Origin of the sequence: Nostoc sp. FACHB-133, assembly GCF_014698055.1 — a bacterium.
GTDB lineage: Bacteria > Cyanobacteriota > Cyanobacteriia > Cyanobacteriales > Nostocaceae > Nostoc.
Window position 1 is genome coordinate 1 of sequence record NZ_JACJSH010000024.1, and the last position, 57,671, is coordinate 57,671.

Sequence of the window (57,671 nt, forward strand, 5' to 3'; positions counted from 1 at the left end):
TACCAGCCACCACCGAATCTAGCGCAGCGTTCCCCTGTTGCGTCAATGTTCACAGTCCCGGTTTTTTGTTCACGATCGCTTGACTTTTAAGACAGTCGCTATGAGTCTTGAGCATATTATGCCCCAAAAGTCACCCTTACGTAAGGAATGGCAAGAAATGTTAGGCACAAATTATAGCAAGACCCAAAAAGAATTGCTTCACACTTTGGGAAATCTCACGTTGACACAATATAACTCTGAATTATCTAACAAATCTTTTGAGGAGAAATTGAAGATTTTAAGGACTAGTAATGTGACTTTGAACCAATATTTTCACAAGGTAAATGTTTGGAATGAAGAGGAAATCAAAAGTCGTGCTGAATCTTTAGCTAAGATAGCGATTAAAGTATGGCCTCGATAAAAGAAATTTTATGCGATCGCACCTTTGCACTTCGCACACAGACCTAACCCCCTAACCCCCTTCCCTACAAGGGAAGGAGAAATCCGGCTCCCCTCTCCGCTATGCCTAACGGCAGGCTTACGCCAACGGAGAGGGGTTGGGGGAGAGGTAGGGGAAACACACCTTATTTACTAATAAAAACTAAGAGAGATTTCAAAATGACATAGATAATTGTAAAAATTGATGAAATGATAAATAAAACAAATGAAGTATTACTGATAAATATGAATTAACTTATCTGCTATATATTCATTATAGGCAGGCTCACTCAGGTCGGTGAATTCCGGCCAATCCGCAAAATGATCCATATAAAATAGCCAGATATCGGACAAGTCTGCGTCATTCGCCAATTTCTGCTTAAGTGACTGCAATCGGTCGATATTCATTTTGTAACAGGTGTACCGTTTAAAGTCATCACAGGATCGCGATCGCAAAGGCTAATATCAGCTTTCCAACGGGAGGGGAATTTTGAATCAATGAAAGTGACTTTAAATCTGCCCCAATGATAGGTAGGTTTCCCATCTGCCCCTTCTCTATAGGTATCGCAACGTACCGATGAAGACTTTTGTACCCAGTAGCCATTGTATGAACCTCGGTCATTAAACACTCCTGCTAAACCATCAATGAAGATTACTCCATCGCTACCATAACGCCACATGGCAGTTTTATTACGATCTTCTTGATAAACCACTTTATATTCTTCCGTTTTCCAAACCTCATCTGCTAGAGCTTTTTGAGGCGCAGCAGTGCAAATCAATAAGGCGTATGTCAGGAGAACATAGTTCTTTTTCATAAAATTGACTTTGATCAATTCAAAATTTGGCATGAATTACGAGGTCAATTTTCTCACATTTTTATGCGCTTATTGCGAAAATAAAAGGTCTTGGGGCTAAAACGCACATATTGCCGCAAGATTAGATTATAAAGTCGCAGTAGTGTTTATGATGTTGGCTTGCTCAGTCTCTTGTGAAAGTATGTAATGAACGAGCTTCGCTTTTCTAGCTCCAAAAACTTTTGGAAAACCCTACATTATCTCTCCATTGGCGTTCAGTTAAAGATAATTTTTAGGGATTGCTCAGACGGGCTAATATCCCTAAACCTAAACCAAAAATTAAGGTAAGTCTCAAAATTAGCACAGTGTGCAACTGACTAAAAAATGGAAGTAATTGATTTTTTACTGCGACTGAACTAAAAGCACCAGCCCAAGCGATACTTAGTACTATCAATAAAACTACATATAATGTTATTCCTCCACTAAAAGCTAAAAGTAAAATTCCAGTTACACCGTGGCTTAATATGTAACACCAACCTAAAGTTTTAGCCCAACTGATAACGCCAAAAATTTTCCAAGCAAAACTGCGAGTCAATGTTAAAGTCAAAAATATTAAAGTAACTCTGGATAAAGTCAAGGCACTGCCCTGCTGTAAAGCCTCATCCCAAACTGGTGTCCAAGCAAATAACCAGCCTAGCATTACATAGCAAGATAAGCTAAACACCAGTTTTATCCAAACAATATATATTGCAAACATTTCTAAATTAACCTTACTTATTAATAAATATTTGAACAAATAATATTTATTCTTTGGAAGTCCCATTATATTACTGACGGATGGAAAGTTTACCCTAAGTTTATTGACTCAGGCGATCAGATTGTGAGTAAGATTTACATGACTAGATTAGAAGATGAAAACATCCGTTTACGTCATTATTTAGCACGACAACAGACGCTCCTAACGTCGCTACCGCTTCGCTATCGCAAAACACTATGTTATTCTAAGACCGTAGAAATACTGGAATACTCTATCCGATTATTACTTCATTACTTTAAGTATCATTTTATCCTAGTGTTCAATTAATTCATACCGCACTCAGCAACGCCAAGAATTGCTGTATAGTTTGAGGTATGCCAGATTGTACTCCCAAGAGTTGCTCTATGATTGCTCTACCTGGTATTGCCATCCAAAGCAAGATATATGAAAGTTCTAATTCTCTGGTTTATCGGGGTATTAGAGACGATGGAGTAGCAATCATAGTAAAAATACTCAAGCTTGATTATCCCTCACCTCAAGAACTAACTCGCTACAGACAGGAATATAAAATTACTCGTTCCCTTAACTTGGAAGGAGTGGTGAAGGCATACAGCCAGCAGGATTATCAACGCACTCTGGTGATTCTCTTAGAAGATTTTGGGGGAGAGTCCCTAGAGCAATGGATGCACAAGCGCCCAGATATCTTCTGCCCCATGCCTTTATCCACTTTTTTAGGTCTTGCGATCGCCCTCACCGACATTCTGGGCAGAATCCATGCAGCCAATGTCATTCATAAAGATATCAACCCTGGAAACATAGTCCTGAATCTCGATACTGGCGTTGTCAAAATTATTGACTTTGGGATTGCCACCCAATTTAATCGCACAAATCCAACCTTCAAAAGTCCTCATGTGTTGGAAGGAACACTCGCATATTTATCTCCAGAGCAAACAGGACGGATGAACCGTTTGCTCGATTACCGCACCGATTTTTACTCCCTTGGTGTGACCTTCTACGAACTTCTAACCGGACATCTGCCGTTTCCCACAACAGACATTCTTGAGCTAATCCATTGTCATATTGCTAAAGTGCCTATTCCACCTCACGAACTGAATGCAGCGATCCCTAAAGCCGTTTCAGATATAGTTTTGAAATTGATGGCGAAAAACGCAGAGGATCGCTATCAGAGTGCTTGGGGTATCAAAGCAGATTTAGAAATCGGTCTTCACCAGTTCGCAGAAACAGGTCAAATTGACAGTATTCAACTGGGTATTCAAGACGTTTGCGATCAGTTTCAAATTCCCCAAAAATTGTATGGACGCGGAGCAGAGATTGAAGCATTATTAGCAGCGTTTGACAGAGTAGCAGAAACGGGGAATGAAGAATTGAGAGTAAAGAATCAAGAAAATTCTCAATTCCAAGTTGAGATGATGTTGGTATCTGGCTACGCTGGGGTTGGTAAATCAGCCTTAGTACAAGAACTCTACAAGCCTATCACTGCAAAACGCGGCTATTTTGTTTCTGGTAAGTTTGACCAATTTGGACGCAATATTCCCTACAGCGCGATCGCAGATGCCCTGCAAAAATTGGTACAACAGTTGCTCGGTGAACCAGACGAGCAAGTGCAACAATGGCGATCGCGCCTTCTAACAGCTTTGGGAACCAACGGACAAATTATCATTGAGATCATCCCGGAAGTTGAATTAATTATCGGCAAACAGCCGCCTGTATCAGAAGTTGGAGCAACTGAAGCTCAAAATCGCTTCAATCTAATTTTTCAGAAGTTTGTGCGGGTGTTTTGTTCAGAGTCACACCCGCTTGTGATCTTTTTAGATGATTTGCAATGGATAGACTCAGCAACGCTGAAGTTAATTGAGCTAATGTTGCTTGATGAACAAACCAAATTCCTATTTTTAATTGGAGCCTATCGAGATAATGAGGTAAATCCAACTCATCCGTTGATGTTAACGCTAGAGAGACTGCGAAAACAAGGGGCAGTGCTTCAGGAAATTATCCTAACACCATTAACGCTAAGTCCACTGAGTCAGTTGATTGCCGAGACGCTACATCAGAATGCAGACACCGTTTCTTCCTTAGCTGGGTTAGTACTGCGTAAAACCGAGGGCAATCCTTTCTTTGTCGGTGAATTTTTGAGAATGCTGCATAGCGAAAATCTGCTGACATTTGATGCTGAACACTTATGCTGGCAATGGAACATTGCTGATATTCAAGCCCAGGATATTACCGATAATGTGGTGGAGTTGCTACTAATCCAGTTAAATAAATTACCAGAAAACACACAGCAAATTCTCCAGTTAGCAGCTTGTATCGGTGCTGAATTTAATTTAGATACGTTAGCGATCGTTTGCGAACAATCTCCTAAAGCAATTTCTCTAGATTTACTAGTAGCCATTCAAGCTGGATTAATTCAACCTATATCTGAATTAGATGAAAACTTGTTAGTTCAAGAATATAAGTTTTTGCACGATCGCGTACAGCAAGCAGCTTATGCTTTAATCGATGAGTCGCAAAAACTTGGGGTACATCTGCAAATCGGTCGCAATTTACTCGAAAAGACTTCGCCACAGCAGCTAGCAGAGCGGTTGTTTGAAATTGTTGACCAACTGAATTATGGAACCGAGTTAATCAGTGAGCAATCTGAATGGAATGAGATTGCTAAACTGAATTTGCAAGCAGGTCAGAAAGCGCTGTCAGCGACGGCTTATGAAGCAGCTTTCAAGTATTTCAATGCAGGGCTTAAACTCCTTGATGTGGAAAGTTGGCAGCGTGAGTATGACCTAACTTTGGTGTTGCATTCCGAGGCAGCAGAGGCAGCATACCTCAGTGGTCACTTTGACAAAATGGAGCGGCTTGTAGAAGAAGTTCTCAGTCATGCGAAGACAGCGCTCGATAAAGTGAAAGCTTACGATAGCAGAATTCAAGCATGGCTGTCGCGGGGCGACCCTAAAGAAGCCCTTAAAACTGGCTTGGAAGTGCTGCAACTCTTGGGAATTAGTTTAGTAGAAGCTCCAAGTCAGTTAGACGTTCAAGCAGGATTAGAGGAAACAGCTTCACAATTTGCTGGGCGGGAAATCGAAGATTTGATTGATCTGCCAGAGATGACTGAACCTGTGCCACTGGCAGCAATCTACATTTTAGTAAGCACAGTAGGCGCGGCTTTTAATGTGTCACCTGCTCTGATGGTTCTGATTGTGTGCAAGATGGTGAATTTATCGATCACCAATGGAAACGCTATCTGGTCGCTTCTCGGTTATGCTGCATACGGCATGATGCTATGTGGAGTTGTACAAAACATTGAACTGGGCTATCGATTTGGCAAATTATCCTTAAATTTAGCGAAAAGATTAAGTAACAAGAGAGGTAACTGCAAAGCATTGCTGATGGTGAATTTTCATATAATTCACTGGAAAGACCACCTGAAAGAGACGTTCCCTAGTTTAGCTGATGCTTATCAAAGCGCTATAGAAAGTGGAGAGTTTGAATTTGCCAGTTATTGTGCATTCAGCCTCTGTTATTATCCCTTTTTTGCAGGGCAAGAACTGACGGAACTGGAACAACAAACAGCGATTTATCGGAAAGCCACCAATCAAATTAGGCGAGAGACTGCTTCCACTTGGCTGGCAATGTTGCAGCAAACAATCCTTAACCTGCGAGGTCAATCTGAAAATCCAAGTCGCTTAGTGGGTTGTATATATGACGAAGAGCAAGCACTATCACGGGCGATCGCTGTCAAGGATGGAACTAGCCTTCACTATTTTTACTTAAATAAGCTGATTTTATGCTATCTTTTCGGGGAGTATGAGCAAGCTGCAAAAACGGCTACTTTATCAGAACAGTATTTAGGCGCAGCCACAGCAATAATCTCTGTACCTCAATTCCATTTCTATGACTCTCTAATATTTCTGAGCTTGTTGGCGGATGCTTCAAACTCTGAAAAAGCAGCTTGGTTGAATCGCATTAACGCCAACCAAGAAAAAATGCAGAAATGGGCACACCATGCCCCCATGAATTTTTTGCATAAATTTCAGTTAGTTGAGGCAGAGAAAGCACGAGTTTTGGGTCAGTTTTTTGAGGCAGAGGAGTTTTATGAACAAGCTATTCAAGGGGCTAAAGAAAACGAGTACCTTCAAGAAGAAGCTTTAGGCTATGAGTTAGCTGCAAAACATTACTTGGCTCGTGGTCGAGAAAAATTTGCTCATCTTTATATGAAGGAAGCCCATTACTGCTATGAGCGGTGGGGAGCAACCGCAAAAGCCAAAGATTTAGAGACTCGCTATCCACAGTTTTTTCCTCAGTCGCTGAATGTGGCTCCCACACCAGTTCACACCATTGCTGGAACTACTTCTAACACCTCACATATTGCTTTCGATTTAGCAACAGTAATCAGAGCATTCCAAGCCATCTCTCGCGAAATTGAACTGGATCAGTTACTCAATTCTTTGATGCAGATATTAATTGAGAATGCTGGGGCACAAACTGGATGCTTGATTTTGGAAAACGCAGGAGAATGGGCGATCGAGGCTGCTTGTGAATTCAATAATGATGCGAATCTTTGTGCTACACAAGTACTGCAATCGATTTCAATGGTAAATCGTTTACCCGAATCCATTATTCATTATGTGATTCGGACTCATGAATCTGTGATCTTAAATGATGCAAATCGTGAAGGTAATTTCATCAATGAGCGATATATTCAGCAGAACCAAACGAAATCACTTCTTTGTTTGCCGTTGTTGAATCAAAGTAAACTTGTTGGTGTGTTGTACCTGGAAAATCAATTAGCAACTGGAGCATTTACACCGGATCGATCGCAAGTTCTGCATCTGCTATCAACTCAAGCAGCCATTGCGATCGAAAATGCCAAACTCTATTCAAAGCTACGCACTAGCGAAAGTCAGATGGCTCAATTTCTAGAAGCGGTTCCGGTAGGAATTGGAATAGTGGATGCGACTGGTCGCCCCTACTACGCCAATCAACGGGGAATTCAGTTAATGGGCAAAGAGATTGATCCTTTTGTAGCACCGGAGCAAATCGCAGAGGTTTATCAACTTTATGTAGCAGGAACGGATCGGATATATCCAACTGAGCAACTGCCAATCATCCGGGCGTTGAACGGCGAACGCACGAGGACAGATGATTTAGAAATTCACCAAAACAACGCAACCATTCCAGTTGAGACATGGGGAACTCCAGTCTTTGACGAACAGGGCAATGTGGTTTATGCGCTTGTCACCTTTCAAGACATCACAGAGCGGAAACAAGCAGAACACCTGTTAGCCAATTACAACCGCACCTTAGAGCAACAGGTAGCTCAAAGGACGGCAGCTTTACAGCAAAGCCAAGCAGAACTGCGCGAACGAGAACAGGAATTACGAGTGATCACGGACGCTCTACCTGTTTGTATCACCTATGTAGATGCCGACCAGCGTTATCGGTTTGCCAACCGCACATACGAGGAATGGTTTCACCGTAGTCGAGGTGAAATTTTGGGCAAGCATATTTGCGAAAACTTGGGTGAGGCGTCTTATCAAGTTGTACAACCGTACATCAATCAAGCATTGGCAGGGCAAATCACAACCTATGAGGCAGAAATTCCCTGTGTGTTTGGCAAGAAATATATCAGTAATTCCCTCATCCCTGATTTAGATGGCAATGGTCAAGTGAAAGGATACTATGGTCTGATTACAGATATCAGCGATCGCAAACGTGCCGAAGAAGCCTCAATTTTAGAGGAACGCAACCGCATGGCACGCGAAATTCATGACACTCTCGCGCAAGCCTTTACGGGGATTCTGGTTCACATGGGAACCGTTTCTCGATTAGTGACAACCAACCCCCAAGCAATTCAAACACATATTAACACCGTGCGAGATTTGGCTCGCACCGGGCTAACAGAAGCTCGACGCTCCGTTGCAGCACTGCGCCCCCAATCTCTAGAAGATGGCAATCTGTGGACGGCACTGCAACGATCTGTAGCTACCATGCAATCTTCAACCGAAACCAGTCTGATTTGTGATATTATTGGCACGCCCTATACGTTACCCCCTGAAACAGAGAATAATCTTCTGAGAATTGCACAAGAAGCATTTACGAATTCAATTAGGTATGCGAATGCAAAGGAAATTCGGATTGAATTAATTTATGAACCAACGCAATTCTGCTTACGAATTAGAGACAAAGGACAAGGATTTGAAGCCAACCATACAACCCTAAATCGGGGGTTTGGCTTACTGGGGATTACCGAACGAGCGGAACGAATTGGGGCACAACTCTCGATTGAGAGCCGATTAGGGCAGGGAACAGAAACGATCGTATCCGTACATCGGGAGGCATCAGCGTGAGTCAGTCTACAGCAATCCGCGTTTTGATTGTTGATGATCACTCGATTGTCCGGCAAGGACTAGCCGCGATGATTGAGAATGAGCCAGATATGACGGTGGTAGGTCAAGCGGGCAATGGGCAGGAAGCGATCGCTCAATATCGACAACTACAGCCTGATGTTACCTTAATCGACTTACGGATGCCCCAGATCAACGGCGTTGATGCGATCGTCGCCATCTGTGCTGAATTCACCCATGCCCGCATAATTGTACTGACCACTTATGACGGGGACGAAGATATTTATCGAGCATTACGCGCCGGAGCCAAAGGCTATCTGTTGAAGGACGCGGAACCGGATGCACTGCTGAATGCGATTCATATTGTTCACATCGGACAACAATATATCCCTTCCGAAGTCGCTGCCAAACTGGTGCAACGGATGAACATTCCAGAGTTAACCGAGCGAGAACAAGAAGTTGTTTGCCAGATGGCGCGTGGCTTGAGTAATCAAGATATTGCTGCGGCTTTGAATATTACTGAAAGTACCGTCAAATTTCACATTAACCGAATTCTGAGCAAATTAGGCGTGAGCGATCGCACTCAAGCAGTGATTACCGCACTCAAGCGGGGGCTTGCCAAGTTGTGAAAGCAATGAGAACTGAACTTAAGTTCGGTTGAGAGTTAGTTTTAGAGATAGTCAGCAACTGTTGTTTCATCCCTTCAATTACTCAACCCTGAGTTGGCGACAAAGCTGAATTAGTTTCATAAGCTAAAGACATAGAAAAAACGGAGTCGGAAGGAATCACAGATAGGAGTCAATGAAGAGGACAAGGGGCAGTTCTTGCAAGGAGCAGGGAGCAGGGGGAGGGAAAGTCGTAGTGAAGTTCAGAAATTGGATAATTTCTTTTTTGGATTTGATATCGTTCGCTGGAATATGGAGCAGTTAATGGCAGCCATTATTGCTGCAAGTAATGAAGTGCTTTGATCCTCAATTCCACAATTATAAGAGGTAAAATAATGAGCACCGAATTCAGTAAAAGCAAAGTTGCAATTGTCGGCCGGGGCGAGGATCTCAATTGGTTCGATACAATGCTCGGTGAGCAGATGGCTATCCGCGTGCATAGCAGAGATGTCGGCGGAGCTTTCACAATCATCGAAGCACGAGTCCCACCGTTCATAGGGCCGCCACTCCACTATCACGAAGATAGGGAGGAGATATTTGAAGTACTTGAAGGCAGATTTCGATTTCACTGCGAGGGCGAAGAGTTTGAGGTTGCGCCCGGAACATCGGTTGTTGTACCCCGGAACAGCGTGCATGGATGGGTGAACCTCGGGCCGGGAGCGGCTCGCTTGCTTTTCACCTTCGTACCAGGCAGAATCGACGAATTCTTCCCCCAAATTGGTCAAACGCCACCCGAAGCAATACTACTCGGGTTTTGGATTTTGAACTCAGAATTGGGTTTGGGGAAAAGGTTAAAGGGGAAGGGTTAAAGGTTTTTTCTTTCCCTTTTCCCCTTCCCCTTTTCCCCTTAACCGACAAGTATTGCCACCCGAAGGATGGACGGATCTTGGAAATCAGTACGATAGTTTGATCGTCGGAGCGCCCCTGTCTGTCAAAAAATCGGCTGCAAACGATTAACGTGCGTTTTAACTGAACTAACTTGACTGGTCTAAATTGAGCGATGGTCGGATTGCGCTCGACTCACTTAGTTTGGGCTGGAGCGCCTGACCCGCCATAGGCGATCGCTAAACAATGAAGTGTAACCAATGTGAGCAACCTAAGGGAGAACAAAATGAGCAACATTAACGTGGACAGTAAAAACATGAAACTCGAAGTTTTGGTGATCCCCGTCTCGGACGTTGACCGATCTAAGCACTTCTATGAAACGTTGGGGTGGCGGTTGGATGCCGACTTCGTTACCGATAAGGACTTCCGGGTGGTGCAGCTGACCCCTTCCGGCTCGGAGTGCTCGATTATCATCGGCACCGGTATCACCTCAGCCGTGCCGGGTTCGGTTCAGGGTTTGCACCTCATCGTTTATGACATCGAGGCGACCCGCGCCGAGCTTGTCAGCAGCGGCATCGACGTAGGGGAGGTATTCCACGACGTGGGGGGGATATTCCACCGAGCCGGAACCGAGGGGCGGGCAACAGGCCCAGATCCAGAACGTCGCGACTATGCCTCATTTGCCTCATTCAGTGACCCGGATGGCAATGGTTGGTTACTCCAAGAGGTAAAGACGCGGGCCCCCGGACGGTAACGGGAATCACTCATTGGGGATGCCTCACTAATTTGGGGCTAGTAGTCTGCCAACCCAAAAATGCGCTTGTGAGGACTGGGGAAAGGGGAAAGGGGAAAGGGGAAAGGTTAAGGGATTTAAACCCTTTCCCCCTTACCCCTTACCCTTTACCCCGCCAAGTACACTTGGCGAACTACTAGGGAGGCGGTTGGAACAACCAAGATGTCTCCAACCCATCTATTCACTACGAAACATTTGTACATATTCACAAAGGAGCAATACCATGAGCTAACTAGTTAATAAGAGCGTACTCGTTACTGGAGCATCTAGCGGAATTGGTGCCGTCTATGCCGATCGTTTCGCAAAGCGTGGTTACGATCTCGTGCTGGTAGCGCGTGACCACGCCCGAATGGAAGCTCTAGCCGAAAGACTACGCCGGGAAACCGGGGTGGCGGTTGACATCCTTCAGGCGGATCTCACCGATGCTGGTGAACTTGCCCAAGTGGAGGAGCGGCTACGTACTGACACGCATACTGGTATCCTGATCAACAACGCTGGTGCCAGTGCTGCCAGCAGTTTTGTAGATCAAAGCCCGGACGAGGTGGCTAAAATCATCAGCCTCAACACCATAGCGCTGACGCGGCTTGCCAGCGCCGTCGCTCCACGGTTCGTCAAGGCGGGCAATGGCGCGATTATTAACATCAGTTCGGCGGTTGCGTTAGTACCGGAATTCGGTTTGACAGTCTATGGCGCAACCAAAGCCTTTGTCCTCTTCCTCACCCAGGGTCTCCACTTCGAGCTTGGCGCTAAAGGAATCTATATTCAGGCTGTGCTACCGGCATCAACGCGGACGGAAATCTGGGAGCGCTCAGGTTGGGATATGAATGCGCTACCGCCTGCTATGGAAGTTGACGAACTGGTGGATGCCGCCCTTATTGGCTTCGATCGCCGCGAGACTGTCACAATCCCGTCGTTGCCCGATGCGGAGCAGTGGAACGCCTTCGACGCTGCTCGTCAGAGTATGATCCCAAATTTCAACCACGTCAATGCCGCAGCCCGCTATCACCTTGCCTCAAAGCCACATGCGCGCCAGTTATCATAACTTTTTCCCAGGCAGTTTACTGAAATTCGCTTGGCAAGTTCAAAACCATAATTTTGACGAGCGAAGTCTTCACCAGAGGTTTTTTACTCCATCTGAAAGATCAATAGCTGCCTACCTTAGCCCTTCGTTCCTTACAAATCTTCTTTTAGCCAATGGACATGATTATGACAACACCAGAGACAATGACAGGAAAAATCAACCCCAAGGAACTGACCCAAAGCAGACTGCAATTGCACTATGCCGTTCAATATATTGCCGCAACGGGCGCGGCATTGGTAGAGCCTCTACCAGATTACAGCCACACTAGCATGACATGGAATCCGGTTTTAGAAGCGTTTGTTGGATCGACTATTCGAGCGGTTCAGCCCTTTCAAATAGCACTCAAGCCAGCCAGTCTTACATTAAGCTTGATAAATCATCAGAACGACGCGATCGCATCTTTGCTCTTACACGGAAAGACAATGCAAGAAGGGCTAGATTGGCTTCAGCAAGAGATTTCTAAACTCGGTGCAGATGCCAGCAAAATTGTATTTTTAGACTATCCACCTGATGATTTTCCCGATCATCCCCTTGCTCACGGAGCCTCCTTTGATGCCAGTCAAGAGGTGGAATTGGGTGAATTAGCAAATTACTACAGCACCGCGCATCAGCTACTTCAGACGATTGTTACAACTAACGAGAATGCTTCAGCGATTTACATTTGGCCCCATCATTTTGATATAGCAACATTAATTACACTTCCTGGCACCAAAAATGGAAACCCATTGACGGTTGGGGTTGGGTTATCGCCTGGAGACACTAGCTATCAAGAACCTTACTGGTATGTGTCTCCTTATCCGTATCCAGACACAGCCAATCTTCCTACCCTTGATAGTCGGGCTTTTTGGCATACCCAACACTGGGTTGGAGCTGTGCTGCAAGCTTCTCAATACACTGAGAATACTAATGCCCAAACTCAACAACAGCAGGTTGCGGCATTCCTGGATTCTGCTGTGAAAGCATCAATAACCCTGCTCAAGTCCGAATCTTCTGCTAAAGTTTGACGATGAATGTCTCGCAAACTTATCCTCTCTGTTATCACCAGGCTTTGCGCCATATCTGCGCTAGAAAAATTGATTGATTGTGTGGCTTTGTTGGATAAATAAACCCAGTGAAATCAAGGGTTTGGGCGGAATGGCACTAAGAAAAGGGAAAATCGTTGAGGCAGCAGGGGGGCTCTAGGAGCGGAGGAGCAGGGGAGAAAGAAGAAATTTTAGGCATACGAACAGAAGAAATAGAAATTCCCCTCTGCACCCCTGCTCCTCTGGAATCCTTACGCTGCCTACCATTCAGCTTAACTTAGTGCCATTCGGTTTGGGCGATTGAGATACCAAAAAATATTTATTCTTTAACATCTTGAGAGGCTCAAACCCTTACCCATTAGGCGATCGTTCATGCAACAAAGCCTATTCGGATGGAAATCACAGTCGGTAAACAAATTTACAACACAAAATTATTCACTATTTAAATAGGATTACTTGTACCTATGAAGAATATTAACAGGTCTCTTGGGGCAATGGAGAAAATATTTTGGTTGCTCGACCAAGCAAGCCAGGTACATTTCGTTATCGCAGCAGAAATTATTGGGACAAAAACAATTAGTGAATGGAAAGAGGCTCTCAATACATTACAACATCAGCATCCATTTTTATCAGTTTATATTAAAAATAATGGGTTTGTATATCCATGTTTTCAACATGAAAATGGAACAGAGATCCCTTTGCGTGTAGTAGAGGAAAACGTAAATTATCGTTGGGAGGAAGAACTCGAAAAGGAACTATCAATGCCATTTGATTCCACACAGGCACCATTAGTGCGTGCAGTCTTAGTGCAGCAAGGGCAAAAGAGTATATTTATTTTTGCATCCCACCATTCTATAGGTGATGGAATGTCAGGTTTAATCATCATCAATGATTTATTAAAGTCACTTGGCGGGCAGCAACTTTTGTCATTGGAAGCACCTGATTCATCGGATAATTTGCTTGGTATTACCAATCATTACTATGAGAAGGTGGATAGTGGAAGCTTTTTATTAGATAGCTTAAAAGATCAGCCTGTTTTTATCCGAAGAGAAGAAGTAATGCCCTTTATTGAGCGATTGCAGTTATCTTCTGAGTTTACTTTGCGGCTTTCTAATCGTTGCAAAGCGGAAGATACTACCGTTCATGGAGCACTATGTGCGGCTTTTGTAATGGCGGGAAGAGAAATAGAAAAGGATTGGAAGAATATACCAATCCGATTAGTATCGCCGGCTTCTATCAGGAAAGCACTGGGTACCAATGATAATATTGCTCAATATATTGTTGCAAAAACAATTATTTATCCTGAACAAACTGAATCGGCATTTTGGGATATGGCCCGATTTAGCAAAAGAGAAAAAGCATTAAAACTAATATTGAAATTGCCAGCCAGCGAGTCTTTAACACAAAGGATGTAATCGAAGTTTCCAACCTGTTACAAAAAGGCGTTGCCAGGGAAATAATGTTAACAAATCTTGGTCGCTTTCCTTATCAAACTGATTTTGGAGCTTTAAAACTGGAAGGTATTTGGGGACCCTTAGCTTTATCGGGTTACAAGGGCGATCAAACAATTGGGGTTACAACAACTAACGGGTCAATGCGCCTCGTGCATGTTAGTCGTATTCCGTTAAAATCTCTGTTGAGGATTGCAGAAAATATATTGATAGCGGCTTGTACATAATCAGCTTATTAAAATTTGCCGATGTCGCCCCTCTGTTGGCGTCGTCGGGCTACAGGGCGATCGCATACGGGGGGGTAACAGAAACAAAACTTACACTAAAGTTGAAAGTCTACTGGGTTAAGCATTACAGAAATCACTCTTTTTGCCCCTGAAAAACTTGGAGAGTCGAAATTAAATGTACCAATTTAAGGTATAAGCTACTTGGCATAGCTTTTTTGTACGGCTCATTTTGAGTTTAAAGCTCCTAAATTTCACAGGCTTCAATCATTTATAGACTTATATTTTGCTTCTATTAGCAAGCGTGGGAGATACTTATGTGGCCTAAGACAGAACTGATAGATTTGCTCAAAATCGCGCATCCCATAATTCAGGCTCCGATGGCTGGCGCTTCCACACCTGAGTTGGTTGCAGCTGTTTCTAATGCAGGAGGTCTTGGCTCGTATGGCGGGGCGGCCACCGCACCAGTCAAACTTCGCTCCATTATCAGGCAAATTCGAGATTTGACAGACCAACCCTTTGGAGTTAATTTGTTTGCCCCAGCTGTTGAAGCGTATCAACTTACGCCTGAGCAGCAAACACCGATGTCTGAGCTATTAACAAAATGGCACAACGAACTTGACGCTGGACCTGTGCCCGAACCAATACCGATACTAGGACCATTTGTAGATCAATTTACTGTCCTGCTTGAGGAGAAAGTACCTGTTTTTAGTTTCCACTTTGGGCCAGCGCCAATCGAGGCAATTCGGGAGATACACGCTATAGGCTCAATTGTATTAGCAACCGCAACGACCGTCCGTGAAGCAAAAGCTCTAGTCGTTGCAGGAGTCGATGTCATCATAGCCCAGGGCTTTGAAGCCGGAGGTCATCGCGGAACCTTTGCGGTGCCTTATGAACACGGATTGATTGGAACAGCAGCATTGGTGCCGCAAATAGCTGATGCGGTATCGGTTCCGGTAGTTGCAGCGGGCGGAATCATGGATGCTCGTGGAATCGTTGCTGCATTTGCACTTGGGGCAAGCGGGGTACAAATGGGAACCGCCTTTCTCGCCTGCCCTGAGAACAATATCCCAGAAGTCTATAGGCAGGCGGTACTCAAGTGTAAGGACGAAGACACGGTGATTACTGAAGTATTTTCCGGCAAACCCGCCAGAGCAATCCGAAATCGATTTATACGTGAAATGGAGAATCACAAGGACAAGGTACTGCCATTCCCGGCTCAGATGTCTATAGGGCGGGTTTTGCGTCAGACTTCTGCTCAACAATCAAGTCCAGATTTTGTCAGTATGTGGGCAGGGCAGGGAGCAGCATTAGCTGAAGCTCTTCCGGCAGGTGAGCTGATCGAAAAAATGATACAAGAATTTCTTGCCGTAACTGCTTTTTTACAACTCAAATAATAAGTTAAGAGTTCAGACCAAAGTCTATCTCTGAACAACCGCTTGCAGTACTTAAGACAGGCGAACCAGAGTACATGAATGAATGGCACTAAGAAAAGGGAAAATCGTTACTAAGAGCGGAAACCTACAAAGCAACGACTGAACATTATGTCTACACCATCGATTCCCAATAATCCTCTGATTGGCATTTGGAAGTTAATTTCTGCGATCGCCATTCACTCACATGGAACGATTAATCCAGAGGTGTATGGAACACATCCCGTTGGCTACATCACCTACACATTGGATGGTCACATAATGGTAATGTTTTCCAGGAGCGAACGGTCATCGCTGAGTCAAGAGATTCAATCGCCGTTCAGGCCAGAGATGCAATCCCTATCTACTGAAGAGCTTGCTCAAGCATTCACAACATTCAATGCTTACGCTGGAACTTATACGTTAAGTGGCAACACAGTAACTCACCAAATCGAAATTGCATCGATTCCTAATCGGGTTGGCAAAACGTTGGTTCGCACCTTTACTCTGAGTGAGAGCCGATTAACGCTCTCGACGCCGCCAGTTTTGAGTGATGGCGGTGAAACAGTTTTCGAGTTGGTGTGGGAGCGCATTTAACTACTCTTTGAATCAAGATTTAAGCACTTTCAAGCCGTTTCTAACTTATAGCTTAACTCGGCAAGTTTCACTGTTCCAAATCAAATAACCAATATGGACACTAAATCTCGTTTGCTTTTTTAAGGGCTTCTGTCTTACAGCAGGATGAAGTTTTGCAACTTTATTTTGGAATCCAATTGGCGCGAGGAAAGGACAACATGCAAAGAAAAACATTTAAAACGTCCGATGGTGACCAATTGAGCTACATCAGTGCGGGTAGAGGAAAACCAATCGTGCTGCTTCACGGTTGGTCGCAGTCTGCGGAACAATTCAAATATCAAATTCCTGTTTTTGCCGAACATTATCATACGATCGCAGTCGATTTGCGAGGACACGGTGAGTCAGAAAAAGTATCGTTCGGTTATCGAATCTCTCGCCTATCCAAAGATATTCAGGAATTGATCGGCGCTCTGCAACTCGAAAAGCCGCATCTACTAGGTCATTCAATGGGATGTGCCATCATCTGGAGCTATCTCGACCTATTCGGCTTAGATGAAATTGATCAGTTAGTGTTGGTCGATCAATCGCCACTGGGAACGTTGCGATCGCATTGGAACGCTCAAGAAATAGCAGAGTCCGGGACAGTTTTTACTGCTGAACAACTCAATGCAGCAGTACACACCTTAGAGAATGGCAACGCCGAGGAACTGACTCGAAACATCCTGACTTCAATGGTCACACCAGCGATGTCAACCGAACAGTTCGAGTGGATCGTCGAGTGCAATCAACGCTTGCCACGGGCGTTGGCGAAACCTACCGTAGGTAATCGTTACGACGCTGCTATACAACCATCTTCATACGGACTGGCGCGATCAAATTGTCAGGATTCGTCAGCCAACCCTGATTATTGGTGGCAGAAAAAGTATTATTCCGTGGCAATCGCAGGTCTGAATCAATCAAAGCATTCCTAACTCTGAGTTGGAAATCTTTGAAGCGGCTGAAGGCGGCGGACATTTCACGTTCATCGAGAATCCAGAAAAGTTCAACCGACGAGTTTTGCAGTTCTTATCGCAATCGCTTGAAACAAACCAGGAAAAGCAAACAGCAGGGCTGGACACCCTAATTAGAGATATATCCCTTCCGAAGTCGCTGCCAAACTAGTAGTCTGCCAACCCAAAAATGCTGCGTGATGGCTGGGTAAAGGGGAAGGGGTAAGGGATTTGAAACCTTTCCCCCTTCCCCTTTACCCTTTACCCCGCCAAGTTCACTTGGCGAACTACTAGTGCAACGGATGAACATTCCAGAGTTAACCGAGCGAGAACAAGAAGTTGTTTGCCAGATGGCGCGTGGCTTGGGTAATCACGATATTGCTGCGGCTTTGAATATTACTGAAAGTACCGTCAAATTTCACATCAACCGAATTCTGAGCAAGTTAGGCGTGAGCGATGCCTTCTCCTGTCGGAGACGCTACGCGAACGGCAAGGCTTCTCTACGAGAGGCTACGCCAACGCCAACGCACTTAAGCGAGGACTTGCCAAGTTGTGAAAGCAATGAGAACTGAACTTAAGTTCGGTTGAGGGTTAGTTTTAAAGATAGTCAGCAACTGTTGTTTCATCACTTCAATTACTCAACTCTGAGTTAGCGACAAAGCTGAATTAGTTTCATAAGCTAAATACATAGAAAAAACGGAGTCGGGAGGAATCACAGATAGGAGTCATGCCAATCCCTTGATGCTGTGAGAAATCCTTTTTGATACAGTATCTGATGAATCAAGATAGTAATTTTAATCAACTTTTTGTTCCACCTTCCGAACGCGATCGCTATCAGGGGATGCTCAATGCCCCGATCATACTCGTGGAATATGGAAATTACCAATGTCCTCAGTTCCGGGAAATGCATCAGTTGATTCAGGCAATTGGGCAAGATTTCAATTCCGGGCTGACTGAGAAAAATTCGATTTGTGTAGTGTTTCGTCACTTTATCGAACATTCAATCTATCCTCAAGCACAAAAGGCAGCAGAAGCAGTAGAAGCAGCAGGAGCGCAAGGTCAGTTTTGGCAGATGCACGAGATGCTACTCACCCATCAAGAGGCATTGGGAAACGGCTATCTCGTTGAGTATGCCAATGATCTAGGTCTCGACATCTGCCAATTTTTGCAGGATATCTTCAAACAAGTTCATGTTGACCGCATCAATCAAGATATCGCAAGTGGTCAGCAAAGTGGAGTAGTAACTGCACCAGCTTTGTTTATTAATGGAATTCAGTATTGCGACCGTTGGGACATGGAGCAGTTGATGGCAGCCATTATCGCTGCAAGTAATGGAGTGCTTTGATCCTTTATTACACAATTCAAAGCAGAACGATTAAGTTGCATTTTTGCTCAAAGAACTACCGAAACACCTAAAACGAGGATACACGATGAAAATGCAGAAAGTATGGTTCATTACCGGAGCCTCCAGGGGCTTTGGGTTAGAAATTGCCAGAGCAGCCCTGGCAGCGGGCGACCAGGTAGTAGCGACGGTTCGCAGTCAGCCCGCACAACTGGCCGCTACTCTGCACAACCACCCGGATCTGTACGTTGTGCAGATGGATGTCACCCAGGAAGACCAGGTACAACAGGCTGTCAAGCAAGGCATTGCCCGTTTCGGCCGGGTTGATGTCTTAGTCAATAATGCCGGGTTTGGCATGGTTACTGCGATCGAAGAAGCCACGGATGTCGAAGTTCGTAAACAGTATGACACCAACGTGTTTGGGTTGCTGAACGTGGCTCGTGCCGTGTTGCCGTACCTGCGCCAGCAAAAGTCTGGGCGGGTCATCAATATCTCGTCTTTATTTGGCTATGATGCAGTTCCGGGCTGGGGATTGTACGGGTCGACTAAGTTTGCGGTCGAAGGTCTCTCTAAAGGGCTAGCGGTCGAACTGGCACCACTCGGCATCCACGTCACGGTAGTGGCTCCCGGTCTTTTTACGACCGACTTCCTGAGTACTGAGTCCTATGTCGCCGCTAAAACCACGATCGCCGATTACCAGGCAACAGTAGGTTCCATGCGGAACGGAGCCGATGCGCTACATGGGAACCAACCTGGCGATCCGAAAAAGTTTGCCCAGGTGATTCTTCAACTCGCCAATACAGAACGTCTACCGCTGCATTTACCCGTCGGGAAGGACACGATCGCGATGTATCAAAGCAACGCCGCGAAAATGGCACAGGAAATCGAAGCATGGCTGCCAGTCGCTACCAGCACTGACCATGACCACCGCATAGCGGCTTTGACCATAGCCTGACCTACAACAAAGCCCACATTATCTCCAAAGGATAATGATAACTATGAAGACACTTATGTACTTTAGGTTCAAAACTTTTTTAAGTTGAGGTGATTTATGTCTTATCTCCTATAGCTAACACCACATAACTAAAATTTTGTCAATGGGTAAGTTCTATGGCTGAAAACACGCTGCAATTGCACTGTGCTGTTCAATAAATTCGTCCCTCGTTTCACCAACCCCTCAAAAGCATAAAGGAGTTTTATATGGGTACTGAACAGAAAGTCGCTGTTATTACCGGCGCATCGCAGGGCATCGGCGCAGCCCTTGTCAAGGCGTACCGCGATCGCAACTACCAGGTGGTCGCAACCTCGCGCTCGATCGAGCCATCGGACGATGATGCAATTCTCGCAGTGCCGGGCGACATCGCCGATCGAAAAACCGCCGAGCGTGCGATTTCCGAAGGCGTGTCGCGCTTTGGGCGCATCGACACGCTCATCAACAACGCGGGCATCTTCATCGCCAAGCCATTTACCCAATACACTGAGGCAGACTACGAGGCATATCTGGGCACCAACGTCACTGGCTTCTTTCACATGACACAACTCGCGATCGCAGAAATGGAGAAGCAGGGTAGCGGTCATGTTGTGCAGATATCGACGAGCCTAGTTGACAACCCGATCGCTGGCGTACCATCTGTACTCGCATCACTCACAAAAGGCGGACTGAATGCCGCGACCCGATCGCTGGCGATCGAGTATGCCAGGCGCGGTATCCGGGTGAACGCGATCGCACTGGGTACTATCAAGACGCCAATGCATCCTGTCGAAACCCATGCACAGCTCGATGCTCTGCACCCGATCGGTCGTATGGGTGAAATCTCCGACATCGTTGATGCAATCCTCTACCTCGAATCAGCCAACTTTGTGACAGGCGAAATTCTTCACGTCGATGGTGGTCAGAGTGCGGGTCACTGACACCACCTTGCGCCAAGAAGAATGACTCTGACGCTCTCAACCAGAGTTGCTCAACCGTTTAGCTTTTAAAAGAACACAGGCATGATCTACGAATTACGCATTTATCACGCCATACCCGGACGACTACCCGCGTTGCTGTCGCGCTTCCAGAACCATACATTACAGATTTGGGAAAAGCATGGCATCCGTCAGGCTGGATTCTGGACAACGTTAGTTGGCGAGAGCAATCAACAGCTTACCTATATGCTTGCCTGGAACAGCATGGCTGAACGCCAGGAGCGCTGGAACGCATTCCTCGCCGACCCCGAATGGATCGCGATCAGCAGCGAGACTGAGAAAGACGGGCAACTCGTGCAGAACATCAGCAACGAGTTGCTGGCACCGACCGCCTTTTCCTCAATGAAGTGAAGATATCAAAAAGTTTGACCAGTCCATTTCAACGCCATTGGAGAGTAACAATCATGAGTGAAGCAACAACAAGTCAAACTAAGCATCCCGCTGATCTAACCCCCCCAACGAATGGCACTAAGAAAAGGGAAAATCGTTGAGGCAGCAGGGGTACAGAGGAGCGGAGGAGCAGGGGAGAAAGAAGAAATTTTAGGCATACGAACAGAAGAAATAGAAATTCCCCTCTGCACCCCTGCACCCTTGCTCCTCGTTTGGGCTGGAGCGCCCGGCCCGCCAAAGGCGATCGCAGAAGAATGAAAAGTAACCAATTTGAACATCAAACTTACCAACCGAAAGGAGAACAAAATGAGCAGCGATCACGTAAACAGTCCAAACATGAAACTCGAAGTTGTAGTGTTCAGCGTTTCCGACGTTGACCGCGCCAAGGCATTCTACGAGAATCTTGGCTGGCGGCTCGACATCGACATGGCGGAGGGCGACTTCCGCGGCGTGCAGATGACGCCGAACAACTCCGAAGCCTCGATCATCTTCGGCAAGGGAGTCACTCCGGACAATCCTGGCTCGGCGCACAGCCTGGTTCTCGCCGTGGACGACCTCGACGCCGCCTGCGAAAACTTGATCGCTCGCGGTGTCAACGTGAGCGAAATCTTCCACTATGCCGGCGGCCCCTTCAACAACACCGTGGAGAACCCGCGCGTTGGCGGGCGCGACCCGCAAGGTCGTTCCTACTTCTCGTTTGCCTCATTCGAAGATCCGGACGGAAACAGCTGGCTGCTCCAGGAGATTAAGGAGCGACTTCCCGGCCGCGAGTGGAAGTTAACGCAGGCACGAGCCACAGATGTTCCAACCCTTGCAGATATCCTCCGTGAAACGGCGGAGCACCACGACCATTACGAGAAGACACACGCCGAGCACCACTGGTGGGACTGGTATGCGCCCTACCTGAGCGCGCGTCAGAACGGCAGCAGTCCAGAAGAGGCCGCCGTCGCCGCCGATCGTTACATGGAGGATATTTTTACTGTTCTTTCCAAATGATGCGGTCAAAGTTGCCACACCTGCTAAGTCCGTCGGCGACTAGTAGTTCGCCAAGTGAACTTTGCGGGGTAAAGGGTAAGGGGGAAAGGGGAAAGGGTTTAAATCTCTTACCCTTTTCCCTTTTCCCTTTCCCCAGTCCTCACTTAGCATTTTTGGGTTGGCAGACTACTAGGTAGCGGCAGAGGCTTACGAAGCCAACGATTTTTGCTCAGGAACTCAGGACAGCGTTCAGGTCGCTGTGCTGAACCCGAATCCGTGGACGGGTCTGGCTCCCGCCCCCCGTCCGCGGCCTTACTTTGAAACCTGCGTAGATGTGTCGGCAGCGTTCCTTCGCTCCGTATCAGATTAGGAGACCCACTGTTACCGGAGATAATTTATTACCTAACATAAACAGTAAAATTTTAAAACAATGAAAAAGACTAAAAATATCCTTAACAGTGCGATCGTTAAAGCCGCCGCCGTGCAGATTAGTCCTGTGCTGTATAGCCGGGAGGGTACTGTCGAGAAGGTCGTGAAAAAGATCCATGAGCTGGGTCAACAGGGCGTTCAGTTCGCAACCTTTCCCGAGACAATCATTCCCTATTATCCCTACTTCTCCTATGTGCTAGCCCCGTTCGCTTTGGCAAAGGAACATCTGCGGTTGCTTGAAGAGTCGGTTACGGTGCCGTCTGCTGAAACCCGAGCGATCGCCGAAGCCGCGAAGGAAGCAAACATGGTCGTTTCGATCGGTGTCAATGAGCGCGACGGCGGCTCGATCTACAATACGCAGCTTCTCTTCGACGCAGACGGGACGCTGATTCAGCGCCGCCGCAAGCTTACGCCGACTTATAACGAGCGGATACTCTGGGGTCAGGGTGATGGTTCGGGCCTGCGCGCCATCGATAGTGCCGTTGGGCGGATCGGACAACTTGCCTGCTGGGAGCATAACAATCCTTTGGCACGGTATGCGATGATCGCCGATGGTGAGCAAATTCACTCGGCGATGTATCCCGGATCGTTCGCCGGCCCGCTGTTCGCAGAGCAAGCGGAAATTAACGTCCGCCAGCACGCCCTTGAATCCGCCTGCTTTGTCGTCTGTGCGACCGCGTGGCTGGATGCCGATCAGCAGGCTCAGATCATGAAGGACACGGGTTGCGCGATCGAGCCGATTTCTGGCGGCTGCTTCACTGCCATTGTGAATCCGGACGGCCAGATTATCGGCGAGCCTCTCAAAGCGGGCGAAGGCGAAGTGATTGCCGATCTTGACTTTGCCCAAATCGATGCCCGCAAGCGGCTCATGGACGCACGGGGTCATTACAGTCGCCCCGAACTACTCAGCTTGTTGATCGATCGGACACCCGCGTCACCCGTCCATGAGCGCACCGTACACCCGAAGGTCGAGGCTATGCACGCAGCCTTTGACGAGGAGAGGATCGTCGAGATCCTCTAATTCCACCGTACCTAGCTAAACGCAACTGCACAGAGGTCAGCACGTGTCCGAAACAATCAATCCTAATCGCCGCTACTTTTTAACAACCATGATTAAAACTATTGCTGCTACCCAGCTCGGCATGTTCGGCTGTACCAAACAGGATACTACGTCGGCAACGGCTGAGTTACTGATTGAAGGTGAACTGCCTTCTCTTGTCGGCGCGATCGCATGGCTCAATTCGCAGCCGTTGACGGTTGACGAACTGCGCGGAAAAGTTGTACTCATCAATTTCTGGACTTATACCTGCATCAATTGGCTGCGCCACCTCCCTTATGTTCGCGCGTGGGCCGAGAAGTATCAGGATCACGGACTAGCCGTGATCGGTGTGCACACGCCCGAGTTTGAATTCGAGAAGAATATCGATAATATCCGCCGAGCCTTGACGGAAATGAGAATTGACTACCCGATCGCCGTGGATAACGATTATGCGGTGTGGCGCGCTTTCGAGAACCATTATTGGCCAGCCCTTTATTTTATAGACACGCAAGGACGCATTCGTCATCACCAATTCGGCGAGGGCGAGTACGAGCAATCGGAAAGGGTCATTCAACAGCTACTGTCTGAGTCCGGAACTGGCCATGTCGGTCAGGAAATGGTCGAAGTCGACGCTCGCGGTTTTGAAGCCGCCGCCGATTGGGGCAGCCTGAAATCGCCTGAAAACTACCTCGGCTACGAAAGAACGGAGAATTTTGCGTCTCCCGGTGGCGCGGTGTTAAACAAGCGTCATTTATATACCGCCCCCGCGCAATTGAAACCTAATCAATGGGCGCTTTCGGGCGATTGGACAATCGGAAAACAAGCCATTGTACTGAACAAATCCGGCGGGCGAATCGCGTACCGCTTCCACGCACGCGACCTTCATCTTGTCATGGGGCCGGCCGAGCCAGGAACATCCGTGCGGTTCCGCGTGCTTGTAGATGGGCTGCCGGCAGTCGCGGCTCGCGGACTTGACATCGATGTGCGAGGCGAAGGCACGGCTACCGAACAACGGTTGTACCAACTGATGCGACAGCCAAAGCCCATCAGCGACCGACAGTTCGAGATTGAATTTCTGGATTCTGGGGTGGAGGCTTTTGCGTTCACGTTCGGCTGATAACGCAAACAGATACGCCTTTGCAACGAGCGACAAGAAAGTGAACGCAAGGTAAATGATATGACGATGAAATCCACACATGATAGCGCAATCCTCGTGACCGGAGCGGCTGGCGATCTCGGTGCGATCGGCCGCAACCTCACTGCAATGCTGCTCGCCAAAGGGCATAAGGTGCGTGCCTTAGTTCGCCGGGAGGATGAACGCGCTGAAAGTCTGCGCCAGCTCGGTGCCGAGGTTGTGCAGGGCGATCTGACCGACCTTACCTCGATGCACCGCGCGATCGAAGGTGTTGCGCGCATCTACTTCGGAATGTCGGTCTCGGCGGCTTATCTCGAAGCCACGGTCAATACCGCTGCGGTGGCGCGCCACCACGGGGTCGAGGCTTTCGTGAACATGTCGCAGATGACGGTGACGCAGATGAGCATCACCGAGACCACCCCGAGTCCCCAGCACAAGCTGCACTGGCTTGCAGAACAGGCATTGGCGTGGTCGGGGCTGCCAGTCGTCACGGTGCGACCGACGGTCTTTCTCGAAGGCTTCTTCCTGCGTCTCGCCGCTGCTGGAGTCCGGGACAGCGACGAACTGGCGGTGCCGCTGGGTAACAGCAAGACCTCGCCGATCTCGGCTGTGGATGTGGCGCGCGCCGTTTCTGTGATCCTCGACGACCCTGCCCCACACATTGGTCATGTTTACAATCTGACCGGATTTGAGTCGGCCGATCTGAACCACTACGCACGCGTCTTTTCCGAGGCACTCGGCCGAACTATCCGCTATCGTAACGTGCCGCTCTCCGAGTGGACGGATATGCTTCGTGAGTTTGGAGTGCCAACACATCTCCTCAACCACCTCACGGTGATGGCCGAACTTCACATGCAGGGGCGGTATGACCGCATAACGGATGACCTGTTCAAGCTCACCGGCAAGACGCCGACAAGCATGTACGACTTCGTAAAATTGCACGCCGCTGAATTCACGCTTAGTGAAGCCACGGCTTAAGGGGCAGGTCGCTCGTAGTGTCTGGGCCTCGTCTGGGCTGGACTCTCTGGTGGAATCTCCTGGATAGAGTTTTGTCGTCGGAAGACAAGCAAGTTGAGTTGAATCCAATTGGAAGAAGATAAATGTCCGAAAAAATCAACTATCAACGCCGCCGCTTTTTGGGCATTGCGGCCATGACCATTGCTACTACACAGCTAGGTATATTCGCTTCTGCGCTCGCACAATCGAGCAAAACAAAATCAGCCGTTCTGGACATGACTAAGCCGAGGACAACCACGTCGTTCCGCTCACTCAAGCAGATCAATGCTGGTGTGCTGAATGTCGGATACGCCGAAGCGGGCCCCGCGAATGGTCGTCCGGTCATCCTTCTGCATGGATGGCCCTACGACATTCACAGCTATATCGATGTCACTCCTTTGTTAGCGTCGGCGGGGTACTGGGTGATCATCCCATATCTGCGGGGCTATGGCACAACGCACTTTCTTTCGAGCGAGACGTTCCGCAATGGGCAACAGTCGGCGATCGCTGTCGATATTATCGCACTGATGAATGCGCTCAAGATCGAGAAGGCGATCCTTGCTGGTTATGATTGGGGGGCGCGAACAGCCAATATTATCGCGGCCCTCTGGCCTGAACGCTGCAAGGCTCTCGTCTCCGTAAGTGGTTATTTGATCGGCAGCCTTGAAGCCAACAAGACACCGCTACCGCCGCAGGCCGAACTCGTCGAATGGTGGTATCAATTTTATTTTGCCACGGAGCGGGGCCGCGCTGGCTACGAAAAATACCGGCATGACTTTAACAAGCTCATCTGGCAGCTTGCTTCGCCGCAATGGCACTTCGATGACGCGACGTTTGAGCGTAGCGCCGCATCCTTTAACAATCCAGATCACGTCGGTATTGTCATCCATAACTATCGCTGGCGGCTTGGACTCGCCTTTGGCGAGTCGAAGTATAACGAGATTGAGAAGCGGCTCGCCGCAGCCCCCGCGATCGCCGTACCCACCATCACTCTTGAAGGTGATGCCAATGGTGCGCCCCACCCAGATGCCAGTACCTACGCAAGGAAATTCTCCGGCAAATACGCACATCGGATCGTCAAGGGCGGTGTCGGTCACAACCTACCTCAGGAAGCACCGAGGGAGTTTGCCAAGGCCATCGTCGAAGTTGACGGTTACTGATTGGGTTTAGCCTGAGTCGTGGAACGGACAATTTGCAGCCAAGAGAAAACACCATGACCAAACTGGAAAAAGTACATTATAAAACCAAAGCCCGCACCGCAGGTACCTTCATCCTGTCGCGCCTCCTTGTCGCGCTCTTGGCGACAACGGTGTTTCTGGCACCGCCCGCTCGCCTGCTTGCACAGCAATTCGCCCAGACCGGCGCACAAACCCAGGTCGAGGGCAAAGCGAGCGCGACCGAAGACAACGCCATCCATCCCTTCCGCGTCCACGTCTCGCAAGAGGCGATCGTCGATCTTCGCAGCCGCATTGCGGCGACCCGCTGGCCTGACAAGGAGACTGTCGCCGACCAGTTGCAGGGCGTGCAACTGGCGACAATGAAGGAACTCGTCCGTTACTGGGGAACGCAGTACGACTGGCGGAAAGCCGAGGCGAAGCTGAATGCCTTACCGCAGTTTGTAACGAACATCGACGGACTGGACATTCACTTTATCCACATCCGCTCCAAAAATCCTCACGCTTTACCGTTGATCGTCACGCACGGATGGCCTGGATCGGTATTTGAACAGCTAAAGATCATTGGTCCCCTGACTGACCCAACGGCCTACGGGGGGCGCCCGGAGGAGGCCTTCGACCTGGTAATCCCGTCAATTCCCGGCTTCGGCTTCTCCGGCAAGCCGACAGGCACTGGTTGGAACCCTGACCACATCGCGCGAGCCTGGACGGAGTTGATGAAGCGCCTCGGGTACACCCGCTACGTTGCTCAGGGCGGCGACTGGGGGTCTCCTATTTCCAGCGCGATGGCGCGCCAGGCACCAGCAGGATTACTCGGCATCCACATCAACTTGCCGGCGACGATTCCGCCCGAGGTGGCCACGGTTCTCGCCGGCGGCGGACCCGCGCCGGTGGGACTCTCCGAGAAGGAACGCGCAGCTTTCGACTCACTCGACACGTTAAACAAGAAGAAACGGGCCTACGCCGTGGTGATGGGCACGCGGCCGCAGACGGTCGGGTATGGACTGACGGACTCGCCGACCGGACTCGCGGCGTGGATGCTCGGGCATCCAGGCTTCGCGCAGTGGACAAGCAGCAACAGCGATTTTGAAAAGTCCCTGACAAAAGACGAGGTGCTGGACAATATCACGCTGTACTGGCTGACGAACAGCATGGTCTCGTCAGCTCGGCTGTACTGGGAGAACAACAACACCAGCATCTTGAACGCGGCCGCGCAGAAGACCGCTGAGATATCGCTCCCGGTGGCCATCACGGTATTTCCGGAGGAGCAATATCGAGTTCCAGAGACGTGGACCCGGCGCGCCTATCGCAACCTGAACTACTTCCATGAGGTCGACAAGGGCGGTCACTTCGCGGCGTGGGAGCAGCCGCAGCTCTTCTCTGAGGAGATCCGCGCGGCATTCGGGTCACTGCGTTAGTTGAAGACCAATTGATTCACACGACAAACAGCAGACAGGGAGAATAGGATGACTCAATATGATTCTGACCTGAATGGCACTAAGTTAAGCTGAATGGTAGGCAGCGTAAGGATTGCAAAGGAGCAGGGGGGAATTTCTATTTCTTCTGTTCGTATGCCTAAAATTTCTTCTTTCTCCCCTGCTCCTCTGCTCCTGGAGCCCCCCTGCTGCCTCAACGATTTTCCCTTTTCTTAGTGCCATTCGATTCTGACTCAAGGTCAATTTATCCCACCATCTTCTCGCTGATTTTCGTCAGCACAATTCCGGTTCCGGCATTATTGATCTTAAGGCTCTACAACTGGCTAGTAGTCTGCCAACCCAAAAATGCGCTTGTGAGGACTGGGGAAAGGGGAAAGGGGAAAGGGGAAAGGTTAAGGGATTTAAACCCTTTCCCCCTTACCCCTTTCCCTTTACCCCGCCAAGTACACTTGGCGAACTACTAGAAATGAACAAAACCAAATAGAACCTCACAAGATGAAAAATGTGGATAGCTGGATTGCTGTATAGTTTGGGTTATGCCAGATTATCCTCTAAAGAGTTGCTCTATGATTGCTCTACCTGGTATTGCTATCCAAAACAAGATATACGAAAGTTCCAATTCTCTAGTGTACCGGGGCATCAGAGACGACGGAGTAGCGATCGCCGTAAAAATGCTAAAGCTTGATTATCCCTCTCCTCAAGAACTAACCCGCTACAGACAGGAATATAAAATTACCCGCTCCCTGAACCTGGAAGGAGTTGTCAAGGCGTACAGCCAGCAGGAATATCAGCGCACACTCATTATTCTTTTAGAAGATTTCGGTGGAGAGTCTCTGGAACGATGGATACAGCAGCGTCCAGATTTCTGCCCTATGTCCTTATCAGCTTTTCTATCCCTTGCCATTAAACTCACAGGTATTCTGGGCAGAATTCATGCTGCTGGTGTCATTCATAAAGATATCAACCCTAGCAATATTGTCTTCAATCTAGATACTGAGGTCGTTAAATTTATTGATTTCGGAATTGCTACTCGATTTAACCGTACCAATCCAACCTTCAAAAACCCTCATGTTCTAGAAGGCACTCTTGCATATCTATCTCCAGAGCAAACCGGACGCATGAACCGTTTGCTTGATTATCGTACTGATTTTTACTCCCTTGGCGTAACGTTCTACGAACTGCTCACTGGACAGTTACCGTTTGCCACAAAAGACATTCTTGAACTTGTCCATTGTCATCTTGCCAAATCACCTGTTCCGCCTCATGAACTGAAGGCAACGATTCCCAAAGCAGTTTCAGATATCGTTTTGAAACTAATGGCAAAGAATGCAGAGGATCGCTATCAGAGTGCTTGGGGTATCAAAGCAGATTTAGAAATTTGTGCTGACCAATTAAAAAAAATCGGGCAAATTAATAGCATTCAACTGGGTCTATTAGATATTTGGGATCAGTTTCAAATTCCCCAAAAACTTTATGGACGGGATCAGGAAGTTGCAAGGTTACTAGCGACTTTTGTTCGCGTAGCTTCTTCACGAGACTGTGCAGAAAAGACTTCAGAACAGGTACAAACTAGCAACCCAACATTTAAAGTCGAAATGATGCTGGTTTCTGGCTATGCGGGAATTGGGAAATCAGCATTAGTGCAGGAACTTTATAAACCAATCACCGCAAAGCGCGGCTATTTTATTTGGGGTAAATTCGATCAATTTCAGCGCAATATTCCTTACAGTGCGATCGCAGATGCTTTGCAAAAATTGGTGCAACAACTGCTGGGTGAACCGGATGAGCAACTTCAACAGTGGCGATCACAACTATTGACTGCTTTGGGAAGCAATGGACAAATCATTATTGATATAATCCCAGAAGTTGAACTGATCATTGGCAAGCAGCCGCCCGTACCGAAAGTTGGAGCAATTGAAGCTCAAAACCGCTTTAATCGAATTTTTCAAAAGTTTGTGCGGGTGTTTTGTTCAAAGGAACACCCGCTTGTAATTTTTTTAGATGATTTGCAATGGATAGACTCAGCAACACTGAAGTTAATTGAGTTGTTGTTGCTGGATGAGCAAACCCAATTTCTGTTTTTAATTGGAGCTTATCGAAACAATGAAGTAAATCCAACCCATCCACTGATATTAACTTTGGAGCAATTGCGAAAACAAGGCGCAGTGATTGGGGAGATAATTCTGACACCCTTAACGCTGGAGCCGTTGAACCAGTTGATTGCCGAAACGCTGCATCAAAATACAGACAACGTTACTGCCTTAGCTCAGTTAGTGCTGCATAAAACCGAAGGCAATCCTTTTTTTGTCGGTGAATTCTTGCGAATGCTGCATGGCGAAAATCTGCTAACCTTTGATGCAAAAAACTTATGTTGGCAGTGGGATATTGCTCAGATTCAAGCTCAAAACATTACTGATAATGTTGTAGATTTACTGTTGAATAAGTTAGAAAAACTACCACATGACACACGCCACATCCTTCAGTTAGCTGCTTGCATTGGTGCCGAATTTGATTTATATACGTTATCGATTATTTGTGAGAAATCATCTAAAATAGTTTTCCAAGATTTACTAGTAGCAATACAAATTGGATTAATTCAACCTCTATCTGAATTAGATGAAAACTTGTTAGTTCAAGAATATAAGTTTTTGCACGATCGCGTTCAGCAAGCAGCATACGCTTTAATTGATGAGGCGCACAAACAAGTTGTTCATTTACAAATAGGTCGTCAGCTGCTGGAAAATAATTCCCTAAAGCAGATAACAGATAGGCTGTTTGAAATTGTTGATAATTTGAATCAGGGGATTGATCTGGTTACAGATCAACTCGAACGCAATAAAATTGCTAGCTTAAATTTAAGCGCAGGTCAGAAAGCAAAGGCAGCAACAGCCTACAAAGCTGCTCTCAATTATTTCAATATGGGACTGAAATTTTTGAGTGCAGAGAGTTGGGAGAATGAGTATCACCTAACTCTAGCTTTGAACTCAAAAGCAGCAACGGTGGCGTACCTCAGTGGTCACTTCAGCCAGATGGAGCAATTAGTAGGAGTCGTACTAAACTGTGCTAAGACAGTGATTGACAAAGTGAAAGTTTACGATAGCAGAATTCAAGCTTGTTTGTCACAGGGCAATCCTCAAGAAGCACTGAAAATTGGATTGGAAGTACTGAGGCTATTGGAAGTAAACATAGTAGAAACTCCCAGTCAGTTGGATGTTCAAAGAGGATTAGAAGAAACTGCTTCATTATTAGCTGACCGAGAAATCAAAGATTTTATTAGTTTGCCGAAGATGACTGCACCAGAACCACTGGCAGCAATATATATCTTATCGAGTGTTGTTGCTGCTGCTTTTATGGTGTCACCAACTTTGATGGTGTTGATTGTATGCAAAATGGTGAATTTATCAATCAACTATGGTAATGCTACCTGTTCGCCACTTAGCTATGCTGCTTACGGACTAATTTTGTGTGGAGTAGTTCAAGACATTGAACTTGGCTATCAATTCGGAAAATTGAGTTTGAGTTTGATGGAAAAGTTAAATGCCAAGAAAGAGAATACTCAGGCATTGGAAGTATTAGGTACTCATGTAATCCACTGGAAAGAACATATTAAAGAAACACTACCAATTCTGATTGATGCTTATAAAAACGGCGTGGAAACTGGAGACTTTGAATTTGCTGGTTATGCAGCATATAACGTGTGTTGCCACTCATATTTTGTAGGTCAGGAACTTACAGAACTGGAACACAAAATAACAACCTACAGTCAAGCTATCAGTCAAATCAGACGAGAAAATCCCTTGAATTGGACTGCAATATTGTGGCAAACAGTCCTTAACTTGCTAGATATATCTGAAAATCCCAGCCGTCTAATTGGTTGTGCATACAATGAAGAGCGATCGCTACCATCTGCTATTCAAGCCAATGATAGACCGGAAATTCACTACTTGTATTTGAATAAACTGATATTATGTTATCTGTTCGGTGAGTACCATCAAGCTGTACAGAATGCAATTAAGGCAGAACAGTATTTAGATGGGGTAACAGCATTAATAGCTGTACCTCTATTCCATTTCTATGATTCTCTGGCATATTTGAGTGGATTGACTCATGCTGCGGAATCGCAAAAAGAAACTTGGCTAAATCGCGTTAATATCAACCAAGAAAAGATGCAAAAGTGGGCGGATTATGCCCCCATGAATTATTTGCACAAATTTTATCTAGTCGAAGCAGAAAAAGCGCGAGTTTTAGGGCAAGTTCTGGAAGCCGAGGAGTTTTATGAACAAGCCATATTTGGTGCTGCTGAAAACGAATTTATCCAGGAAGAGGCATTAGCTTATGAGTTAGCCGCCAAATTTTATCTAGAACGTGGTAGGTCAAAGATTGCCCAAACCTACATGAAAGAAGCTCACTACTGTTATGAGCGATGGGGAGCCACTGCAAAAGTAAACGATTTAGAAACTCGGTATCCACAGCTATTGACTCAACCGTCAGCTAGGTCTGGTACGTCAATCCGCGCTACTTCAGGAACCACCTCTAATCGCTCAGGTGTCACTCTTGATTTAGCTACAGTGATGAAAGCTTCCCTTGCGATTTCGAGTGAAATTGAACTCGATCGTCTGCTCCGTTCCTTAATGCAGATTTTAATTGAGAATGCTGGCGCACAAACAGGGTTTTTGATTTTGGAAAACTCCGGAGAATGGCTAATTGAAGCTTCTTGTAAACTAGCTGATGTTGAAAGTGTTGATGCTACGCGAGTGCTGCAATCGCTCCCAACTAAAAATCACCTGCCTGAATCAATTATCCAGTATGTGATTCGGACTCATGAATCTATCATTTTAAATGATGCAACTCGTGAAGGTAATTTCATCAACGAGCCATATATTCAGCATAACCAAACGAAATCACTTCTTTGTTTGCCGCTGTTGAATCAAAATAAACTTGTTGGCGTGTTGTATTTAGAAAATCAATTAGCAACTGGAGCTTTTACACCGACTCGATCGCAAGTCTTACATCTATTATCAACCCAAGCAGCCATTGCCATCGAAAATGCTAGACTCTACTCAAAGCTGCGTGAGAGCGAAAGTAAGATGACTCAATTTCTGGAAGCAATTCCAGTCGGTGTTGCAGTTGTAGATACATCGGGTCACCCTTATTACTTCAACCAGCAAGCAACTCAGCTATTGGCTAAAGATATCGATCCTTCTCTGACACTCAATGAACTTACAGAGGTTTATCAAACTTATCTAGCTGGAACAGATCAAAAATATCCAACTGAGAGAATGCCAATTATCCGAGCGTTAAGGGGCGAACATACTAGAGTTGATGATATAGAACTTTACCACAACAACACCACAATTCCCATTGAGGCATGGGGAACTCCAGTCTTTGACGAACAAGGCAATGTGACTTATGCGATCGCTGCTTTTCAAGACATTACTGAGCGAAAACAAGCCGAGCAACTGTTAGCCGATTACAATCGCACCTTAGAACAACAGGTTGTAGAACGAACAGCAGCTTTACATAAAAGCGAAGCCGAATTGCGCGACCGAGAACAAGAATTACGAGTGATCACAGATGCTCTACCTGTTTGTATCACATATATAGATGCAGACCAGCGTTATCGGTTTGCCAACCGCACCTATGAGGAATGGTTTCACCGTAGCCGAGGTGAGATTTTGGGCAAGCATATTTGTGAAAACTTGGGTGAGGCGGCTTATCAAGTTGTACAACCGTACATCAATCAAGCACTGGCAGGGCAAATCACAACCTATGAGACAGAAATTTCCTGTGTGTTTGGCAAGAAATATATCAGTAATTCCTTCATCCCTGATTTCGATGTCAATGGTCAAGTGAAAGGATACTATGGGCTAATCACAGACATCAGCGAACAGCGAAACGCTGCACTGCTTGAACGCAAACGTGCTGAAGAAGCCTCGATTTTAGAAGAACGCAACCGCATGGCACGCGAAATTCATGATACGCTGGCTCAAGCGTTTACAGGCATTTTGGTTCAAGTTGGTGCAGCAACCCAAGTGCTAGAGGATGATTTAGAAGCAACACAGGCACATCTGGACATGATCGATGAATTAGCAAGAATCGGGCTGGCTGAGGCTCGTCGCTCAGTCACAGCACTCCGCCCTCAGTTGTTAGAGGAAGGCGATTTATCTAGCGCCCTCAAGCGCCTCGTGACGCAAATGCGATCTGCTACCGATGATACTGCTTTGATTTACGAAATTCAGGGTACAGCCTATCCCTTACCAGCCGAAGTGGAGAATAACTTACTGCGAATTGGGCAGGAAGCATTGACAAATGCAATTAAATATGCAAAAGCTGACGAAATTCGCCTTGAGTTAGTGTATGCAGATGCACAATGTAGTTTGTGCATAAAAGACAATGGACAAGGCTTTGGCGTAGGTAGCATTCCTTCTGTTGGCGGATTCGGATTGTTGGGAATGAGCGAACGGGCAGAGCGAATTGGAGCGCAATTGAGAATTGAGAGCCAACTAGGGCAAGGAACAGAAATTATTGTCATTGTTAATCGAAGTTAATCGAAGGTAAGAACCATGATCGGCCAATCCAATACAATTCGCGTTTTAATTGTTGACGATCACTCCATTGTCAGACAAGGATTGGCAACCATCATTAACCGCGATCCAGAAATGACGGTAATTGCTCAAGCAGAAGATGGACAACAGGCGATCGCTTACTTTCGCGAACATCAACCAGATGTGACTTTGATGGATTTGCGAATGCCGCAGATGGGAGGAGTTAAAGCCATTACTGCGATTTGTGGTGAATTTAAACCTGCCCGAATTGTGGTGCTAACCACATACGATGGCGATGAAGATATCTATCGCGGATTACAGGCAGGTGCGAAAGGCTATCTGCTCAAGGATGCAAAACCCAACGAACTTCTCAATGCCATTCGCATGGTTCATCGCGGTCAGCAGTACATTCCGCCGGAGGTGGGGGCAAAACTGGTGCAGCGAATGAGTAACCCAGAACTGAGCGAACGAGAGCTAGATGTACTCCGTTTAATGGCGCAAGGTATGAGTAATTTAGAAATTGCAACTGCTCTAACTATTGGAGAAAGCACAGTTAAATCTCACATTAATCGCATTCTCAGTAAATTAGGCGTGAGCGATCGCACTCAAGCTGTGATTATTGCGGTCAAACGCGGGATTGTTAGTTTGTAGGCTGTGCTTTCGGTTAACTTGCGATTCCAACTTTAGTTGGAATTAGTCTTCCATTTTGAGATGGGTTAAGCGATCATCCACTCGACTAAATAAAAGTGCCAACTGTGAGTGGACGACAACCCAAAGTCAATTGCATATATTAAATTCATGCAAACACAGATAGCAATTTAGTTGCAAGATTCAAGTTTGCTGCATACAGATAGCACAGAGAGGAGTTTAGGCCTAGCCCACCGCAGGTATCATACCAATTCAAAATTCAAAATTAAGAAACTTCTACAGAATCTAAGTTTTGGGATTTGAATCTGTTGTCAAATTTTAGGAAATTGGTATCACTTGGGGTAAACATACTTCTCCTCAAAAACACCATTAATTATTTTTCCCATGTTCAACTCAGGATCGTAAACAGAGTTGATGGCAGCCGCGATCGCTGCAAGTAATGACGTGCTTTGATCCTCAATCCCACAATTATAGGAAGTAAAACGATGAACACCGAATTCAGTAAAAGCAAAGTTGCAATTGTTGGCCGGGGCGAAGACCTCAATTGGTTCGATACAATGCCTGGTGAGCAAATGACTATCCGCGTACACAGCAGAGATGTCGCTGGGGCTTTCACAATCATTGAAGCGCGTGTCCCGCCGTTCGTAGGCCCGCCACTCCACTATCACGAACAAAGAGAGGAGATATTTGAAGTACTTGAAGGCAGATTTCGCTTTCACTGCGCGGGCGAAGAGTTCGAGGTCGGGACTGGAACATCGGTTGTTGTGCCCCGTAACAGCGTGCATGGATGGGTGAACCTCGGGCCGGGATATGCTCGGTTGCTCTTTACCTTCGTACCCGGCGATATTGACGAATTCTTTCCCCAAATAGGTCAAACACCGCCCGAAGCTTGGACGGATCTGGCATCTCAGCACGACACTTGGATCGTCGGAGCGCCCCTGTCCGCCAGCTAAAGAGGCTGCAAACGATGAAAGTGCGTTTTAAAGCTAAAGCTAGTAGTCTGCCAACCCAAAAATGCGCTTGTGAGGACTGGGGAAAGGGGAAAGGTTAAGGGATTTAAACCCTTTCCCCCTTACCCCTTACCCTTTACCCCGCCAAGTACACTTGGCGAACTACTAGTACACCAGATAACACCTAAAACCAACACAGGAGACGAAAATGCAAAAAGTATGGTTTATTACCGGGGCCTCCAAAGGGTTCGGGTTGGAAATTGCCAAAGCAGCTCTGGCATTGGGCGATCAAGTGGTGGCGACGGTTCGCAGTCAGCCTGAACAAATAGCCGCAGCCTTGCACAACCACCCAGATATGTGCATTGTGCAGATGGATGTCACACAAGAAGACCAAGTACAAGCAGCTGTAAAGCAAGGCGTTGCCCGTTTCGGTCGGCTCGATGTTTTAGTCAATAATGCTGGGTTTGGAATGCTTACCGCCATTGAAGAAGCCTCGGATGCCGAAGTCCGCAAACAGTATGATACTAACGTATTTGGCTTACTGAACGTGACTCGTGCAGTGTTACCCTACTTGCGCCAGCAAAAGTCCGGACGGGTCATCAATATCTCATCTCTGTTCGGCTACAATGCTATTCCGGGTTAGGGATTATACGGGTCTACCAAATTTGCTGTCGAAGGCCTCTCCAAAGGGCTAGCAATCGAACTGGCACCTTTAGGAATCCAAGTTACGGTAGTGGCTCCTGGTCTTTTTACGACCGACTTCTTAAGCACCGAATCATATACCGCCGCCGAAACCATCATCGCCGATTACCAGGAAACGGTAGGACTGATGCGTAGGCGTGTCGATGCTCTCCACGGGCATCAGCCCGGCGATCCGAAAAAGCTTGCCCAGGTAATTATTCAACTAGCTCATGCAAAAAATCTGCCACTTCATTTGCCCCTCGGAAAGGATGCGATCACCTCTTACCGGAACAATGCCGCGAAAATGGCAAAGGAAATTGAAGCATGGCTGCCAGTATCCACTAGTACCGACCACGATTTAGCCTTATCCGGCTATTCTGCCTAAAAATCCCCCAGCTGATTGAAAATTAAATTGAGGCATTTTGTTGGATTCCAACTTTAGTTGGAGTTAGTCTTCCATTTTGAGATGGGTTAAGCGATCGTCCACTCGACTAAATAAAAGTACCAACTGTGAGTGGACGACAAACCATAATCAATTGCATATATTAAATTCATGCAAACACAGATAGCAATTTAGTTGCAAGATTCAAATTTGCTGCATACAGATAGCACAGAGAGGGACGTAGGCGTAGCCCACCGCAGGCATCATACCAATTCAAAATTCAAAATTCAAAATTAAGAAATTTCTACAGAATCTAGGTTTTGGGATTTGAATCTGTTGTCAAATTTTAGGAAATTGGTATCACTTGCGGTAAACATACTTCCCCTCGGAGGTTCCAGTGAACAATGACCGTAAACACCGTTTATTATTTGTCCCACCTTCAACCCAGGATCATAAACAGGGGATGTTAAGTGCCTCTGTGGTACTGGTGATGTATGGAGATTATCAATGTCAAGAGAGTGCGGATGTTTATCGGTTGCTGAAAGTCATTGGGCGACAACTGAGTATTTCGTTTGGAGAGGATTATTTGTGCTTTATTTTCCGTCATTTTCCACAGATACAAATTCATTCTCAATCTTTACGTGCGGCTGAAGCTGCTGAAGCGGCTGCTGTTCAAGGTCAGTTTTGGCAGATACATGACATTTTGTTTATCCATCAACAACAGCTAGCAGATGGTTATTTAGTAGAGTATGCCAACGATCTAAAACTCGATATCTCCCAATTTCTGCAAGATATGTCTAAGCATCTGCATCTTGAGCGCATCAATCAAGATATCGAAAGTGGCATTCACAGCGGAGTAACGGCTACCCCAGCTTTGTTTATTAATGGGATTCGGTATAGCTTAGGCGTAGCCCAACCCAGGCATCGCTGGAATATGGAGCAGTTGATAGCAGCCATTGTCAATACAGCAAATTGAGCCAGTCAAAGACCAATCAATATTCAGGAATATTATCATGACGAATCAAACATCATCTCGCGTGTGGCTGATTACAGGCAGTTCTACGGGCTTTGGTCGGGCTTTAGCTGAAGCTGCTTTGGCTCAAGGCGATTGTGTCATTGCAACGGCTCGTGATGTCAGCAAAATTCAAGATTTAGAACAGCAATATCCGCAGACGGGAAAGGCGGTTCGTTTAGATGTCACCGATCCAGCAACCATTCAAACGGCTGTGCGGAGTGGTTTAGCAGCATTCACCAGAATTGATGTGCTGGTGAACAACGCGGGCTATGGATTGATGGGTGCAATAGAGGAAGTAAGCGACCAGCAAATCCGTGACCAACTTGAAACCAACTTCTTTGGGCTGTTAAATGTGACTCGTACCGTCATTCCCACATTCAAGAAACAAGGCGTTGGTCATATCTTGAACATTTCTTCAATAGGCGGACGGAAAACATTTCCTACGATGGGGCTATATCATGCTTCTAAATTTGCAGTCGAAGGACTTTCAGAGACCCTCGCACAAGAACTTATATCCTTTGGCATTAAGGTGACAATTGTTGAGCCAGGAGGCTTTGAGACCGATTTTTCAGGTCGCTCTTTGATTACGGCAAAGCAAATGCCAGAGTACAATTCTCTCCGGGCGGAACTGGTCAAAATTGCCGCAGAGCAGGCTCGTGGTCATGTACCAACGGGTGTTCAAGCAATGTTGAAAGTGGTGAAATTACCTGACCCGCCGCTTCACTTGGTGATCGGACCCAATGCACTACCAACGATTGTTCAAAAACTTTCCTCAGATATCGAAGAATATCAGCGTTTTGAGCATATCTGGCAAGACTCTACCGCCAATGCGGGCGTGGGATTCAATTTTCCTAGCCTCACCGAGCAAGTTTAGAAGCGAAGTAACTGCTACCCCAGCTTTGTTTATTGATGGGATTCAGTATAGCGTAGGCGTAGCCCAACCCAGGCATCGCTGGAATCTCGATCTGTTGATAACAGCCATTACTACTGCAAATCATGAAATCAGGTAATGTTATGACCAAATTTCGCACAGTTTCGATCGATGGTTTAGACATCTTTTACCGAGAAGCTGGCTCCCGTAGTAATCTGACGATTCTGCTGTTGCATGGTTTCCCGACCTCCTCTCATATGTTTCGCAATCTGATTTCCGCACTTAGCGATCGCTTTCATCTGGTTGCACCTGATTATCCGGGTTACGGTAACAGTTCCATGCCAACAGTGCATGAGTTTGACTACACGTTCGATCGTCTGGCACAGATCGTAGAGAAATTTATTACCGCCATCGATCTCCAGCGCTATAGCCTTTATGTGATGGATTATGGTGCGCCCATTGGCTTTAGGATTGCGGCTAAACATCCAGAGCGAGTGGAAGCACTCATTGTCCAAAACGGGAATGCCTACGAGGAAGGTCTCGGCGAATTTTGGGAACCAATCAAGGCGTACTGGCAAGACCCTTCTCCTGAGAATGCCGACAAGCTCAAATACCTTGTCACCCTGGAAGCAACGAAGTGGCAATATACCAATGGTGTTCGCAATCCTGAAGCGATCAGCCCTGATAACTGGAATATCGATCAACCCTTCCTATTAGTCTGCCAACCCAAAAATGCTGCGTGATGGCTGGGGAAAGGGTAAGGGGTAAGGGGTAAGGGGTAAGGGATTTGAAACCTCTCCCCCTTCTCCTTTAGCCTTTACCCCGCTAAGTTCACTTGGCAAACTACTAGATCGCCCCGGAAACGATGAGATTCAACTGGCGCTATTTTATAGCTACCGCACTAACCCACCGTTATATCCGCAATGGCAGGAGTATTTCCGCAAATATCAGCCACCTACTCTGATTGTTTGGGGTAAGAACGACCTGATCTTTCCAGCCGAAGGTGCTTATCCCTACAAGCGCGACTTGCAAACGCTGGAGTTTCATTTACTCGATACCGGGCATTTTGCCCTGGAAGAGGAAGGAAATGCGATCGCTGACCATATCGTTCGCTTTATGGCAACTCACATTGCTTCGTAATTGTCCAGCACATTGAGGGCAAACCTCAATGCTAAATTCACACAAAGGGAGAAGTTTGATGGCAGGTAAACTTACAGGTAAGATCGCACTGGTCACAGGTGCTAACAGTGGGATTGGACTCGCTACAGCCCAGAGGTTCGTAGAAGAGGGGGCTTACGTCTTTATCACTGGTCGTCGTCAAAACGAACTTGATGCTGCGGTAAAGAAGATTGGAGAAAATGTCACTGCTATTCAGGGTGATGTGTCGAATCTTGCAGATATCGATCGTCTTTACACCACGATTGAGCAGGAGAAAGGACACCTCGATATTCTGTTCGCTAACGCTGGAAGTGGGGAACTTGCTCCACTCGGCTTGATTACCGAGGAGCATTTCGACAAGGCATTTAATACCAATGTCAAGGGTTTACTGTTCACCGTACAGAAAGCCCTGCCGTTGATGTCAGAAGGTTCATCAATCATCCTCAATGCTTCGATTGCTTCGATTAAGGGTAATCCAGCGTTAAGCGTTTACAGTGCAACCAAAGCAGCTGTGCGATCGTTTGCCCGTAACTGGACACTCGACCTCAAAGAGCGCAAGATTCGTGTCAATGCCATCAGTCCTGGTGTCGTGCCTACTCCTAGCTACAAACTCATGGGGCTGACCGAGGAGCAGGTGCAGGAATTTGTCGCCAGTAAAACTGACAATATCCCCCTTGGGCGAGTGGGTACGCCAGACGAGATAGCTAAAGCTGTCGTCTTCCTGGCATCTGATGACAGCAGCTTTGTTAACGGCATAGAGCTGTTTGTCGATGGCGGTATGGCACAGATTTGAAGCGCCCTAAAAGTGGATAGGATATACCGCAATACGCTTGGGTTAAGGCTAAAACTCTTTTTCAAAGTCAACTTTTTTAACGAACCGCAGAGGCGCAGAGGAAACAGAGAGAAGAGAAAAAATGCTTAACTGAACCGTATTGGGATATACCGCGCAATAACAAAAAAGGATGTAGGGGATCTGAAAATAACTGCAATATTGATCGCTTCAAAACAGAACAGCAATCTCCAACAAATTTACTAACTTTCACAACAGCTATGCAAAGAAGAACCAGTTTTGAAAGTAAGGGTCTAAAGTGTTCCGTCACCTTTTATACTCCGGATAAAATCGCATCTGGCGATACCTTCGGCGATCGCAGCTATCGCTATCCCGCAATTGTTATGGCTCATGGAATTGGCTTGACCAAAGAGATGGGACTACCTCAGTTCGCTGAGTTCTTCGCTCAAGCCGGGTTCGTCGTCACGCTGTTCGATTACCGCTATCTTGGTGCTAGTGAGGGAGAACCTCGTGGGCAAATCCTCCCTACCGAGCAGCATGAAGACTACCGCAATGCCATCACTTGGACTCAACTACAAAAAGAAGTTGACCCTAAGCGCATAGGTCTTTGGGGCTTCTCCTATAGCGGTGGTCATGTGCTGCATCTGGCTGCATTTGATCCGCGTGTGAAAGCGATCGTGGCACAGATGCCTACAGTGAATGGATTTCTCAACTCCCGCCGCCTGACTTCTCCACTTGAACTCGATGAACTCACGAAACTGCTTTCACAAGACCGGATAAAACGATATCAAACTGGAGAGGTGAGCTACTTCCCGTTAGTTGCTCCACCCGGTCAACCCAGCTTGCTACCGACACCGGACGCTTTCAATTGGGTTGAATCGGCTAAGAGTGCGAGCGAAGGAAGATGGGAAAATCGGCTCACCTTTGAATCGATTGAACACTGTCTCTATTACGAACCGACTCCTCACATCGAGGCGATCTTTCCCACCCCGCTATGCCTGATTGTGGGTGAGAAGGACTTTCTTGCACCTGCCGACTTGGCCGCCTGTGTCTATGCGCGGGCAATGGAGCCGAAGTCTCTCACAATCTTGAAGGGCGGACACTTTGATGCCTTCCAGGGAGAAGGCTTCGAGATTGCAAGTACAACTGCTTTGAGATGGTTCGAGAAATATTTGAAATAAACCTGAAGCACCTGTTTTGTAACTAAGTTGTGCCTTCGGTTGAATTTAGATTCCAACCTAAGTTGGAACTACCCTACCATTTTTAGATTGACTAATTCATCAATCATACTATTGTGTAAAACTTTCAACTCTGAGTGGACGACAAGTTCTAGTCAATTTCCTATATTGAATTCATGCAAACACCAATAACAAATCAGTTGCAAGATTCAAGTTTGCTGGATACGAGATATTGCATGTCAAAGCTTTGCTACTAACCCTAATAATTTTCAGGAGATAAATCATGACTCAGAGAACATGGCTGATTACTGGTGCTTCACGGGGCTTTGGTGCCGAGATTGCGAAAGCAGTTTTGGTAACAGGTGACAGATTAATTGCCACCGCCCGCAATCAGGCTGATTTGCAACAGTTTGGCACCAACAAAGATGTATTAGTACTGAGCATGGATGTGACTGATGAGGCTCAGGTGAAAGCAGCGATCGCCACCAGTCTAGAAAAATTTGGACAGATCGATGTGTTGGTCAATAATGCTGGATTTGGCTTGCTCGGAGCAATCGAAGAGTGCAACGCCGAAGAGGTTGAGAGTGTTTATCGCACCAATGTCTTCGGGCTACTAAATGTCACCCGTGCTGTGCTACCCAGTATGCGTCAACACCGCTCTGGACACATCATTAATTTATCGTCTATCGGTGGCTATCGCTCTTATCCAGGATGGGGGATTTATGGCTCGACCAAGTTTGCCGTCGAAGGGATTACCGAAGCCCTACATTACGAGCTAGCGAACTTGGGCATTCACGCTACGGTGGTTGAGCCAGGATTTTTCCGTACCAATTTTCTTGATGGCAGTTCACTGCGTCAGAGTAGAGTACAAATCCCTGATTATGCCCAGACTGTCGGTAAAACCCGCGACATGGCAGTTGAACGTAACTATCAGCAACCAGGAGATCCGATCAAACTCGCCCAAGCCATTCTTGAGATTGTCAACACAAACGAACCGCCCCTACGCTTACCTCTAGGTACAGACACGCTTCAAGCAATAGCCCAGAAGAACGCCTACGTTGAGCAAGAGACGGCAAAATGGCGGACTCTATCTGAGTCTACCAATTACAGATAAGGAGTGGAAGATGAAGCCATTATCAAAGATGCAAGCATTGATTGTAGATGATTTTCAAACTGCGACATTTCGCACTGTCGAAATTCCCCGACCGCAACCCACTGCCCATCAAGTCTTGGTGCGGATCAAAGCGAGTGGTGTCAACCCACTCGATAGCAAAATCCGCACAGGTAAAGCGCCTCATGCCAAACCAGTCCTCCCTGCTGTGCTAGGAACTGATCTAGCTGGGATTGTGGAAGCGGTTGGACAAGATGTTACTGCCTTTCAGGTTGGCGATGAGGTCTACGGATTGACAGGTGGAGTTGGGGGATTGCAAGGTTCACTGGCTGAGTTTGCTGCCGTTAATGCTGACTTACTGGCCAAAAAACCGACCAACCTGAGTATGCGTGAAGCGGCTGCCTTACCCTTGGTGTTTTTGACTGCATGGGAAGGACTGGTTGATCGGGCGAATGTACGCGCTGATCAGAAAGTGCTGATACTTGGCGGCTCTGGCGGTGTAGGTCATGTGGCTGTACAGATTGCCAAAGCGCGTGGAGCCAAAGTGTTCGCCACTGCCTCGGTTGCCAAGCACGACATAGTGCAACAACTCGGTGCTGTGCCGCTCGACTATCGTAGTACATCAATCGAGCAGATCGTGCAGACTTTTACAGACGGTCACGGCTTTGATGTAGTCTACGACACGGTTGGAGGCTCTACTCTAGACGATGCGTTTCAGGCTGTAGGCAATTACGGCCATGTCGTTAGTTGCTACGGCTGGGGGCAGCACAGCCTGATGCCTCTCTCACGGAAGTCTGGAACATATTCGGGCGTGTTCGTACTTCTGCCTCTATTGACTGGTAAGGGTCATGCTCATCATGGTGATATTCTGCGTCAAGCAACACAATTGGCACAAACCAATCAGTTGCGTCCAGTAGTTGATCCTCGCCATTTCACTTTAGATACTGCACTAGCCGCCCACGAAGCAGTGGAAGCAGGGACGGCTGTTATCAAAATCGCGATCGATTTATAAGTGTAGACATTCAGTCTCGTTTGCAATCTCAAGCTTTAAGGGGCTTCCAAAGAGGATTTATGAAAAAACAGACCATTGCCACTTGCCGTAGATTACTAATTGGCTTTGGCTTAATGATAGCCGCCGCAGTGCCTCTGGCCAGTGTTGCAGACGACCGAAAACAAGGAGATCTTCCCATGATTGTGCAATCCGACGAGAGCAAGAATAAAGAGATAATACACGAAGGCTTTGCCAAATGGGCAAAAGGCACTGGCAGTTTCTTCGACCTGCTGGCTGATGATGTGGAATGGACGATTACAGGCAACAGTCCCATTTCCAAAACCTACACCAGCCGCAAGCAGTTTTTGGAGGAAGCGATCGCGCCAATTAACGAGCGATTTAGCGTGAGAATAGTACCCAGTGTACGGGGCATTTATACCGAGGGCGACATGGTAATTGCCTTATGGGATGGAATAGCTACAGCCAAAGACGGTAAACCCTATACCAACACCTATTCCTGGTATATGACCATGAAAAACGGGCGTATTGTCAAGGTAGTAGCATTCTTCGATACCATTGAGCTTACCGATCTGTGGAAACGCATTCCTGTAAGTAAAAAGGAATTGACAAACTATTGAAGTTCAAGATGATCGCTAACATTTTGTCTCTATCAGTTCCAGTGCTAACCTAATATCGCCAGTAGTATTCGACGATATTCACTTTGCTTTTCGCCCCTACGATCCACTTTTGGCATACGGACAGTCTAAAACCGCAAATATTCTCTTCGCGGTTGGTGCCACTGCACGCTGGTTTAGGGATGGAATCACTACCAATGCTTTGATGCCTGGTGCGATCGCTACTAACCTCCAGCGTCACATCGGCAATGTTATGAGTCAAGTCTCGCTAGAACTACGGAAGACACCGGAACAGGGTGCTGCCACCTCAGTCTTGCTGGCAACCTCTCCTCTGCTGGAGGGTATTAGTGGATGTTACTTTGAAGACTGCAACGAAGCCACCATCGTCACAAATGGCAACGGCTATATGAGCGGTGTTGCTCCCTATGCCCTCAACCCGGACAATGCCGATCGGCTCTCAATACTTTTCGGGTTTTGGGGGAAAGGGGAAAGGGAAAAGGTTTGAATTTCCCTTTCCCCATTACCCTTTAACCTTTCCCCAGACCAAAAGAGAGATTATTGGGTTTAACCGAAAAGTATTGGATTGGCTCTGGGAGGAATCATTACGACTGCTTGCCTGAATGAATATTTTTGCACAATAACCCAACTATTGTGAGGTTTCTTATGCATCGACAACTTGGCATTGAAGAACATATATTCTGGTTACATGACCAGGCGATACCGCTACATTTCACAGTGGCTGCGAAGGTGATCGGGGAACTTCAGGTTGACTCGTTACAGCAAGCACTAGCTTTGGTACAACAACGACATCCCTTACTAAGGGTGCGAATTGTTCCCGATTCCTTGGGAAACCCTTGGTTAAATGAAGATTCAGCCACTATTCCTTTACGAGTGGTGCAACGACAAAGTGAGCAGCAGTGGCAGCAGGAAGTGGAACAAGAGCTTGCCTATCCGTTTAACTGGAATCAAGCCCCGCTAATTCGGATGGTACTGGTTCACGCAGCACATTGCTCAGAACTGATAATAACCTGTCACCATGCGATCGCTGATGCTATGTCAGCAGTCTACTTGCTGCGGGATCTACTGCAAGCGATTGGGATACCCGGGAGTCAGCAACAGATTTTACCCGAACGTCCTGCCTATGAGTATCTAACGCCGATTGCTCACACAATTCAAGCACCAACTGGAAAGCCACAATTAGAGTTGGTAAATCCTAGCCAGACTATACCGCCAGCAAAAAGTCGTCACTTTCGTCTCTTAGCTTGGTCTCTATCACCCGAAGATACGGCTACCTTGATTCGCCGTTGTCAGCAAGCACAAACTAGTGTTCATGCGGCTATTTGTGCAGCTTTCTTGTTAGCGATCGCACAATCCAGTCACTCTCAAAATGACACAAAAGCTCAGAGGCTTGAGCAACAACAACCTGTCACCTTGAATTGTTTGACAGCGATTAATATTCGTCAATTCCTCACTCCTCCCATTGAAGAGGACTTTGGCTACTACTTCACCTCAAGTATTTCCGCTCATACCATCACCCCGAATTTATCGCTTTGGGACTTAGCCCATGTCATCAAGGCGCATCTCAATCAGAAGATGTCACCCAACCAGATTTTTGCCCATCTTCCCGAAGCTCAAGCGTTTATTGCCACACATCCCAGTCTTGATGCGATCGAATATCTGTTCCAAGAACTGTATAGATATGACGTTCTTGTTAGTAATCTCGGACAATTGCATATTTCTACGCAGTATGGACATCTCCAACTTGCAGCTGTATATGGCCCAGTGGGAGCCATTCATGTTGCAAATGGTCGCTTTATCGGAGTTGCGACCTTGGGAGACCAAATGTTTTTTAACCTGCTCTACTCCGAGTCAGATACCTCATTGGCTCAGATTGAACACATACAACAAGAAGCAATGCGGCTGTTGTATTGAGAACTCAAAAAAACCTAGAACCGCAAAGTTTGCTAGAGAAGTAGTTTCTCAAGAGTTGCCAAATAAGCTTCAGGATTTCGACGGAATCGTAGTTGTTCAATACGATTAAGTTGATGTTGGCGTAAATTAGAGCGCAATTGTTGCCAAGTCTGAACACAAACTTGTGCCAAATCTTGGGCTGTAAAAGAATGAAGTGCAGTAGCAATGGCCGAAGCTAACTGAACTGTTCCTCGAATTACAAGTGATGAAGGAGCGACTTTACGACCAGTACAACGACGTTGATGATGTCGTAAAACACCAAATACCTGTTCAAGATCGAATGGCACTAAGAAAAGCTGAAACCTGCTCAGGGCAGGGTGTGGGAGGTGTGGGAGGACAGAGAAGGGTGGGAGGTGTGGAAGGCAATGCAGCGTTCATTGATATGCAGTTATTCAATTTCTCCTCTTTCTCCCCACCCTCCCCACACTCAAAAAGCAAGTTATATCAGGGCTTTGCGATTAACAAGCGTGCCATTCGTTCAAGATCATTGTTCAGAATTTGTTTGAGCTTTATTAAGGGTTTTGGCAACCCCCTTTTTGATCTGACCCTCTCTAGCAAACTTTGCGGTTCTAGAAAAAAAACACCTCTGCTTTATCCAGTGACGATACATCACCAGATAACCAAGACGTTGACGAAAACCCAGCTACAGCAACAATTACGGTTACTGCTGTCGAAGTTCCAGAGTTGACAGAAGAAGAACAACGCGATAAGCCTGACGGCATGGCTACGCTTACCGCTTACACTTGGAACGCAAAGTGGAGAGAGCAGTTTTTGCAGCAGGTAAGGCACTAACGGAATTGCGCGATGGGCTTACGCCCCGCCGTAGGCGATCGCAGACTGTACCGTTCAACGCACAAAACATTTGAGGAATATTGCCGGGAGAGATTTGGTTACAGCCGCCGATTCAATGGAGTTAGCAACGCAACGGAACAGCAAAGAAATTGTACAAGGGATAAGGTAAAACTTTCCGCTTCTGGTGTCCCGTGCTCCAGTTGTCAAATTAGTGCTGTAAAATGGCTCTACATAATTGATACAGCGCTTAACGAGTTCAGTTAAGGCTCTACAACTGGCTAGAAATGAACAAAACCAAATAGAACCTCAGAACATGAAAGATGTAGATAGCTGGATTGCTGTATAGTTTGGGTTATGCCAGTCATACTCCCAAGAGTTGCTCTATGATTGCTCTACCTGGTATTGCTATCCAAAACAAAATATACGAAAGTTCCAATTCTCTAGTGTATCGGGGCATCAGAGAGGATGGAGTAGCAATCATAGTAAAAATACTCAAGCTTGATTATCCCTCACCTCAAGAACTAACCCGCTACAGACAGGAATATAAAATTACCCGTTCCCTCAACTTGGAGGGAGTGGTGAAGGCATACAGCCAACAGGACTATCAACGCACTCTGGTGATTCTCTTAGAAGATTTTGGGGGAGAGTCCCTAGAGCAATGGATGCACAAGCGTCCAGATATGTTCTGCCCCATGCCTTTATCCACTTTTTTAGGTCTTGCGATCGCCCTCACCGACATTCTGGGCAGAATCCATGCAGCCAATGTCATTCATAAAGATATCAATCCTGGAAACATAGTCCTGAATCTCGATACTGGCGTTGTCAAAATTATTGACTTTGGGATTGCCACCCAATTTAATCGCACAAATCCAACCTTCAAAAGTCCTCATGTGTTGGAAGGAACACTCGCATATTTATCTCCAGAGCAAACAGGACGCATGAACCGTTTGCTCGATTACCGCACCGATTTTTACTCCCTTGGTGTGACATTCTATGAACTTCTAACCGGACATCTGCCGTTTGCAACAAGGGACATACTTGAGCTAGTCCATTGTCATATTGCCAAACAGCCTGTTCCACCTCATGAACTAAATGCAGCAATTCCCAGAGCAGTTTCAGATATTATTTTGAAATTGATGGCAAAAAATGCCGAGGATCGCTATCAAAGTGCTTGGGGTATCAAAGCAGATTTAGAAATCGGTCTTCACCAGTTCGCAGAAACAGGTCAAATTGACAGTATTCAACTGGGTATTCAAGACGTTTGCGATCAGTTTCAAATTCCCCAAAAATTGTATGGGCGCGAAGCAGAGATTGAAGCATTATTAGCGGCGTTTGACAGAGTAGCAGGAACGGGAAATGAACAATTAAGACTGAAGAATCAAGAAAATTCTCAATTCCAAGTCGAGATGATGTTGGTATCGGGTTACGCTGGGGTTGGCAAATCAGCATTAGTGCAGGAACTCTACAAACCCATTACTGCAAAGCGCGGTTATTTTGTCTCTGGTAAGTTTGACCAATTTGGACGCAATATTCCCTACAGCGCGATCGCAGATGCTCTGCAAAAATTGGTACAACAATTGCTCAGTGAGCCAGATAAGCAGGTGCAACAATGGCGATCGCAACTGTTAACAGCTTTAGAAACCAACGGGCAAATCATCATTGATATCATCCCGGAAGTTGAATTAATTATCGGTAAGCAGCCGCCTGTATCAGAAGTTGGAGCAACTGAAGCTCAAAATCGCTTTCATCGCATCTTTGGGCAGTTTGTGCGGGTGTTTTGTTCAGAGTCACATTCCCTTACGATCTTCTTAGATGATTTACAGTGGATAGACTCGGCAACGATTAAGTTAATCGAACTGTTGCTGTTGGATGAGCAAACCCAATCCCTATTTTTAATTGGAGCCTATCGAGATAATGAAGTAAATCCAACGCATCCATTAGCATTAATGCTAGAGAGACTACGAAAAAAAGGGGCAGTGCTTCAAGAGATGATCCTGACACCATTAACCCTTGAACCGTTGAGTCAGTTGATTGCCGAGACGCTACATCGAAATGCAGACATTGTTTATCCCTTGGCTGAGTTAGTGTTTCGTAAAACTGAGGGTAATCCCTTTTTTGTCAACGAATTTTTGAAAATGCTGTATAGCGAAAATTTATTGAGCTTTGATGCACAATACTTACGCTGGAAGTGGAACATTGCTCAGATTCAATCCCAAGACATCACCGATAATGTTGTGGAGTTGATGCTTCACAAGTTAAAGAAACTACCAGAAGTAACACAGCAAATTCTCCGTTTAGCCGCTTGTGTCGGGGCTAAATTTAATTTAGATACTTTATCGATTGTTTGTGAGAAAACTGCGAAAACGGTTTTTTTGGAATTAGTGGCAGCTATACAAGCTGGATTAATTCAACCTATATCTGAATTAGACGAAAACCTATTAGTTCAAGAATATAAGTTTTTGCACGATCGCGTGCAGCAAGCAGCTTACGCTTTAATCGATGAGTCGCACAAACAAGTTGTTCATCTCCAAATCGGTCGCAATTTACTAGAAAAAACTTTGCCAGAACGGCTATCAGAGCGGCTGTTTGAAATTGTCGATCATTTGAATCATGGAATTGAGCTTGTCACAGATCAACCAGAAAGAAATGAAATTGCTCGATTAAATTTAATCGCAGGTCAGAAAGCAAAAGCTGCGATCGCTTATAGTGTAGCAAAAAAATATTTAGCGACAGGGCGAGCATGGGTGGCAGCTTCAAGCTGGCAAACAAACTATGATTTTACTTTAGAACTACATTCAGAAACTACAGAAATTTCATTCCTATGTGGCGATTTTGCAGATGTAGAATCCTGGATGGCAATCGTTTTACAATCAGCTAAAACGGTTCTCGACAGTGTAAAGGTTTACGAAGTCAAAATTCAGACCTATATCGCGCAGGAGCAGCTATTAGAAGCGATCAATACTGGATTGCAAGTTTTACTGCAACTGGGGATCAGTTTTCCTAAAACGCATAGCCAGTCAGATATTCAGCTTGAACTTGACACAATCACATCACTCCTTAAGGAAAAGCGGAGCGAGGATTTGGTTCATTCGCCAAAAATAGCTGAACCGAACAAGTTGGCGGCGATGCGAATCTTATCAAGTATCATGATTGCTGCCCATCTTGCTGCCCCAGATATGCTGCCATTGCTTGCATCAAAACAGGTCAGTTTGTCAATCCAATATAGCAATGCGTTGGTGTCTCCCTTTGCGTATGCCTTGTATGGATTCATTCTTTGTAGGACGGTGGGAGATATAGAGTCTGGCTACGAGTTTGGGCAGTTAGCTTTAAGGCAATTATCACGACCTGATACCCAAGCACTCAAAGCCAAAACATTGTTGAGCGTGAATATTTTCATTATTCACTGGAAAAAGCATTTTAGAGAAACATTGCAGCCATTACTAGAAGGCTATCAAAGTGGATTGGAAACAGGAGATTCAGAGTTTGCTGCCTACTGTGCTGAAGTTTACTGCTTGCAATGTGTCTTTGTAGGTAAGGAACTCGTGGAGCTTGAACGCGAGATAAGAATGTACAGCCAAGTAATCCGTCAACTCAAACAGGAAGCAGCACTGACTTGGACTCAGATGCATCATCAGGTTGTCTTAAATTTGATGGAACGCTCGGTCAATCCTATCTGTCTAGTTGGCGAAGCCTACAATGAGGAGAATAGACTGCGACAAAATAAAACAGAAAATAATGGAACCTCAATCTTTTTTGTACATTTCTACCAACTTTTCCTGTGCTATTTATTTTATGAGTATTTCCAGGCAGTCGAAAACTCAATTGTGGCCGCAGAGTATGTGAGCTACCTAGCATCGACACCTCCTGTTCCTCTGTACTATTTCTACAGCTCTCTGGCAAGACTCGCAACCTATCTTGAAAGCAACACTCAAGCACAGAAAGAAATTATTAAAGAAGTTGCAGTTAACCAGGAGAAAATGAAACTATGGGCACATTATGCGTCCATGAATCATTTGCATAAATACCACCTAGTCGAGGCAGAGAAAGCACGAGTTTTGGGTCAGTTGCTTGAAGCAGAAGAGTTCTACGAGCAAGCAATTCTTGGGGCTAAAGAAAATGAATATGTACAAGAAGAAGCATTAGCTTATGAATTAGCAGCAAAATTCTACCTATTTCGTGGGAGGGAAAAGATTGCCAGAACCTATATGAAAGAAGCTCATTACTGCTATGAACGTTGGGGAGCGACGGCGAAGGTCAAGGATTTAGAAACTCGGTATCCGCAGCTATTTTCTCCATCATCGAGCATGGCTCATACGCGAATACCAAAAACTTCTGTCACCACCTCTAATAACTCAGACATCGCTTTCGATTTAGTGGCAGTGATGAAAGCATCACAAGCTATTTCTAGTGAAATTGAACTGGAGCAGTTGCTTAGTTCCTTGATGAAGATATTAATCGAGAATGCTGGCGCACAAACCGGATTTTTACTTTTGGAAAACTCAGGAGAATGGGTAATTGAAGCTTCTGGTGAACTAAATGATGTTGTGGCTGGCGAAAATATTTATTCTACACAAGTACTGCAATCTATCTCAACGGCAAATCATCTGCCTGAATCAATTATTAATTATGTAATTCGGACTCATGAACCTGTGATCTTAAATGATGCGACTCGTGAGGGTAATTTTATTAATGAGCCATACATTCAACATAACCAAATTCAATCACTTCTGTGTTTACCACTGCTGAATCAAAGTAAGCTCGTCGGACTGTTGTATCTGGAAAATCAATTAGCATCTGGGGCATTTACACCGGAGCGAGTCTCCTTCCCTGCGGGAGGCTACGCGAACGGAGACGCTACGCGAACGCAAGTTTTGCATCTGTTATCAACCCAAGCAGCGATCGCCATTGAAAATGCCAAACTCTACTCCAAACTACGAGAGAGCGAAAGTCAGATGGCTCAATTCCTGGAAGCAGTTCCCGTAGGAATTGGAGTCGTGGATACACTGGGTCGCCCTTGCTACGCCAATCAACAGGCAATTCAACTATTGGGCAAAGGGATTATTCCTGGTGCGACACCAGAGCAACTTGCAGAAATTTATCAACTTTATCTAGTGGGAACAGAGCAACCATATCCCATTGAGAACTTGCCAGTGATGCGGGCGTTGAAAGGCGATCGCACGAGAATTGACGATTTAGAAATTCGCCAAAACAATGCGATCGTTCCCGTTGAAGGGTGGGGAACTCCAGTATTCGACGAACAGGGCAATGTAATTTATGCAATCTCAGCTTTTCAAGACATCACCGAACGCAAACAAGCAGAGCAATTGCTAGCAAATTATAATCGTACCTTAGAGCAACAAGTAGCTCAACGAACAGCCGCTTTACAGAAAAGTGAGGCAGAACTGCGCGAGCGAGAACAGGAACTAAGATTGATTACCGACGCTCTCCCCGCTTGTATCTGTTATATAGATAGAGATCGGCGCTATCGATTTGCCAACCGAACTTATGAGGAATGGTATGGCTGTAGTCGAGATGAAATTGTGGGTAAGCAGGTTCGTGAAGTCATGAGTGAGGCAGCTTATGAAATTATTGAACCGTACATGAATCGAGCGCTAGCAGGGGAGATTATAACCTATGAGGCAGAAGTCCCTTTGCCGTTGGGCAAAAAGTATGTTGCTGTCACCTCCATCCCCGATTTCGATCTCAATGCTCAGGTGAGAGGATATTATGGTCTGATTACAGATATCAGCGAACAGCGAAACGCTGCACTGCTTGAACGCAAACGTGCCGAAGAAGCATCAATTTTAGAAGAACGCAACCGTATGGCGCGAGAAATACATGATACATTAGCGCAAGCTTTTACTAGTATCATCGTTCACTTAGATGCTGCCTCTCAGCGCCTCATCCTCGATCCAGATGCTGCCCAATCACACCTAAAAACGGGGCGTATCTTGGCGCGTTCCGGGCTGGCAGATGCCCGTCGCTCGGTGGAAGCACTCCGCCCGCAAATATTAGAAGAAGGCGATTTGCATAGCGCACTCAATCGCCTCGCTGCTCAGATGTTTTCTCATACCTCAGTGCAGGTTATCTGCGAAGCGATCGGTGAACTATATACTTTGCCGAAAGAGGTGGAAATGAATCTGCTTCGCATCGGACAAGAAGCGTTAACCAATGCTTTTAAGTATGCAAATGCCAGCGAAATCCGCCTTGAGTTGCGCTATGAGCCATCGCAGTTCATCTTGCAAATAAAAGACAATGGGCAAGGTTTTGAAAGCAGGAGTTTGTCGGTCAGTCGGGGCTTTGGGTTACTTGGAATCACCGAACGCGCTGAACGGATTAGGGCAGGATTGACGATTTACAGCCAGCTTGGACAAGGGACAGAAATCGTAGTGAGGTTACAAATGCCATGACGCAACCGCACCTCTCATTCTCTACACCAGGCTCCTCTGTTATCCGCGTCTTGATTAGCGACGATCATCCGTTTATGCGAGAAGGTTTAGCAGCCGTAATTGACTATAAACAGGATATGACCGTTGTTGGGCAAGCCTGCAACGGGCGCGAAGCAGTAGAATTGTTCCGTCAGCATCAACCCGATGTAACGCTGATGGATTTGCGGATGCCTGAGCTAAGTGGGGTTGAAGCGATCGTTTCCATTTGCGCTGAGTTTGCCGACGCTCGGATCATTGTCCTGACGACCTATGACGGAGACGAAGACATCTATCGGGGACTGCAATCGGGTGCAAAGGGCTATGTCTTAAAAGATGCAGAACCGGATGAACTATTGGCAGCGATTCGAGCAGTTCACAACGGTCAAAAGTACATTCCCCCTGCCGTGGGCGCAAAATTGGCAGAGCGGATAGGTAGCCCAGAACTGAGCGAGCGGGAATTGGAGGTGCTACGTTTGATGGCAAGGGGCAAGAGTAACTTAGAGATAAGCACTGCTTTGTCAATTGCTGAGGGAACGGTCAAATTTCATGTTAAAAATATTCTGAGTAAGTTGGGAGTGGGCGATCGCACTCAAGCAATGATTGTTGCTCTAAAGCGCGGTATCATTACACTTTAAGAATTTATCTAAAGCAACAGATTCATCTGTTAAGAGTATCACCTGCTCTTGAGGATAGGTTGCTCCTAGCCCTAAAAGTAAGTCAATCGCCATTCTTAGGGGTAGTGCAAAGACTCCTCGCAGGGGATGCGACAAATGGGGATAAATTCACATATTTTGATAATAAAGAAACAATATTCAATTTATTACTCTTATTTTAAGCGTTTTCATCGCAACGATACTATCTATAGACCGCATGAAAAAACGATGAGCCAGACAAGCGATGGTGATGGGCTGCTCATACCAATTTCAGAACACGATAACATCCAAGGAACAATAGATGCACAAATCGTTTTAGTTGAATACGGTGACTATCAATGTCTTTCCTGTGGCGAGGTTCATAAAATGATTCAAGAGATTCAGCAACAGATCCAATTATGCTTTGTATTCCGTCATTTCCCGCGCATACACATTCATCCCCAAGCACAAAAGGCAGCAGAAGCGGCAGAAGCAGCCGCCGCGCAAAATAAGTTTTGGCAAATGCACAATCTCTTATTTGCGAATCAATCCGCACTTAACAATGGCTATCTTCTAGAGTATGCCAATCAGATAGAGCTTGACCTTGATCGATTCCTTCGAGACATGACAAACCATGTTCATACTGAACGAGTTACTCAAAACATTCAAAGTGGTATACAAAGTGGTGTCAGTAGTACACCAGCTTTATTCGTCAACGAAATTCGCTATAGGGATGCCTGGGATATAGAGAGACTAATCACAGCCATCGCCCAAGCTAGAAATTCTCAATCCATGTAATGCGAAGCGTGAGATATGTTGGAAAATGGGGTAATCCCTTGCCATTGGCGCTGAAGCAGTAACACCTAACCCAATACTTGTCGGTTAAGGGTAAAAGGGGAAGGGGAAAGGGGAAAGAAAAAACCTTTAATCTTTACCCTTTAACCTTTTCCCTAAACCCAATTCCGAGTTAAAAATCCTTAACCGAGCAGTATTGACACCTAACCAGGCTTACTCAATGAGGAAAGAATGCCAATGAACGCTCTAGAAATTGTCAAGCAGGCTTACATTTACCTAAACGAAAAAGATATTCCTCATTATTTTTCTCTGATGTCTCCTAATGTCGAGTTCTATCAAACTGAAGAACTCCCTTGGGGCGGTCACTATCGTGGCTTTGATGAAAGCAAGGTTTTTTTCTCGAAGTTTTCTCCACTAATTGATTCGACCGTCGAAATATCTCACTACATCCAAGCTGGTGAGCAAATAGTTGCGATCGGTAAAACTAGTGGCGTAGCAAAGCTAACTGGAAAAAAGTTCAGTTGTAACTTGGCTCACATTTGGACAGTCAAGGAAGAAAAAATTGTTCGATTAGAAGTTTACATCGACACTGATGCAATGAAAACCGCACTGACATCAGCCTAACAAGTTGGTTTAATTCGTCTTATTTATAAAATGTTTCACAGGTTTTAACAGGAGGTTCACAGATGAAGATTTTTGTCGCAGGGGCAACGGGAGTGATTGGTCGTCCGCTAATCGCCCAATTGCTTGCCAAAGGTCATGATGTAGTTGCATTGACCCGTTCTTCAGAAAACGCGCAAACTTTAGCCGAACAAGGTGTGGAACCGGCAATCGCAGATGTATTTGATGCCGATGCTGTCAAAGCGGCTCTCGTTCGCGCTCAACCAGAAGTAGTGATTGAACAACTTACCGCTCTACCCAAAACCTACACTGGCGAATCAATGAGTGCTGCTGCACCATTCAACCGTCGTATTCGTATAGAAGGCGGTGCTAATGTGCTGGCAGCAGCACAAGCGGCAGGCGTGCGGCGATATCTGAGGCAGTCGATCGCATTTTGGGGAGTTCCTGGTACGGGATTAGCAGACGAAGAAACACCGCTATCCTTGGATGCTTCCCCCGCAGTTGCAGCAGATGCACATACAGTGACCGAAATCGAGCATCAACTCCTCAAAACGTCAAATCTAGAAGGGATTGTCCTGCGTTATGGCTTCTTCTACGGGCCTGGCACTTGGTTTAATACTGATGGCGACGTTGCAAACCAAGTACAACAGCAACAATTTCCAATTGTGGGAAATGGGGAAGGCGTATGGTCATGGTTACACGTTGAAGATGCAGCGATCGCCACAGTTGCAGCAGCAGAGCGAGGTAATCCCGGCATTTACCTAATTACGGGCGATCGCCCCTTAGAAGTGCGCGAGTGGCTCCCGGCTTTTGCCCATTGGCTCAATGCGCCACCACCACCGCAGATATCGATTGAGGAGGCTCTGCAAATCGGTGGTGCGGATGCTGTTTACTACGGTACTCAAATGCGCGGCGCATCGAATGCCAAGGCAAAACGCGAACTGAATTTTCAACCGCGACCTTTGGAATGGCTGGTGGGAAATGATGTAGCTAATGCCAGTTAGCAATTTTAGCAATCAGCAACAGATAATCAAGGAGGAGAAAGAATCATGACTTACTATGACTATATTGTGATTGGTGCTGGGTCAGCAGGCTGCGTGGTTGCTAACCGTCTGACCGAAGATTCTGACACCACTGTGTTATTGCTCGAAGCGGGCAATCCAGATACAAAACCAGAGATTCACATTCCGTTAGACTGTACAACTCTACTTGGCACCGAGGTGGACT

47 protein-coding genes and 4 pseudogenes (1 of these 51 running past the window's edge) are annotated in these 57,671 nt (G+C 46.4%); 47 read left to right on the top strand and 4 right to left on the bottom strand.

Annotated features, from left to right (window positions below; all coding sequences use genetic code 11):
• Positions 1 to 100 precede the first annotated feature (100 nt).
• On the top strand, positions 101 to 400 hold the full coding sequence (locus H6G86_RS19880) for an HNH endonuclease family protein (protein WP_190935826.1): 300 nt from the start codon (positions 101 to 103) through the stop codon (positions 398 to 400).
• Between the two features lie 421 nt (positions 401 to 821).
• Here H6G86_RS19880 and H6G86_RS19885 read toward each other — a convergent pair whose 3' ends face one another.
• On the bottom strand, positions 822 to 1,232 hold the full coding sequence (locus H6G86_RS19885) for a hypothetical protein (protein WP_190935747.1): 411 nt from the start codon (positions 1,230 to 1,232) through the stop codon (positions 822 to 824).
• 271 nt (positions 1,233 to 1,503) lie between these two features.
• Complete coding sequence (locus H6G86_RS19890; RefSeq protein WP_190935748.1) at positions 1,504 to 1,968, bottom strand: hypothetical protein; 465 nt, start codon at positions 1,966 to 1,968, stop codon at positions 1,504 to 1,506.
• Between the two features lie 54 nt (positions 1,969 to 2,022).
• Between H6G86_RS19890 and H6G86_RS19895 the strand changes: the two are divergent.
• The 30 genes and pseudogenes from H6G86_RS19895 to H6G86_RS20035 all read left to right on the top strand — a co-directional run.
• Positions 2,023 to 2,295, top strand: a pseudogene (locus H6G86_RS19895) (IS1 family transposase); the annotation flags it as partial.
• Between the two features lie 77 nt (positions 2,296 to 2,372).
• Positions 2,373 to 8,330: an AAA family ATPase gene (locus tag H6G86_RS19900; RefSeq protein WP_190935749.1), complete on the top strand. Its 5,958-nt coding sequence runs from the start codon at positions 2,373 to 2,375 to the stop codon at positions 8,328 to 8,330.
• The gene (locus H6G86_RS19905; protein ID WP_190935750.1) at positions 8,327 to 8,956 is read left to right on the top strand and encodes a response regulator; all 630 of its coding nucleotides are present in this window, start codon (positions 8,327 to 8,329) and stop codon (positions 8,954 to 8,956) included. The genes H6G86_RS19900 and H6G86_RS19905 overlap by 4 nt, the downstream gene beginning before the upstream one ends.
• Positions 8,957 to 9,327: 371 nt before the next feature.
• Positions 9,328 to 9,801: a cupin domain-containing protein gene (locus H6G86_RS19910; RefSeq protein ID WP_190935751.1), complete on the top strand. Its 474-nt coding sequence runs from the start codon at positions 9,328 to 9,330 to the stop codon at positions 9,799 to 9,801.
• Between the two features lie 302 nt (positions 9,802 to 10,103).
• Positions 10,104 to 10,571, top strand: a complete 468-nt coding sequence (locus tag H6G86_RS19915; protein WP_190935752.1) for a VOC family protein — start codon at positions 10,104 to 10,106, stop codon at positions 10,569 to 10,571.
• Between the two features lie 292 nt (positions 10,572 to 10,863).
• A pseudogene (locus H6G86_RS19920) lies at positions 10,864 to 11,652 on the top strand (SDR family NAD(P)-dependent oxidoreductase); the annotation flags it as partial.
• A gap of 164 nt (positions 11,653 to 11,816) precedes the next feature.
• Positions 11,817 to 12,695, top strand: a complete 879-nt coding sequence (locus H6G86_RS19925; protein WP_190935753.1) for a hypothetical protein — start codon at positions 11,817 to 11,819, stop codon at positions 12,693 to 12,695.
• A 482-nt stretch (positions 12,696 to 13,177) separates the two neighbouring features.
• The gene (locus tag H6G86_RS19930; protein ID WP_190935754.1) at positions 13,178 to 14,128 is read left to right on the top strand and encodes a condensation domain-containing protein; all 951 of its coding nucleotides are present in this window, start codon (positions 13,178 to 13,180) and stop codon (positions 14,126 to 14,128) included.
• A gap of 577 nt (positions 14,129 to 14,705) precedes the next feature.
• Positions 14,706 to 15,785: an NAD(P)H-dependent flavin oxidoreductase gene (locus tag H6G86_RS19935; protein ID WP_190935755.1), complete on the top strand. Its 1,080-nt coding sequence runs from the start codon at positions 14,706 to 14,708 to the stop codon at positions 15,783 to 15,785.
• Between the two features lie 147 nt (positions 15,786 to 15,932).
• Positions 15,933 to 16,397, top strand: coding sequence for a lipocalin-like domain-containing protein (locus H6G86_RS19940; protein ID WP_190935756.1), 465 nt, complete (start codon positions 15,933 to 15,935; stop codon positions 16,395 to 16,397).
• A 197-nt stretch (positions 16,398 to 16,594) separates the two neighbouring features.
• Entirely contained in the window at positions 16,595 to 17,347 is a 753-nt protein-coding gene (locus H6G86_RS19945; RefSeq protein WP_190935757.1) for an alpha/beta fold hydrolase, read from the top strand.
• A 320-nt stretch (positions 17,348 to 17,667) separates the two neighbouring features.
• Positions 17,668 to 17,937: a response regulator transcription factor gene (locus tag H6G86_RS39585; protein WP_190935758.1), complete on the top strand. Its 270-nt coding sequence runs from the start codon at positions 17,668 to 17,670 to the stop codon at positions 17,935 to 17,937.
• A gap of 203 nt (positions 17,938 to 18,140) precedes the next feature.
• Positions 18,141 to 18,710: a DsbA family protein gene (locus H6G86_RS19955; RefSeq protein ID WP_190935759.1), complete on the top strand. Its 570-nt coding sequence runs from the start codon at positions 18,141 to 18,143 to the stop codon at positions 18,708 to 18,710.
• 85 nt (positions 18,711 to 18,795) lie between these two features.
• Positions 18,796 to 19,662, top strand: a complete 867-nt coding sequence (locus tag H6G86_RS19960) for an oxidoreductase (protein WP_190935760.1) — start codon at positions 18,796 to 18,798, stop codon at positions 19,660 to 19,662.
• Between the two features lie 245 nt (positions 19,663 to 19,907).
• Positions 19,908 to 20,618: an SDR family NAD(P)-dependent oxidoreductase gene (locus H6G86_RS19965; protein ID WP_190935761.1), complete on the top strand. Its 711-nt coding sequence runs from the start codon at positions 19,908 to 19,910 to the stop codon at positions 20,616 to 20,618.
• A gap of 81 nt (positions 20,619 to 20,699) precedes the next feature.
• On the top strand, positions 20,700 to 21,026 hold the full coding sequence (locus H6G86_RS19970; RefSeq protein ID WP_190935762.1) for an NIPSNAP family protein: 327 nt from the start codon (positions 20,700 to 20,702) through the stop codon (positions 21,024 to 21,026).
• A 111-nt stretch (positions 21,027 to 21,137) separates the two neighbouring features.
• Positions 21,138 to 21,323, top strand: a complete 186-nt coding sequence (locus H6G86_RS19975) for a hypothetical protein (protein ID WP_190935763.1) — start codon at positions 21,138 to 21,140, stop codon at positions 21,321 to 21,323.
• Between the two features lie 48 nt (positions 21,324 to 21,371).
• On the top strand, positions 21,372 to 22,061 hold the full coding sequence (locus H6G86_RS19980; protein WP_190935764.1) for a VOC family protein: 690 nt from the start codon (positions 21,372 to 21,374) through the stop codon (positions 22,059 to 22,061).
• A 409-nt stretch (positions 22,062 to 22,470) separates the two neighbouring features.
• The gene (locus H6G86_RS19985) at positions 22,471 to 23,490 is read left to right on the top strand and encodes a nitrilase-related carbon-nitrogen hydrolase (RefSeq protein WP_190935765.1); all 1,020 of its coding nucleotides are present in this window, start codon (positions 22,471 to 22,473) and stop codon (positions 23,488 to 23,490) included.
• Between the two features lie 43 nt (positions 23,491 to 23,533).
• Positions 23,534 to 24,625 (top strand): thioredoxin family protein, encoded by a 1,092-nt coding sequence (locus H6G86_RS19990; RefSeq protein WP_199338355.1) that lies wholly within the window; start codon positions 23,534 to 23,536, stop codon positions 24,623 to 24,625.
• Positions 24,626 to 24,685: 60 nt separating this feature from the next.
• A complete protein-coding gene (locus H6G86_RS19995; protein ID WP_242064872.1) occupies positions 24,686 to 25,621 on the top strand; it encodes an SDR family NAD(P)-dependent oxidoreductase in 936 nt (311 codons plus the stop codon).
• A gap of 122 nt (positions 25,622 to 25,743) precedes the next feature.
• Positions 25,744 to 26,799, top strand: a complete 1,056-nt coding sequence (locus tag H6G86_RS20000) for an alpha/beta fold hydrolase (RefSeq protein WP_190935766.1) — start codon at positions 25,744 to 25,746, stop codon at positions 26,797 to 26,799.
• 53 nt (positions 26,800 to 26,852) lie between these two features.
• Entirely contained in the window at positions 26,853 to 28,232 is a 1,380-nt protein-coding gene (locus H6G86_RS20005; protein ID WP_190935767.1) for an epoxide hydrolase family protein, read from the top strand.
• A gap of 584 nt (positions 28,233 to 28,816) precedes the next feature.
• The gene (locus tag H6G86_RS20010) at positions 28,817 to 34,798 is read left to right on the top strand and encodes an AAA family ATPase (RefSeq protein ID WP_190935768.1); all 5,982 of its coding nucleotides are present in this window, start codon (positions 28,817 to 28,819) and stop codon (positions 34,796 to 34,798) included.
• Between the two features lie 18 nt (positions 34,799 to 34,816).
• Entirely contained in the window at positions 34,817 to 35,446 is a 630-nt protein-coding gene (locus tag H6G86_RS20015; protein ID WP_190935830.1) for a response regulator, read from the top strand.
• 569 nt (positions 35,447 to 36,015) lie between these two features.
• Entirely contained in the window at positions 36,016 to 36,396 is a 381-nt protein-coding gene (locus tag H6G86_RS20020; protein ID WP_242064889.1) for a cupin domain-containing protein, read from the top strand.
• A 205-nt stretch (positions 36,397 to 36,601) separates the two neighbouring features.
• Positions 36,602 to 37,195: pseudogene (locus H6G86_RS38745) on the top strand (SDR family oxidoreductase); the annotation flags it as partial.
• A gap of 27 nt (positions 37,196 to 37,222) precedes the next feature.
• Positions 37,223 to 37,459, top strand: a complete 237-nt coding sequence (locus H6G86_RS38750) for a Rossmann-fold NAD(P)-binding domain-containing protein (RefSeq protein ID WP_242064893.1) — start codon at positions 37,223 to 37,225, stop codon at positions 37,457 to 37,459.
• Positions 37,460 to 37,853: 394 nt separating this feature from the next.
• Complete coding sequence (locus H6G86_RS20030; RefSeq protein WP_190935770.1) at positions 37,854 to 38,432, top strand: DsbA family protein; 579 nt, start codon at positions 37,854 to 37,856, stop codon at positions 38,430 to 38,432.
• A 37-nt stretch (positions 38,433 to 38,469) separates the two neighbouring features.
• Entirely contained in the window at positions 38,470 to 39,345 is an 876-nt protein-coding gene (locus H6G86_RS20035) for an SDR family NAD(P)-dependent oxidoreductase (RefSeq protein ID WP_190935771.1), read from the top strand.
• On the opposite strand, the gene H6G86_RS20040 is transcribed toward H6G86_RS20035, so the two are convergent.
• Positions 39,329 to 39,526 carry a hypothetical protein gene (locus H6G86_RS20040; protein WP_190935839.1) on the bottom strand — a complete coding sequence of 66 codons (198 nt, stop codon included), beginning with the start codon at positions 39,524 to 39,526 and terminating at the stop codon, positions 39,329 to 39,331. The two genes, H6G86_RS20035 and H6G86_RS20040, sit on opposite strands and share 17 nt — an antisense overlap.
• Before the next feature lie 73 nt (positions 39,527 to 39,599).
• Here H6G86_RS20040 and H6G86_RS20045 point away from each other — a divergent pair, with 73 nt between their 5' ends.
• From H6G86_RS20045 to H6G86_RS20085, 9 genes are all read left to right on the top strand, one after another.
• On the top strand, positions 39,600 to 40,085 hold the full coding sequence (locus H6G86_RS20045) for an alpha/beta fold hydrolase (protein WP_242064873.1): 486 nt from the start codon (positions 39,600 to 39,602) through the stop codon (positions 40,083 to 40,085).
• Between the two features lie 133 nt (positions 40,086 to 40,218).
• The gene (locus tag H6G86_RS39590) at positions 40,219 to 40,482 is read left to right on the top strand and encodes an alpha/beta fold hydrolase (RefSeq protein ID WP_277883650.1); all 264 of its coding nucleotides are present in this window, start codon (positions 40,219 to 40,221) and stop codon (positions 40,480 to 40,482) included.
• A gap of 58 nt (positions 40,483 to 40,540) precedes the next feature.
• Positions 40,541 to 41,293, top strand: a complete 753-nt coding sequence (locus H6G86_RS20055; RefSeq protein ID WP_190935772.1) for an SDR family NAD(P)-dependent oxidoreductase — start codon at positions 40,541 to 40,543, stop codon at positions 41,291 to 41,293.
• Between the two features lie 257 nt (positions 41,294 to 41,550).
• The gene (locus H6G86_RS20060; protein WP_190935773.1) at positions 41,551 to 42,471 is read left to right on the top strand and encodes an alpha/beta hydrolase; all 921 of its coding nucleotides are present in this window, start codon (positions 41,551 to 41,553) and stop codon (positions 42,469 to 42,471) included.
• A gap of 280 nt (positions 42,472 to 42,751) precedes the next feature.
• The gene (locus tag H6G86_RS20065; RefSeq protein ID WP_190935774.1) at positions 42,752 to 43,582 is read left to right on the top strand and encodes an oxidoreductase; all 831 of its coding nucleotides are present in this window, start codon (positions 42,752 to 42,754) and stop codon (positions 43,580 to 43,582) included.
• 10 nt (positions 43,583 to 43,592) lie between these two features.
• Positions 43,593 to 44,591: a zinc-dependent alcohol dehydrogenase family protein gene (locus H6G86_RS20070; RefSeq protein ID WP_242064874.1), complete on the top strand. Its 999-nt coding sequence runs from the start codon at positions 43,593 to 43,595 to the stop codon at positions 44,589 to 44,591.
• Between the two features lie 59 nt (positions 44,592 to 44,650).
• The gene (locus tag H6G86_RS20075; protein WP_190935775.1) at positions 44,651 to 45,208 is read left to right on the top strand and encodes a nuclear transport factor 2 family protein; all 558 of its coding nucleotides are present in this window, start codon (positions 44,651 to 44,653) and stop codon (positions 45,206 to 45,208) included.
• A 109-nt stretch (positions 45,209 to 45,317) separates the two neighbouring features.
• Positions 45,318 to 45,710 (top strand): SDR family NAD(P)-dependent oxidoreductase, encoded by a 393-nt coding sequence (locus H6G86_RS20080; protein WP_199338357.1) that lies wholly within the window; start codon positions 45,318 to 45,320, stop codon positions 45,708 to 45,710.
• Between the two features lie 158 nt (positions 45,711 to 45,868).
• Entirely contained in the window at positions 45,869 to 47,137 is a 1,269-nt protein-coding gene (locus H6G86_RS20085) for a condensation domain-containing protein (RefSeq protein WP_190935776.1), read from the top strand.
• 32 nt (positions 47,138 to 47,169) lie between these two features.
• On the opposite strand, the gene H6G86_RS20090 is transcribed toward H6G86_RS20085, so the two are convergent.
• The gene (locus H6G86_RS20090; RefSeq protein ID WP_190935777.1) at positions 47,170 to 47,463 is read right to left on the bottom strand and encodes a hypothetical protein; all 294 of its coding nucleotides are present in this window, start codon (positions 47,461 to 47,463) and stop codon (positions 47,170 to 47,172) included.
• Positions 47,464 to 47,749: 286 nt separating this feature from the next.
• Between H6G86_RS20090 and H6G86_RS20095 the strand changes: the two are divergent.
• The 7 genes and pseudogenes from H6G86_RS20095 to H6G86_RS20125 all read left to right on the top strand — a co-directional run.
• Positions 47,750 to 48,076: pseudogene (locus H6G86_RS20095) on the top strand (hypothetical protein); the annotation flags it as partial.
• 275 nt (positions 48,077 to 48,351) lie between these two features.
• Positions 48,352 to 54,378, top strand: a complete 6,027-nt coding sequence (locus H6G86_RS20100) for an AAA family ATPase (protein ID WP_190935778.1) — start codon at positions 48,352 to 48,354, stop codon at positions 54,376 to 54,378.
• A complete protein-coding gene (locus H6G86_RS20105; RefSeq protein ID WP_190935779.1) occupies positions 54,375 to 55,031 on the top strand; it encodes a response regulator in 657 nt (218 codons plus the stop codon). The genes H6G86_RS20100 and H6G86_RS20105 overlap by 4 nt, the downstream gene beginning before the upstream one ends.
• 246 nt (positions 55,032 to 55,277) lie before the next feature.
• Positions 55,278 to 55,826, top strand: a complete 549-nt coding sequence (locus H6G86_RS20110; RefSeq protein ID WP_190935780.1) for a DsbA family protein — start codon at positions 55,278 to 55,280, stop codon at positions 55,824 to 55,826.
• Between the two features lie 234 nt (positions 55,827 to 56,060).
• Positions 56,061 to 56,447, top strand: a complete 387-nt coding sequence (locus H6G86_RS20115; RefSeq protein ID WP_206758440.1) for a nuclear transport factor 2 family protein — start codon at positions 56,061 to 56,063, stop codon at positions 56,445 to 56,447.
• A 62-nt stretch (positions 56,448 to 56,509) separates the two neighbouring features.
• Entirely contained in the window at positions 56,510 to 57,448 is a 939-nt protein-coding gene (locus tag H6G86_RS20120) for an NAD-dependent epimerase/dehydratase family protein (protein WP_190935782.1), read from the top strand.
• 45 nt (positions 57,449 to 57,493) lie between these two features.
• On the top strand, positions 57,494 to 57,671 hold the 5' end (the start) of the coding sequence (locus tag H6G86_RS20125; protein ID WP_190935783.1) for a GMC family oxidoreductase. 1,382 nt of this gene lie beyond the right edge of the window; 178 of the gene's 1,560 nt are visible here — the first part of the coding sequence; its start codon is at positions 57,494 to 57,496; its stop codon lies beyond the right edge, outside the window.

Bases quoted from the DNA above. Each gene is read 5' to 3' on its own strand.
- H6G86_RS20060 (WP_190935773.1), top strand. From the start codon at position 41,551: ATGCAAAGAAGAACCAGTTTTGAAAGTAAGGGTCTAAAGTGTTCCGTC.
- H6G86_RS20040 (WP_190935839.1), bottom strand. From the start codon at position 39,526: ATGTCTAAACCATCGATCGAAACTGTGCGAAATTTGGTCATAACATTA.
- H6G86_RS19880 (WP_190935826.1), top strand. From the start codon at position 101: ATGAGTCTTGAGCATATTATGCCCCAAAAGTCACCCTTACGTAAGGAA.
- H6G86_RS19985 (WP_190935765.1), top strand. From the start codon at position 22,471: ATGAAAAAGACTAAAAATATCCTTAACAGTGCGATCGTTAAAGCCGCC.
- H6G86_RS20115 (WP_206758440.1), top strand. From the start codon at position 56,061: ATGAACGCTCTAGAAATTGTCAAGCAGGCTTACATTTACCTAAACGAA.
- H6G86_RS19930 (WP_190935754.1), top strand. From the start codon at position 13,178: ATGAAGAATATTAACAGGTCTCTTGGGGCAATGGAGAAAATATTTTGG.
- H6G86_RS19910 (WP_190935751.1), top strand. From the start codon at position 9,328: ATGAGCACCGAATTCAGTAAAAGCAAAGTTGCAATTGTCGGCCGGGGC.
- H6G86_RS20100 (WP_190935778.1), top strand. From the start codon at position 48,352: ATGATTGCTCTACCTGGTATTGCTATCCAAAACAAAATATACGAAAGT.
- H6G86_RS19970 (WP_190935762.1), top strand. From the start codon at position 20,700: ATGATCTACGAATTACGCATTTATCACGCCATACCCGGACGACTACCC.
- H6G86_RS19885 (WP_190935747.1), bottom strand. From the start codon at position 1,232: ATGAAAAAGAACTATGTTCTCCTGACATACGCCTTATTGATTTGCACT.
- H6G86_RS20105 (WP_190935779.1), top strand. From the start codon at position 54,375: ATGACGCAACCGCACCTCTCATTCTCTACACCAGGCTCCTCTGTTATC.
- H6G86_RS20005 (WP_190935767.1), top strand. From the start codon at position 26,853: ATGACCAAACTGGAAAAAGTACATTATAAAACCAAAGCCCGCACCGCA.
- H6G86_RS19925 (WP_190935753.1), top strand. From the start codon at position 11,817: ATGACAACACCAGAGACAATGACAGGAAAAATCAACCCCAAGGAACTG.
- H6G86_RS20000 (WP_190935766.1), top strand. From the start codon at position 25,744: ATGTCCGAAAAAATCAACTATCAACGCCGCCGCTTTTTGGGCATTGCG.
- H6G86_RS20035 (WP_190935771.1), top strand. From the start codon at position 38,470: ATGACGAATCAAACATCATCTCGCGTGTGGCTGATTACAGGCAGTTCT.
- H6G86_RS20085 (WP_190935776.1), top strand. From the start codon at position 45,869: ATGCATCGACAACTTGGCATTGAAGAACATATATTCTGGTTACATGAC.
- H6G86_RS19940 (WP_190935756.1), top strand. From the start codon at position 15,933: ATGTCTACACCATCGATTCCCAATAATCCTCTGATTGGCATTTGGAAG.
- H6G86_RS39585 (WP_190935758.1), top strand. From the start codon at position 17,668: ATGAACATTCCAGAGTTAACCGAGCGAGAACAAGAAGTTGTTTGCCAG.
- H6G86_RS19980 (WP_190935764.1), top strand. From the start codon at position 21,372: ATGAGCAGCGATCACGTAAACAGTCCAAACATGAAACTCGAAGTTGTA.
- H6G86_RS19955 (WP_190935759.1), top strand. From the start codon at position 18,141: ATGAATCAAGATAGTAATTTTAATCAACTTTTTGTTCCACCTTCCGAA.
- H6G86_RS20055 (WP_190935772.1), top strand. From the start codon at position 40,541: ATGGCAGGTAAACTTACAGGTAAGATCGCACTGGTCACAGGTGCTAAC.
- H6G86_RS19965 (WP_190935761.1), top strand. From the start codon at position 19,908: ATGGGTACTGAACAGAAAGTCGCTGTTATTACCGGCGCATCGCAGGGC.
- H6G86_RS19975 (WP_190935763.1), top strand. From the start codon at position 21,138: ATGGCACTAAGAAAAGGGAAAATCGTTGAGGCAGCAGGGGTACAGAGG.
- H6G86_RS20075 (WP_190935775.1), top strand. From the start codon at position 44,651: ATGAAAAAACAGACCATTGCCACTTGCCGTAGATTACTAATTGGCTTT.
- H6G86_RS38750 (WP_242064893.1), top strand. From the start codon at position 37,223: ATGCGTAGGCGTGTCGATGCTCTCCACGGGCATCAGCCCGGCGATCCG.
- H6G86_RS19995 (WP_242064872.1), top strand. From the start codon at position 24,686: ATGACGATGAAATCCACACATGATAGCGCAATCCTCGTGACCGGAGCG.
- H6G86_RS20110 (WP_190935780.1), top strand. From the start codon at position 55,278: ATGAGCCAGACAAGCGATGGTGATGGGCTGCTCATACCAATTTCAGAA.
- H6G86_RS20065 (WP_190935774.1), top strand. From the start codon at position 42,752: ATGACTCAGAGAACATGGCTGATTACTGGTGCTTCACGGGGCTTTGGT.
- H6G86_RS20045 (WP_242064873.1), top strand. From the start codon at position 39,600: ATGTTTCGCAATCTGATTTCCGCACTTAGCGATCGCTTTCATCTGGTT.
- H6G86_RS19900 (WP_190935749.1), top strand. From the start codon at position 2,373: ATGATTGCTCTACCTGGTATTGCCATCCAAAGCAAGATATATGAAAGT.
- H6G86_RS19935 (WP_190935755.1), top strand. From the start codon at position 14,706: ATGTGGCCTAAGACAGAACTGATAGATTTGCTCAAAATCGCGCATCCC.
- H6G86_RS19960 (WP_190935760.1), top strand. From the start codon at position 18,796: ATGAAAATGCAGAAAGTATGGTTCATTACCGGAGCCTCCAGGGGCTTT.
- H6G86_RS20010 (WP_190935768.1), top strand. From the start codon at position 28,817: ATGATTGCTCTACCTGGTATTGCTATCCAAAACAAGATATACGAAAGT.
- H6G86_RS20120 (WP_190935782.1), top strand. From the start codon at position 56,510: ATGAAGATTTTTGTCGCAGGGGCAACGGGAGTGATTGGTCGTCCGCTA.
- H6G86_RS20020 (WP_242064889.1), top strand. From the start codon at position 36,016: ATGACTATCCGCGTACACAGCAGAGATGTCGCTGGGGCTTTCACAATC.
- H6G86_RS19890 (WP_190935748.1), bottom strand. From the start codon at position 1,968: ATGTTTGCAATATATATTGTTTGGATAAAACTGGTGTTTAGCTTATCT.
- H6G86_RS19915 (WP_190935752.1), top strand. From the start codon at position 10,104: ATGAGCAACATTAACGTGGACAGTAAAAACATGAAACTCGAAGTTTTG.
- H6G86_RS19945 (WP_190935757.1), top strand. From the start codon at position 16,595: ATGCAAAGAAAAACATTTAAAACGTCCGATGGTGACCAATTGAGCTAC.
- H6G86_RS20070 (WP_242064874.1), top strand. From the start codon at position 43,593: ATGAAGCCATTATCAAAGATGCAAGCATTGATTGTAGATGATTTTCAA.